This is a genomic window from Ekhidna sp. (assembly GCF_964218185.1).
Classification (GTDB): domain Bacteria; phylum Bacteroidota; class Bacteroidia; order Cytophagales; family Cyclobacteriaceae; genus Ekhidna.
Map to the genome: position 1 here is coordinate 288,358 of NZ_CAXPLV010000001.1, position 57,671 is coordinate 346,028.

Below are 57,671 nucleotides of genomic sequence, written 5' to 3' on the forward strand. Positions count from 1 at the left end.
GTGGTAGGTCTGATAAGCGGCATCTGAGGTTCCTGGCCAAATGATAGTGGAACCATCTACCTGATAATCGAAATTAGTAGTTGCACTTGCGAGATCTTCATCCAAAGTAATTCCATACTTGATAGCGAGATATGTCTCCACATCCGCCTTATCACTGTCACTTAGCTTGGCACTGTAAGAAATGACTTCAGCAATGCCTCCCTGAAAGTCATCCGTGAAGTCAAAACCATATCCTAAAATGTACGCTCCATCAGCAAAATCCGTGTAATCTCCATCTGGATCAACTTCGATATTATCAACCCGCTCTGCATTTAAATATAGCAATTGGCCATTATCGGTTGCATTCCAGCGGTCGTTAATGATGATCGGATTGGCAAGTACATAATCACCCCCAGGATCTTGAAATGCTGAACGATACCCATCCGCAGGGAAAATAGTATGGGTGATTACCTCATCAGTAAACTGTGTAGTTGATGATCCCAGCTCCAAGCTGCCTATATCACCTGGTTGATAGCCAATTACGTCTCCAGTTTCCTCTGAGCTACTGCTTATAAAATCAGGATCAATCACAACGAAAAACTCCCTTGTGTAAAACCCCGCTGAACCCTGCAGATCCGAATCATCAAATTGAAGAACCGGGTTGTAGTTGATTGCCGAATCCAAATACCCAGGATTAAAAGCCGTTCCGAATTCCTGGCGAGCGTGATTTTGTCCGGCAGCCATATCTCCCCATGTTGCGACAGTTGCTCCTTCCGTCAAAATAGGTCCATCTGCTTTCAACCATAGGGATAGTCCAGTGGAAACATTGCCCGGAGCTGCATCGGATGTTCCATACCCTGTAATGATGAAGTTATCAAAACCAACACCCAATCCAACTGTTTCTCCATCTAGGCCTCCCTCGGTTCCAGATTGGAAGTTAACCCTAAACCTTGCTTGCGAATTGTCATTAAGTGTACTGGGCAAGATTATTGATGCTCTCTCCCACCCTCCATTATCTCCGTCCCAACCATCCTCACCTAATGCAGTAACATTATTGTCATTATACCAAGATAATCCTTCAGTACTGCTACCTAATAGATTCCAGTTGCTACCACCATCTACTGAATACTCAATATTAAAACCATCCTGCTCATTGTTGAAAAGCCCGGCCCCAGAATCATCTGTGTCGTACCTAACATCAACTGTTAATACTAAACCATAGTAACCAGTCAAATCGATAACCGAGCTAGTGGTGATCACATTTAAGTTTGATGAGTATGGATTGAAACTAGTAGGATGTAGATAATTTCCATCTGACCCAGCTAGAGCGGCATCAGCATCACGTGTCCAGTTGGTTGATGACCATCCCTCAAAGTCCGCTTCAAAGTCATCAGAATAGATAATTGTTTGGGAAGAAACATCTAGAGGGTGAAGAGTAAGTAAAATCAAAAGAATTCCTGTTAACCAAAAAATCCTAGCAGTAGTCAAGCTTCTTTCCATAGCACAAAGCATTTTAATTAAAAAAATAGAGCAAATACCTAATGTGTTTTCATACTAATTTTTAACAAAAAAAGGCACAATAATTTCCTTCACTAAATAAACATAATATTTATTTTAGTTATAACGTTTTTATGTAAATTTTTTACAATTCACATAGATCAATAATAACGGTGATGATTCTTTAAATTCTTTCTAAATCAAAAGCAACATTGCGTTTAATCATACTTAAAAGCCAATTCAAAGAATATATATCATTTAATACACTCCCTATTTAAATGATATTTTAATTGATAGCGGTGATAGCCTGTATCAACTAGTTCTATATAAAAATACTCATAAAAAATTTAATATAATTAATATTTTAAATATTGTCAAATTTTTTATTTCGTAATTATGCAAATAAGATTACCATAAATTACAACATAATCTTGTATTACGATATTTTATTCTGTTAGTTACTTAATTTACAGTGTAAAATCATTATTATTTGTATTTATCTATAACTAATTTAGTTAATTAAGAAATTACTTATTCCATCTAACTACTTCCAATATTTACAACTTATAAAGTCTCAATGACTTGATTACAGTTCATCCTTAAAAAATGTTAATACATAAAAAACTGGTTTAATCCATTAAATGGATCGGTTAGATTTGCCACCCATGAAATGGGTCAACTCAATAGGTGCATTTGAACTGGTGCTCGCAGGAAGTTTCGTACTCCTGTATCTGGCGTTTATTTGGAGAGTAATTCGAACCACGCAACGACTTGGACTTCCCCAAAGGAGAGTTTTAATTAAGACTATTTTGCGAACCATCTACTTCGGTCTTATTATCACTGCATTATTGGGACCAAGCTTTGGGGATACTTCAAGAGAAGTAAAAACAGTAGGAAAAGATATCTTCATCTGCATTGATCTGAGCCAGTCTATGAATGCAACAGATGTTCAACCATCAAGATTGGAGAAAGTGAAGTTTGAACTCAAGAATATCGTTGAAGCCTTTAACTCAGACCGAATAGGATTGATCATGTTTAGCAGTGAGGCATATATGCAATGTCCGCTGACTTATGATAATAATGCGCTCAACCTATTTATCCAAACTCTCAATACGGACATGGTCCCAAACTTTGGAACGGACTTTGGGCCTCCCCTCGAAATGGCGACTGAAAAACTTATAGCAGATGACACAGTGATTACCCGTTCAAAATCCAAGATCACAATTCTTATCAGCGATGGGGAAGATTTTGGTGACAACACGGATGAAATCGCTGAGGAGCTGGAATCTGAGGGAATCACCTTGTTCACCTTAGGTGTTGGCACAAAGCAAGGAAGTAAAATACCTACCAGAAACGGTTTTAAAACGGATAAGAGCGGCAATGAGGTAGTCACGCAGCTAAACTCCACCTCATTGGAAGAACTAGCAGAAAACACAGGAGGAGAATATTTCGAAATAAATGAATCAAGAAACGATGTGGCTCGTTTGATTAGTGCAATCAATGGTGTAGAAGGTGAAATGAGAGATGCCAAGCAAGTAGATGCTACTCAAAATCGTTATTTCTATTTTCTGGGTTTAGCATTGTTTTTGATGCTAATGGATGTGGTATTTAGTGTGAAACTGATAAAACTATGAGAACTTTTTTAGTAATTATACTCGCGGTTTTAATCAACGATCCGAAGGAGATCGCTAAAATCAATTCACTTAAGAAAGAAGCAGAGGCAGCTTACCTGGCAAAAGATTACGAACTAGCACTTTCCAAATACACCATCCTGCATGATTCTTTAGGGGTTGATGACCCAGCCATAAAATTGAATTTAGCACACTCCCACTATCATCTAAACGACACAGCAGGTGCCAAGCTTAATTATGGAAAGCTTACCTCTTCCGGCAACAAAAAAATGAAATCCATTGCACTGCAGCAGCTTGGCGTGATGAGTAAGGATGCCGGAAAACTTGAAGAAGCACTACAGCAGCTGAAGTCAGCCATCAAAGCTGATCCAACAAACCAAGAAGCCCGCTACAACTACGAAGTGGTGAAGAAACTTCTCGATGAGCAAAAGAAGCAGGAGCAACAACAGCAAAATCAGGATCAGCAGAATAAAGACGGAGAAGAAGAGCAGGAGCAGCAAAATCAGGATCAGGAACAGGACGGAGAGCAGGAAGATCAAGAAAAGAAAAACGGGGATCAGCAAAAATCTGATGAAGAAAAGAAAAATGAAGAGCAACAAAATCAGGAGCAGCAAGAGGGAGAAGAGCAAGAACAGGAAAAGTCTAAAGAACAAATGACCAAGGAGAAGCTTGAAGAAATGGGTATCACTGAAGAAAAAGCCAGGCAGCTGCTGGAAGCGATGCGACAAAGTGAAATAAAATACCTTCAGCATCAGCGTAGAAAGCCAACCAAGCGGCCACCAAGCGGCAAACCAGATTGGTAAACAAATCCGGACTATTTATTCCCATCTGATTTTACGATCTTTGCGTCCCGAAATTGAACCTTCGGGACTTTTTATTGCTTTTAATCTCAAACGACAAAATATCTAACATGAAAGAAGTTTACATAGCATCCGCAGTTCGTACCCCAATCGGAAGTTTTGGTGGCAAACTTGCCGGATTTTCTGCAACTCAACTTGGAACATTCGCCATCAAAGGAGCCTTGAGTAAATCGGGCGTTTCGGCAGATCAGGTACAAGAAGTTTACATGGGAAATGTGATTTCAGCCAACCTGGGTCAAGCACCTGCAAGACAAGCATCGATTGGTGCAGGCATTGGTCACAATGTACCATGTACAACTGTCAACAAGGTGTGCTCTTCAGGAATGAAAGCTGTGATGCTGGGTGCTCAGTCTATCATGCTAGGCATCAATGACGTGGTTGTAGCTGGCGGTATGGAAAGTATGTCAAACGTACCATACTACGTACCTAAAGCACGATTTGGCTACAAGTATGGTCATGGCCAGCTCGTAGATGGATTGATGCATGATGGCCTTTGGGAGATCTATAATGGATTCCCAATGGGTAATTGTGCTGAGAACACTGCGAAGGAAATGAACATCTCCAGAGAAGCGCAGGATGAATACGCCATTAATTCATACAAAAAAGTGGCTGCTTCCACTGAAGCTGGAGAGTTTAAAGATGAGATCGTACCGGTAGAGATTCCACAGCGAAAAGGAGACCCGATCGTGATGGATGAGGATGAAGAATTTAGAAATGTAAACTACGACAAGATTCCATCACTTCGACCTGTATTTGACAAAGAAGGAACAGTCACAGCTGCAAACGCATCCACCATCAATGATGGAGCATCAGCCCTGGTATTGGTGAGTAAAGAGAAAGCAGCGGAGCTTGGCCTGACTGTGCTCGCTAAGATCAAAGGGTTTGGCGATGCTGCGCAGGAGCCAATTTGGTTTACTACCGCCCCTTCCCTTGCCATTCCAAAAGCATTGGCGCATGCCGGTGTAAAGCAGGAAGATGTTGACTTCTGGGAGGTGAACGAAGCTTTCGCGGCTGTTGCTATCGCTAATCAGCAAAAACTGGGACTGGATGCCGACAAGCTAAATGTATTCGGAGGCGCTGTTGCAATGGGCCACCCGCTAGGGACTTCAGGTGCCAGAATCATCACTACATTAATAAATGTGCTAAACAAGAAAGGTGGTAAGATTGGCTGTGCAGGTATTTGCAACGGAGGTGGTGGAGCTTCTGCTATCGTGATCGAGAAAGTATAAAACAAAGCGTTACAATTTATAATTTAGCCCTGCGTTCCTTTTCGTAGGGCTTTTTTTATTCACCATGATCAAGATATTGACCTTTATCGCTTTCATTTTTAATTCACTACTAGGACTATCTCAAACCAAGATTAAGACTTACTATGATCAGGGGCAGCTTAAGGAAGAGTACCTCGTTCTCAATGGCGACAGTTCACTTGTAGATGGAGCGTACAAGATGTATGACCCTCTGGGAAATGTAATTATAACCGGCAACTTCAATGCTGGATCTAAAGAAGGCACATTCTACAACTACTATCCTGATGGAAGCATCCAAAGGCAAACGGTTTACAAAAATGATTTAAGAGAAGGGCTCACTCAAATTTTTACTCCTGACGGAAAAATTATTCAAGAAGCCAGATTCGAGAACGACACTATTGTCGGAGAGATCAAACTTTACGATAGCGAGGGTAAGCTCAAAGGTGAAACGGCATTTGAAAATGGGAAACCAAATGGGCCAGTACGCTCCTACTTTGAGAATGGAAAAGTGAAGGAAGAAATTAACTATCAGGATGGTAAGCCAAACGGAATTACTCGTCACTATTATGAAAATGGGAACGTGCAGCTTGAGGCCAATTATAGTGGGGGCCTTCTTGATGGCGACTACAAAACCTATTACCCGTCCGGAAAGTTGGAAATGGAAGTGGTAAACAAACGTGGTGATCGTACTGGTTCTGTAAAGATGTATTATGAAAACGGGCAGCTAAAAGCTACCGGAAAGTATGCTGAAGGAGCCTTACAAGGCGACTATCTTGTGTACTTTGAAAATGGAGATACCAAGAGCGAATACAAATACAAAGACGGTCATCGGATTGGAAAAAGTCTGGATTACTATGAAAATGGAAACATAAAAATAGAATCAAGTTTCTCGAACAATGGACTCAATGCATTCATCAAGGAATACAATGAAAAAGGCAAGCTCATAGCTCAGAAAGAACTAGCTAATGAACTCCCATCTGGTACCTGGAAATTGTGGGATTATAAAGGAAATCTACTCTCTATTGCTCGCTATGAGAAAGGAAAGTTGCATGGCGTACAGGAAACATTTGACAAAGGTCAAAAGCTGACCATCACAGAATATCGCTTTGGCAATAAGTATGGACCTTTTCAGGAATTTTACCCATCCGGAGATCTGAAAGTTTCTGCAAATTATGAGTTGAATAAACTACAGGGAGCATACACGTCCTACTACAAAAATGGCCAGACAGAATACGAAGGTAAGTATGTGAGAAATCGACGACATGGAATGTGGAACTACTATGATAAGAAGGGAAATCTGATTGAAGTCATTACTTACAAGCACGGAGAGAAAGTGGAAGAAAACTAGGTCCTCCAATATTTTCTCAACTGCACGGGTCATATTCCGTAGAAAATAAAATGACCGTCAAGATAGCCACCACTTCCCTTGTACTTCTGCTGCTATTTGGATGCACTGAAGAAAAGATCCCTGAGCGATTTTATCCAAGAAATGATCATCATGCCTATTCGTATTCATTAAAGCAGGCCAATCTCCTATCTACAGCATTGGGAAAAGACTGGCTAAAGGCCGCTGAAAAGCCCTTTAGCCAGCAAATCAAGGTGAAGCTACCCTATCAGGAAGCCTTTGTTTTATCACCCCTAAAACCAGATGCGATCGGCTACAGGTTTGATGTGAGAAGAGGGCAGAAAATACTCGTGGATATCAATCTGATAACTGACGACACCACGCAAGTTTTTGTGGATTTGTTTAGAGTGGAAAATGACTCGCTAAAGGAATTCCTGCAAGTAGCTTCTGCTGATAGTACTCTTCAGCTAGGTTTTGAACCAAGAAAGGATGCTTCCTATTTATTGAGATTGCAGCCAGAGCTGCTTCGTGGTGGCCACTTTTCTATCACGATTGAAAATGTACCTACACTTGCTTTTCCTGTCGCTGGAAAGGACAAAAGAGCCATCCAAAGTGTATTCGGCGATCCCAGAGATGGCGGTCGAAGAGAACATCATGGCGTGGATATTTTCGCTAAAAGGCATACACCCATCATTGCACCCACCCGTGCAGAAGTGCGTTTTGTGGGTGTAAGGGGATTGGGTGGAAAAGTGGTCTGGTTATATGATAGGGAGCGTGGTACTAATCTATACTTTGCCCACCTTCAGGAACAGAAAGTGAAGAGGTATCAAATGGTGAATCCGGGTGATACTATAGGAACCGTGGGCAACACTGGAAATGCACGCTACACCCCTCCTCACCTACATTTTGGTATTTATAAAAACGGCCCGATAGATCCATACGCACACATTGTACCTGAGTATGAAAGACCAGACCCACTCATTCCCGATACTATTTTGCTTGGAAAAAGCATAGAGCTAGCTTCCGATCTCATTCTAAAATCTCAAATGGATTTATCATCACACAACCTAGACACAATCATGGCTGGTGGAAAGATTGCGATTAGTGCGGTTAACCACAACTACCTCCGTGTCATTGATGAAAATGGCACAACAGGTTTCATTCATAAAAGGGAAACGCGCAAATTCTGAGGGAATTACTAACTTGAAACCATGATTTTCTTCAGAACAATTAAGGCATTTCTGGCGGATAAGGAGTATCGCGATCTTTTGCTAACTGTTGTTGCCATCCTCATCCTGGGCACAGTCGTTTATCACGAGCTAGAGGGCTGGAGCTATTTGGATGCATTCTACTTTTCGTTCATCACCCTTACCACTATCGGGTTTGGTGATTTTGCTCCACAGACCGACGCAGGTAAAGTCTTCACCATTATTTATATCACGATTGGAGTTGGAATTATTCTAGCTTTCATTAACATCTTGTACTCACACTACAACAAGACGATCATAAAGCGTAACACGAAGAAATAGGTTTAGTTATCTGGACAGTAACTAACTTAAGAAACCCCAAACATCTATGTTTCATTTCGTGAAAATCTCACTATCTTAAGAAAAAAAGACTATTATGAGAAAAATAAAAAACACGATTTATGGATTGATTGTCTTGTCATTAGCATCATTTAGCTGCGGCGATGATGATGGGGGAAGTGCTGATTACATTGCGCAGTTTGTTGGAACCTGGCAATCAAGCATTATCACATCAACTGGTTGCAGCAACCCCGATGAAAATGGCACATTAAACTGTGACCCATATTGCTTTCAAATCACGATTGAAAGTGATGGATCTTACACCCTTATTGATGCAATAGATCAAACTACTGAAACAGGAACATTGACGGCTACAGAGAGCAGATTTACTTTATGTACATCTGGAAACACTAACTGTCAAGAAGGAGAAGATGGCTATAGCTTTAGTAATGCAACTACTTTCACTGCCACATTCACAGATGATGAATCTCCAGGTTGTGTTTTTTCAGCAACTTTTAACAAACAATAATTTTAAAGCCCCTTGTTTAAAGGGGCTTTTAATTTAATTTAATTACCTTCAAACTCCTTCTCGTACTCTTTGATCTGCTCTTCTATCTTCTTCTTATCTCCTACAATCACAAGTTTCATATCCTCAGGTCTAATGTATTTCTTTACCAGCTCACTCACCTGCTCAGGAGTCACCGCATAGATATTCTTCACCTTGTCCGTCAAAAATGATTCAGGTAAATCATAAATATCCAGGTAAGATAGCTGACCGATGATACCACCGGGAGTTGAATTTTGGAGCACATAAATACCCGCTTCGTAATTCTTGATTCCATCCAGCTCCTCCTCTGAGGGCGGTTCTTCTTGCAGCTTATAAATCTCTTTGGTGATCTCACGCAAAGCCGGCCCGGTTACATCTGTTGTCACATCCGCCATTTCAAACCATACGGCAGACTTATACCTGTCTGAGATGGTACTGTACGGCGAGTACGTGTATCCTTTATCCTCTCGGATATTGCTGGTAATCCTGGAACCAAACGAACCACCCAAAAGTGAATTAGTTATATCAAGCGCTTGGTAATCCGGATTCGAAGGATCTGCAACAGGCAACCCAATCATAATGGTAGATTGAGGTGCATCTGGTCTATCAATCATCTGAATGTTATCAGATAGCGCAGGAGTTGCCAATGGGTAATTGGCCTCAGCTCCTTCTCTCCAGCTCCCAAAATTGTTCTGAATCGCAGATTTAGTCGCCTTAGAATCAAACTTACCAGCCACGTATACGGTAGTTCTCCTCGCGCCAAAGTTTGCATCGTAGAAGCTCTTGATCTTGTCCAGTGTATAGGAATCTAACATTTCATCTGTTGGGTAGATTCTTCCATACGAGTGATCCGGATAGATAGAAGCATAAAACTGCTCAGTTGCCTGAGACTGTGGCTGTGTCTTACTCACACTTAGCTGTCGCTTTCTATCATTGATCAATCGACTCAATTCCTCCTCGGGGAAGGCAGGATTCATCAGTACATCACCCATCAACTCGATTGCGTCTGGGACAAATTCATACAACACAGATGCTGTGATGGTAGTTGAATGGTTTCCAACTCCGATAAACAGATCGCCTCCCATACTTGCAATTTGATCTGCAATCTCATTTCCAGATCGGTTGGTACTTCCTTCCTGCATCAAATCTCCCACCAGGTCACTCAACCAAACCTCATCCGGTCCTTCGTTGATATTCCCCGTCTTAATCACGATTTGAATAGTTGCCTTTGGAATTGAACCCCATGGTACCATCACGCCCGTCATTCCATTTTCGAGATTAAAAACTTCTTTCTCAGGCAGTGTGAATCCTTTTGGCTCTCCGCCCGGAGGAGGAGTTTCCTTTTCCACTTCCTGCTCCTGAGCCATAACCCATGTAGGGATCAGGTAGATATAGAATATATACTTAAGTAATGTTTTCATAGTCTTTTAGTTTAGGGATTCAGCTGTTGGTTTCAAAGTAAGTATCGTCCGATTGGTTGATCTCAAATACTCCTCTATAGTAGCATTTACATCTTCGATCGTTACTTTCTTAAACTCATTTTCGATCTGATTGATCCTGGCAGGATCATCATCAAAAAGAGCAAAACTGCATAGTAAGTCGGCTCTTCCAAACCCAAAGAATCCTCCCAAATTGTCATACAAACTTGACCTGATCTTCACAATTGCATTGTCCAGCATCGCCTGAGTCACACCATTTGTTTGCAGACCAGCAATCACATCATCTACAGACTGGATGATGCTATCAGCCTCAGTCGTATTGTCATAGGTCAGATTAAACATCCACTGCATTGGGCCTTTGTAATTGAACATATTGCCCAGGTAATTAATACCTCCATTCACATTGGCTGTGTATCCATTTTTCTTTACCAATTCTTTATACAAAAGACTGTTATCTCCCTGAACTAGAATTTGATCCAGAAGTCCCATTGCATAGTACGATGTGGTATTTCGCTCCGGCATGTGATAGGCGATTGCTATAGCCGGTTTGGTTGCCAGCTTGTCTTCTTTTTCAAATCGCTTTTCTGCCGTTTGTCTTTTCTCTGAAATATCCGGAGTAGGTGGCAATTCTGCAGATGGGATATCTCCAAAGTACTGTTCTATCCACTTCTTTGCATCTTCTATTTCAAAGTCCCCTACTACAGATATTGCTGCATTATTTGGTGCATAATAGGTATCAAAAAAGCTTTGAACATCAACAAGGGTAGCTGCATCCAGATCCTCAAGATCTCCATAAAAGTTGTGTGCATTGTACCAGTTTTCATTGGCATACTGTGGCATGTCCAGCCATGGAAATCCTCCATAAGGTTGATTCAGCACATTTACTTTCACTTCGTTTTTCACGACACCCTGCTGGTTGGTCAGATTGTCCTGAGTGATGGCCAGGCCTCTCATCCGGTCAGCCTCTGCCCATAGCATAGTTTCCAACTTGTGTGCAGGTACAATTTCGAAATAGTTGGTGAAATCAAACCGTGTTGAACCATTCAATACTCCTCCATTTTGCTGCACAAGCTTGATGAATTCCATCTTGCCTAAGTTTTTCGAGCCCTGAAACATCATGTGCTCAAAAAGGTGAGCAAAGCCTGTTCTATCTTTAGGCTCAATCCGAAATCCTATATTGTAATAGGCTGCAATAACCACCGTAGGTGATGTGCGATCCTGAGAGAGGATCACCTTCAAGCCATTGTCCAGCTTGTAGTACTCCACCGGCACCTCAAAAGAGGCCGATTCACTCTTTTCTTCCGTCGGCGTGCAACTTGCCAGCCAAACGGCGCAAAGAGTCATTAATAACAATTTTCTGTGCTTCATAAGTGCGTATTTAGGTATGAGATTGGTAATAAAATAAGATTACAACTATTCCAATAGCGGATTTCCACCAATGGAAAGAATAGATAGTTAACGGATTAATTCGTTAGTTCTTGTAACTAATCCTGAAGATTGTGCCTGCCAGATCATCAGAAACCAGCATAGAACCATCCGTAGCAAATACAATATCAACCGGGCGAGCCCAGGCTGTATTTGTTTCCTTATTCAGGAATCCTGTAGCAAAATCTTCGTAAGCAGTACCAGTTCCATTTTCTTCAGTGACCATCGTGATCTTGTGTCCCGTATGCCCCACTTCAGGCTCACGATTCCATGAACCATGCTCTGCTATGAAGATTTTGTTTTTATAACTAGCAGGGAATGAACTACTGGTGCAAAACTTAAGACCCAAAGGTGCCACGTGAGGTCCAAGATTTTGAGCTGGTTTGATAAAATCATCGCAAGGAAATTTATCGCCAAACTCAGGATCTTTGAGATAACCTCCATGACAAAATGGATAACCAAAGTGCTGCCCGGCTTCTGTAATTCGATTGAGCTCACAGGGAGGTTCATCATTACCGAGCCAGTCTCTTCCATTGTCCGTAAACCACATTTCACCTGTTTCAGGATGCCAGGTAAATCCCACTGTGTTTCTAACACCGTGTGCGTACACCTCTCGATCCGATCCATCAGCGTTCATTCGTGTGATGCTGGCATACATCTCATTTTTGCTTTCGCAAATATTGCAAGGTGCACCTACCGGAACGTATAGCTTCCCATCGGGACCAAAAGCAATGTATTTCCAACCGTGATGCCCATCAGTAGGGTAGTCATCATAGATCTTAATCGGCTTTGGTGGATTTGTTAAGTTCTCCTCAATGTTGTCAAAACGCCATAGCTTAGACACTTCAGCAACAAAGAGCGAACCATCTTTAAAAGCGATACCGTTGGGCATTCGCATGTCGCTAGCGATCACATACCTCTCATCGGCTTTCCAGTCACCATCCGTATCTCTTACTGCATACACCTTATCCCCTCCACGGTTACTCACAAACAATGTCCCATTCTCGGTGAGTACCATTGAGCGTGCATTATTCACCCGAGCAAAAACATCTATCTGAAAACCATCAGGAAGATTGATCGCATCGAGGTTGATTCCCTCCAAGGATGTGAGGTCAGAGTTGTCAATGGTTTCCTTTTCTTCCAAACTATCATCAGCTTGTTTTGAAGAGCATGCTAAAAGCAAAAAAGTAAAAAGTAGGGTGAGTATTCTGTCCATAATCCAATTGATTTGAAAATTCAATTTACGAATTATCGAAACAAACTCATTTCATGTGGATGTGTTTAATTTCTGTAGGCACCCATGGAATTCGCGCGAAATATTCATTTGACGTTTAATAAAAATCGCCTTCGAATATTTATGCTCATTTCCTATTACGAAGTTTTACTTTTGCGGCCATGATCGATATTACGAACCTTTCTTACTATCTCGGAGACAGAGCATTGTACGATGAAGCCTCTCTTTTCATTGGTCCAAAAGATAAAATCGGGCTCATTGGATTGAATGGAACAGGCAAGTCTACCTTGCTAAAAATGATGGTCAATGACATCCAGCCATCCGGGGGTAAAATATCGATGAGTAAGGATACTACGATTGGTTTCCTCAATCAGGATCTTCTCTCCTTTCAAACCCAGGATTCAATTCTATCGGTTGCAATGACCGCCTTTGCATCCACCATTGCCATCCAAAAAGAGATTGATAAGGTGATCAAAGAGATGGAGGAAAACTACCGGGACGAGCTGGTGGACAAGCTGGCCAAACTCCAGGAAAGGTTTGAAACACTGGAGGGCTATACCCTGCAATCCAAAGCAGAAGAAATACTGGAAGGTATTGGGTTCAAGACATCAGATCTCTCACGTCCGCTAAGCGAGTTTTCAGGAGGCTGGCGTATGCGAGTGATGCTTGCCAAGCTATTATTGGAAAAGCCTAGCTTACTGATGCTGGATGAGCCTACCAACCACCTTGACCTTCCATCTATTCAATGGATTGAAGACTATCTGCAATCGTATGAAGGTGCCTACATTATCGTTTCTCACGACCGGGAGTTTCTGAATCGGACAGTCAATAAAATTGTAGAGGTAAGCCAGGCGGACCTCCATGTCTACTCTGGGAACTATGATTTTTATGAAGAGGAAAAATCACTACGAAATGAGCTACAGCAAAATGCTTTTGAGAACCAGCAGAAGAAGATAAAAGAAGCTGAGCGATTTATTGAGCGATTTAAAGCCAAGGCAACCAAGGCTAGCCAGGCTCAGTCAAAAATGAAGATGCTGGAGAAAATGGATCGTGTGGAGGAGGTGATTGATGAGAACATGAAAGTGAATTTTCGTTTCAACTTTAAAACTCAATCAGGGAGACATGTAAAGCGGTTGGAAAATATCTCCAAGGCATACGGAGATCTTCAAATTCTCAAAAACACCTCCATCGGCATTGAGCGTGGTGATAAGATTGCACTAATTGGTGCAAATGGAAAAGGAAAATCTACACTCTTGCGGATTGTAGCAGGAACTGAAAAGCACGAGGGTAAAGTGCAGACCGGACACAATGTGATCAACTCCTTCTATGCTCAGCATCAATTGGAGTCATTAAGCATTCAAAATGATTTGCTAGAGGAACTGAAGCAAGCGGGAACAGGCAAAACAGAGCAGGAACTGAGAAGTGTGCTGGGTTGCTTTCTGTTTTCAAATGATGAGGTTTTTAAGAAGATTAAAGTGCTTTCTGGAGGTGAGAAATCAAGAGTTGCACTGGCAAAAACGTTGATTTCGGAAGCTAACTTTTTACTTCTGGATGAGCCGACAAACCACCTGGACATGATGTCTGTGAGTATTTTGGTGCAGGCGCTGCAGCAGTATGAAGGTACCCTGTTGCTTGTCTCTCACGACAGGCACTTTATTACACAGGTGGCCAACAAAATCTGGTACATCGAAAATCAGGAAATTAAGGAATACCCCGGCACCTACAAAGAGTTTGAGTGGTGGTGGAATAAGAATAACAAGGGCCAGGAAACTTCTAAAAAGGAAAACAAACCTGCTGAGAAGAAGCAGAATGCCAAGCCCAAAACCAATGATGAGAGTCAGCAGGCAGTAAAACAGCTCAAGCAAGTAGAAAAGGATATCGAGACCCTGGAGACATCCATTGCAGAAATGGAAGCGCAGCTAGCTGATCCGAAAATCTACGAAAACCCTGAAGAGTACGAGAAAGTAAACATCGAGTACAACAACAAGAAAAAAGAGCTGGATCAGCTGATGGAAAAATGGGAAGAACTGGCTTGATTTAAGTGATCATCAAGCCGTCATCCTCTTCATTGATTATTTCCGATGCTTGCACATTGATCAGGTGAAACCAGCTGACCACCTTTTGAAGTTGACTTTCAGGTATGCTACGATCCAGATCCGGGAACAACGCAAAGAAATATTCGCTAACTGGTCCATCCTTTTTTGGTGGCTGCTCGCTCATCTTGATAAAGACATCCATCAAATTGATAGAGCCTTCTTTTAGCTTTAAATCCACATTGCCCAATGCCAGCACCTTTCCTTTTTCATTGGACACAAAGACTACCGGGCCATTTTCAAAAGGCTGTAAATGATAGCCTTTCGGATTGTATGCGTTTAAGTGAAAAAGTCCGGGCTTGCCTTTCACATTCACCACTTTCTGTAAGTTGATCTTGGCCATCTTATCTTCTGTTTTCGATCCTGCTGATTATCCACTCAAAACGCTTATTGATCATATCTACAGCGCTCTGTGGAAGGTTTATCTTGGTAGGGCTGTACTTCACCTCTCCCTCGCGTATTTTGTGTGAAAACTTATAGTTATAGGCCGCATCGTTTTCAAACGTAGTTTGCTTCAGCTTAGAGAAGTCATAGGTCATTTTGTCTTCACCAATGAATTCGTGGATGGTGTCGAGGGTTTGCTGTGGTTGGGAGCACAGCGCATCATACCGAACAATAAGGATACGATTGCCATGTCCTTGATGCAATGCGTCTTCAAGAAGCGAAACAGGTGCAGACATCAATGTAAACTTCTGACTAACAAACGTTTCTACTCTATTCAGCAGCGTAGCAAAACCTAGATCATTTTGATTTTCATCAACATTTTCCATTACGATGGTTCGTTGATATTGTGACTCGATGGACTGAAATACCTCCACCGGATTTCGATAGCAGAAGATCACCTTGCAATCCTGATGTCCCATTAATTTATCCACGATTGGGAGCTTATTTACCCAACCGCGATTTTTATCGAAGACAATCTTTTTATCCTCCCAATAAGCATGCAGGTACGCCTTCACCCCTTTCTCAAATCGCTCAGCCTCTGCCATTCGATCCATGTTTTTGTAAGAAATATTGTGACTAAATACCTTCCTCATCTGCGACACCATATCGATGGTAGGTGATGTAGGGGTAGCATGAAAATCAGGGTTCATATTGAGCAGGTTGCACATAAGTGTACTGCCGCTTCTCGGGAATCCGGCTACAAAGTGTAGTTTCTCCATTCGTTAGGTTTATTTAGAAAATTGAAAGATAATATGCTTTTACAAAAAAACACCCCGGCAACTGGCCGGGGTGAATAGAATGAGCTGCTTAGCTAATTCTTCCTTAGTTTAATCATTATTCGCCATATCAACCGGCGCAACCAGCATCATTAACTTATTGAGTTTACTTTCAAGATCCGCAAAACGCGCTTCGTCTTTTGACTGACGGACTTCCAGGTCATCATTTGCTCTTTCAAGCTGATCATTCTCCGCCATTAGTGACTGGTTTTGAGCGTTCAGCTCTTTCACTGCTTCTAAGAGAAGCGGTATAAGTCCAGTGTAATTCACCGATAAGTATCCATCCTCTCCTTCCTTAACTAGGTTAGGATAGATTTCCCGAAGCTCCTGGGCAATTACTCCGAAATGCTCAGTTTCATTGTCTTTGGACTTAATTTCATTGAACTTGTACTTATATCCTTCAAGTTTAGTTAAAGTTTGAAGTACATCTTTTAAATCAGTAATATCCTCTTTCAATCTTCTATCTGAAGTTGCATTAAAGGCTACAGCTGTCCATGTACCGTTCAAAGAAGCATTGCCATCTTTGGTTACAACCATTGCATCACTTCTATTCGCATCATCGATACCATTTCCTATTACAAAAAGAGCATCAGTTGCTACAGAGCTTGATGGTGTTCCACCAACAGTAGCGTTGTAGAAGCCAATGGCAGTAGCACCAAAAGATGAAGTCTGAAGTCCCCAACCTCCAACAGTTGCAGCACTTCGTGCGTTTACAACGTTTTGATATCCGCCACCGATGAAGGCATCTCTTGTATCATAAGTGCCTCCAATGGTGTTGTTCTTACCACCAGCGATTGTGTTATGTGCCGCATTCAAAGGATTTACACCTACCTGCTCATTGATTGTATTTCCATTACCACCACCAATCGTGGACCAATAGGCATTTATAGTATTATCTCTACCTCCGACTATGGAAGACTGAGTTCCTCGATAAGAAGATGTTCCAATCCTATTACCTTGACCTCCACCAATAAATGCACTAGACGAATTCTCAACGTAGTTATATCTACCTCCTGCTACTGTTCCTGCCTGCGCATCTCTAACTGAATTTCTATATCCTCCAGATATTGTGGCATTATAAGATGATGAGATTCCATTGCTATATCCTCCTCCAATCGCACTGTTATTGGAGTAGGTCTGAACACCATTTTCATAACCGCCAGCAACTACTCCATAAGGAGATGCATTAACTGAATTATATCTACCGCCTCCTATAAATCCATGGTTGGATCCAAAACGGACAGAATTGCTGTAGCCTCCGGCGATGGTTCCATTTGCAGAAGTTTCCCGAACTCTGTTGCCATATCCACCAGCAATCGTCGCATTAGTAGAGTTATCAGCAATCTGATTTTGATAACCGCCACCTATAGATGCTCGTTGTGAACGAACATAGTTGCCATAACCACCAGCTACGGTTGAGGATGATGAAGAGAAGGAAATAGTATTACTATATCCACCTCCCACAGTAGAATAATCTGATCCTGAATTTATACCATTGCCTCGACCTCCGGATATAGAACCATAGTTAGACTCGATGGAGTTTTCATAGCCTCCACCAATTGCTGAATAATATGCTCCATTTAGTTCGTTCCGATATCCACCAGATATCGCACCATTATATGACTCACTTATATAATTGCTTGATCCCCCAGAAATTACCGCGTTATCGGAGTATGTTTCTATACTATTTCCAGAACCACCTGCAATCACAGCTTTCGCAGCGCTATATTGGATAGTGTTACCATACCCTCCACCAATGACTGCATCTTCGGAATGATAACTACCACCGCCATCTAGTTGTATCACATTGTTTCTACCACCGCCAATAGTTCCAAAATTTGAATATACATTATTTGGGGTAGCTGTTGGTCCACTCACTTGAAATGAATAATTTCCAGATCCTGCATAGCTTGAACCAGCAGCATCTTCCCAAGTAGTAACACCTTCTCCACCTGCAGTAAGAACTTGTCCAATTGTTCCCTGTGTTGTTGGTAAGCTGAATGCACCTGACACAGCTAATTCATTGGCGGTAAATACTCCATTTAGAGCTGCATTTCCTGAACCATCTGCCAGATCATCAATTGATGCCGGAATAGCTGCAATGGCATCTCGCTCAGCATCAGAAATACCATTGTCTGCATAAGCTGCATATGGCACACTCTGTAAGGTATTGGTCCCCAAAGACACAAAACCGCTTCCACTGTTTACTTCTACTTTCAATGAAGCATCTGACGCTCCCCAGTCAATTACATCAAATGATGCAGCCGAACCGCCTGTCTTCGTTCCAGCTCCTATCACAGCTGTCACCATACCATTGGCATCTGTAGTTACCGAGTGAGTTTCCACCCAGAGGTTTCCAGAAGTATTGGATACGGTGAATCTCAACGTCACACTCGATGAAGCCATCGCAGACCCATCGCTATTTCTTAATACAGCCTGGTAGTTAAATCCAGGGGGGCTATTGAGGTTACGCTCAAGCGCTTCCATATGCTTCTCCATCACCTCGGCCTGCACACCGGTGGTGCTGGACAGCATGATGAACAGCGTAGCTGAAAAAATGTAAAAAAATCGTTTTATCATGGCTAATAAATTTTAACGGTTAGTTTTTAATGAGTTTGAATGATGCAACCTTGTCAGATTGCGTGTCTCTGATCAGTAACCAGTATACATTGGGCGGTAGTTGCCTGATGTCAAGTCGTAGCTCCTTTCCTCGCTCCATCGAAAATTGTTTTCGTTTTCCATCAAGGGTAAAAAGGGATACTTCTGCCTGATCTAAGGCAAGCTCTTTTCCAGCTATCGTAATAAAGTCACTGGAAGGATTGGGATAAACAGAGAGTCGCGTAGACACATCATCGACCGACAAAGCCGGCTCAGACTCCTCAATGAGGGGTTGAATAAATCCGGAAACTATGGTTGCCGTACCTACAGCACCGGAACCCGACACCACAACCTCCCCTACGGTGAAGCTGCTCTTTGTATCTGAAGCTCCTGCACTCGCAATGACCTGCCGCTCTGCAGACTGAGCGTGTACCTGTGTAAATACAAGCAGACACACACCCATTTTGAAAAATAAGTTGATACTCATGGCGAATAATTTAGACGGCCTAACTCCTTTGAGCTTAAGCCTAATTTTAACTTCCACCAAAATGATAACCACTTAGCGATTTCAGAAATAAATGTTGTGAATAGCAAGATTTTGTATGTGAATGACATCTTGCGAGATAGGGTTATATGACAACTAAATGACAATAAAAGAATTAATCGAAAAACTTGCTGAACTTATTTGAAGATCGGTCGATCTTCATTTATTTGGTGCAGTCAGGTTGACCAGACCTTAGCCAAAAACCTTAGTTTGAAACATTTACTCGTACTCCTTTTAGTCTTAAAGGCAGCAATGCTCATAGGCCAACTCCCGGGACAATGGAAGCCGCTACCGATTGTTAAGGGGACAAAGGCCATTATCAACAAACGAGTTGCAGTTATTGACACTATAGTGTCTAAAGAGAAAGCATTCATAGCTCAGGAAGTGTATAATACAGCAAGGCTTGAGTTTATATCCAAGGTAATTCCTGATACACTAGAAAAATTAAAATATGTGCCCTATGAGTTAAACTGGGCAAAAAGAGAGTCCGTTCCCAATGGTTTGATTTTTAAAGACAATGCCAGTCAAAATATTAAATATCTAGACAAGCCACATGGGCTACCTAATAAAGCAATCAGTTCCATAGCTGAAGATAAAGATGGACGCATATATCTAACCTCTTATAGTGGCCTCCTAATATTTAATGGTTCTGAAATAACTGTTTATGAAGACCATCCATATTTCTCATTTAGTCAATCAAAAAGCCTCTACTATGATAAGGATGGTAAAATGTGGGTAGCAACCGATGAGCAGGTGGGATACATGTATGAAGGTGAGCTTTACCTACCGGAAAAACAGATTTTCGGAGGAGTGCATCTGCAACCATTCAGAGAAGACAAAAATGGAGATTTCTTCATTTCCACAAATTACAATGGTCTATTCATCGTAAAGGAGGATTTCATTTTACATTATGAGGAGGGATTGCCTCATAGTATGATCGCTGATGCCATTCGTACGAGTGATGAGAAACTGTGGCTAGCTTTCCCACGCCACGGTGTTGGTTTTATTAAAAACGATAGCCTCTTTGCTTATAAGGAGTTTGGTGAATACAATAATTCAAGGGCTTTTCTCGAACATAATGGAGAATTATGGATTGGCAACTTTGCCGCCCCCCTATTGAAATACAGAAATGACTCATTGTTTACGATGAAGTTTAATCTTAAGACCAATTATGTATACACCTTAGAAAAGAATGCAAAAGGAGTTTGGTTTTCAGATTATGGTAGAGGTGTCTTTTTAGTTAAACCCGATGGTCAATACCATAGATTCTCGAGTGAAAATGGATTGAGCGACAGAAATGCCTATGATCTTTTTATTGACAGCAATGAAAATGTGTGGGTTGCTGACTTATTGAATGGGTTATCAAGAATAGATGAGAATTTGTTTTACAAAAAACCAGACAATCCCTTCATTGATAAAATCAGTGAAACAGAAATGGATAAGGATGGTAGCTTGTGGCATTTTAGGAATGGAAACCTGCTCACAAAGGAAACTTCTGAAAAATTCATTGTATACAGGAATATTCCCGATTCAGAATTCTTACTCCATGCTCATTGCCTCGATGGCTTCATCAGAGATGATGGGGTTTGGATGGGCAGTTACGACATGGGGATCATTCATCTGAATGACATGGAGTACACCTATTATGAGTTGGATAACAACAGCTATAATGACAATTCAATGTTCCACCTTGAATATGATGATTTAGGAGGAATCTGGACAGTAACTGATAGCAATCTTTTACTATACCTACATAATGATCACTATTACAATTTTTCAGATTCAGAAGAATGGAAGGACTATGTATTTGTAGCCATGAAGAAGACCCGAGATGGTGAAATCTTCGTGACAACCAGAAGAAATGGCATTGTTCAAATTCAAAATGGTCGTTACCGAAAAATAGCGTTACCGGAATCTCCTAATTCAGATCAAGTTTCTCATATCTACAAAGATTCATCCGGTGATTTTTGGTTCTTCATGAGTAACGAAATTCAACGAATGAAATCGGATGGATCATTTTCACAAAAAACAGATCCCATTTTTAAAAACAATCCAATTACAGACTTCATTGAAATAGATAAAGACAATTTTCTGGGGGTAAGTAGTAACGGAATAATCTCTATTAAAAAGAATAAGGATGATTTAGAACTAAAAATATATGACCGGGATCAAGGCTTATATATGGTTGATAATACTTCCATTTATCAAAATGATAAGGGTCAAATATTTATTGCCAATCGGGAGGGATTGGTCACGTGCGATAGTACTTTCATCAACAAAAAGTTACCTCCAAAATTAAGCTTCAATAGAGTTGTAGTCAATGACTCCACTGAAGTATTATCAATGTCAGACTTAAGATTTGACCAGCAATCTTCTCTAAGGTTTGCCTTTAACAACATCTTCTGGGGTGGTTCTTCGAAACTATTCTATCAATTAAGTAGGGGCCGCAGGGAAGCCAATTGGAATCAGGCAGTATCAAACACCATCCCATTCAATGACCTCACCTATGGCAAGTATGAACTCTCCGTTTATGCCGAAGGAGATGGTAAACGCAGCGAACAGCTACAATTCAATTTTGAAATCAAGCCCTACTGGTATCAAACCAGCTTGGCACATTGGGGCTTCATTGCGCTTCTCGCAAGTGCTGCAAGTGGTTTTTTCTACTACAGAGAAAATAGAGCCCTGGCAGAGCAAAAGAAATTGCAAGAGTTGGTAGATCAACGGACTGAGGAATTAAGAATTGAGAAGAACGAGGTAACCCAACAACTGGCTGAAAAAGAAATCCTGATGCAGGAGGTACATCATAGAGTCAAAAACAATCTCACCTTCCTGAAGAGCCTGCTTTATCTCCGTTCCAGATCGACCAATGATCCAGATGTTAAACTCATCCTTGACGAGTGCCAGACACAGATTCAATCAATAGCGCTTGTGCATCAAAAACTATATGATGTAGACGATGCAACCCATGTCGATTTTGATTTTTTCATTCGGGAATTATTTATGGCAGTAGAAGGCATGCTCGACCTAAAAGACATTGCATTGGATGTTGATACCGGAGAAATAAAAATAGATATGAAGATGTCCGTTTTCCTTGGGCTAATTATAAATGAGCTGCTTACCAACTCATTTAAATACGCATTTAGTCCAGAAAATAAGGGAAGAATATTTGTTCGGATGAGAGACCAAGGAAATGAGTTTGAGTTACAATACGGTGATACAGGTAATGGATTTCCAAAAGATTTCGATTTTACTGCTTCAACTGGTTTTGGATTTAAGCTAATTAATATCCTGCTCAACCAGATTGACGCACGGTTATCATACACTCACGAAACATGTTCATTTGAAATAAGAATACCTAAATGACGAAACGATTAAATATCCTTATTGTAGATGATGAATTGCTCATTGCAGAAATGATCAAAGAGATGTTGGAAGAGTTGGATTACTCAATAGTTGGCATTGCCAAAAACTATAATCAGGCTATCAGCTACCTTGATAAAGGCAAGATTGATCTGGCAATTCTGGACATAAATCTAAACGATAAAAAGGACGGGGTTGATCTTGCTATGGAAATTCAAAATAATTATCAAATCCCATATGTGTACCTCACCTCCTACTCTGACCCAATCACTATTCGCAGAGTTTCTAAGACATCTCCTTCTGCCTACTTGCTAAAGCCGTTTACCAAAGATGACCTTCATGTCACGATTGAATTGATCAAGAGTAAGCAATCCATAAAGCCAAAATCCATTGTAGTGAAAGATGGGGGGCTTAGTGTAAAACTCAATGCGGAGGAAATACTTTACATCAAATCCGACAACAATTACCTGGAGCTTATCACAATTAAAAAGAAGTATGTACTTAGAAAATCACTTGAAAAATTTCTGAAAGAAAATGAAAACCTCAACCTTCTAAGAATTCATCGATCTTATGTGGTTAATATCCAGAGAATTGACGCAATAAATGGACAGTTTGTGATCGTGGGCAATGATAAATGTCCATTATCCAGATCTTATAAAGAAGAAGTATTGGAAGCTTTTTCTAAAAACGGTTAATTGCATAGCCGGAATTGATTTCTACTTTGGGCGTAATGAAAACGTTATATATAGAGCAACCAAAGAGGCAAAAGTATCTGTTCCTGCTAATGGCAGGAACATTCATGCTACAGGGGATAATCCACCTCGCAAGAAACGAAGCAGGATTTTCATTTTGGTTTGGGCTTTTTATGATGTTTTTCTCGCTAACACTAATCATGAATGTGCTTTATTTCATGAAACCAAAATCGAACTTCATTCCCAGAATCCTTTTAGGCAATGCAAGTATAACGCTACACAGGGGTACATTCAGCAAACCTAAAACGATTTCAATTGAAGAAATCAAGCTAATCCAACTTAAACCTGAGCGACTGACAATCATGACTAAGGAATATGATTTTTCACATTCAATCGCGTATGAGGGAGCAAACAAAGATCTGATCAGAAAGGAAATTGAAGCATACTCCACTCAAATGAATCTTCCACTTGAAAAGGTGGGATACCGAAATGTTTAGAGGTTGGTTTGGTATTTTTAGAGCTTCTCTTCGTAAGCCCGCAACAGATCGAGAGTGCTTTCAACCTCTCCACGAACTCTTTCATAAAAATCGACTTTCGCAAGGAATAAATAACGATAGGAGTAAATAATATTTCTGAATTCGCTGGAAGACAGGAAGGCTTCATCCATTGAACTCCTACCCGTAAACACGATATTCTCCATGAAATATGGCTTCACAAAACCGTTGATGTGATTCAGCAATGAAACATCAAATTCTGATGTGCCCCAATAATACTGCTCGTACAATTCCACCACCTCATTTCTCAGCTCAAAATCTGAAATCAAGTCCAGCTTGCCCGAGGATTTCATGGATTCATAGGCCGTCCGCTGGGGAGCGAAAGGTGGATTGTATTGAATTCCAAACATAAAACCTGTCAATGAATCTTTCGGATATGGAGCCCCGGATGTAGCATTGGAAATCTTGATAAGCGCATTGGCTATCCTTTTATTTACATACCCAAGTGTGTCCAACGCTTCAATATCTGTCTCCAAATCCTCAATAAGGCTTTGCAAATACTCCTTTTCCTGCTGCCTATTATTAGCCTCTTCTTTGTATCCTTCCAGGTAAAATGCGATAGTGATGCCGAGAATTACGACCAAAAGATTTGCAATGTGATCGAGCCAATTAACCTTCTTCATGGAATAAAAATAAACTGATTAATCAAACCATAATAGGAAGAGTATTAACATACCAAGAATTTGGCATGACATTCGTGCATCATCAGGAAGAAATTTAAAAATTCTCCTTCCTATCTTTGAAGGCATAGGGTTAAATTAACTTCCGTAAAAATCAACACAATGCGAAAAATTGTTTCCTTTTCATCCATCCTACTGGCCATATTTCTTTTCCAATGCTCCAGCGTGCCCATGAGTGATCGCTCCCAACTTTCGCTGATTAGCAACGACAAAATTTTCCCGATGAGCTACCAGCAATATGAGCAGGTAAAGAAGGAAAGCAAAATCGTAACAGGAACGGACGATGCACGAACTGTCAAGCGCGTAGGTATTCGTATTCAACGGGCTGTAGAGCAATATTTTGCTGATCAGGGACAGGCCTCCTACCTGGATAAGTACGAATGGGAGTTTAATTTAATTGAGGACAGCATCGTGAATGCCTGGTGTATGCCCGGAGGAAAGGTAGCTTTCTACACCGGTATCATGCCGATCTGTAAGGATGAACTTGGAGTGGCCGTGGTGATGGGACATGAGATTGCGCACGCTATTGCCAATCATGGTCGCGAGCGAATCAGCCAGCAATACGCTGCACAATTTGGGCTATCTGCTGTGAGTATCCTGCTTACAGGGGGCAGTGGACCTACCATACCATCAGAAATAATAATGCAAGGCGCTGGTGCAGCCACATCACTCGGCATTCTCGCCTTTTCAAGAAAACATGAGTCAGAAGCAGATAAGCTGGGGCTCTACTTCATGGCCATGGCAGGGTACAACCCACAGGAAGCTCCGAAGTTTTGGGAGCGAATGTCTGCCAATAGTGGTGGTGAAGCTCCTCCTGAGTTTGTTTCCACTCACCCCTCTCATGAAACACGCATTTCAGATTTGAATGCCAATATGCCAAAGGCAATGGAGTACTATCGTAAAAGTCAGTAGTGAACAAGTCCAGGCCATTATTTAAGTTTTTAAAATCACTCAAGAATCTGCTCGGTAGTCGTGGGGAAGCAATCAGTGATATCACGATTGCCCGACAATCTATTGAGGTGAAGGAGCGAGTGAGCAGATGGATCAAAGAGTTCCTGTTCCTCATTCTTGGTATTTTATCTGCTGGTTTTGGACTGAAGGGATTCCTGCTACCCAATGATTTCATTGACGGTGGAGTGACCGGCATTTCACTATTGACCAGAGCGGTGACCGGCTACCCTCTTCCCATTCTCATTGTAATCATCAACATCCCCTTTATTGTGCTGGGGTATTTCCAGATCGGAAAGTCATTCGTTTTCAAGAGTATTCTGGCCATCATTGGCTTAGCGCTTGCCCTTATGTTCATTGAGTACCCAACGATCACATCGGATAAACTCCTGGTCGCTGTATTTGGTGGGTTCTTTCTCGGAGCAGGGATTGGGCTTTCTGTGCGTGGTGGGGGCGTGCTGGATGGCACGGAAGTTCTTGCTATCTACCTGGGAAGGTTGACAGGACTAACCATCGGCGATTTGATTCTTGTCTTCAATATTCTGATCTTCTCAACCGCCGCTTACCTCCTATCCATCGAGATTGCCTTGTATTCGATCCTTACCTATCTGGCTGCATCAAAGACCATTGATTTTGTGATTGAAGGAGTGGAAGAGTATATAGGAGTAATCATTATTTCTCACCGGAGTGAAGCCATTCGTGTAATGATCACTGAGCAGATGGGACGTGGTGTCACAATCTACAACGGGACCAGCGGGTATGGTCCCCGAGAGGACCTAAAGGATACAGAAATTCTTTACACAGTAATCACTAGATTGGAGATTGCCAGTCTTCAAAACAAAGTCCAAAACATTGACACTCAAGCCTTCATCGTGATGAACAGCGTGAAAGACCTGAAGGGAGGCATGATTAAGAAGCGTCAGTTTAAAGAGCATTAGAATCCCTAAAAAACCATATCGGCCAAATATTTTTACTAGATCAGTAAGTTTAAAAAACCTGAACCACACATTTCATTATTGCTTTGAAGTAAAAAAGAGTATGAAATAATTATTCTTTACATACTCATTTATCTCCCGGCATCCCAGCCAGTTTACGGTCAATATTATTGCTCAAAAAAAATGGCAAGATCAATAAAAAACTATTTCTTATTGCTAGCTATGCTAATGCTGGCATGTAACAATGATCAAGATAGCGAACCCGGTATTCAGGCAATAGAGCTAAACAAAACCCTGATCAACCTTGAAGTGACCGACAGGGATTCTGTAAAAGTAACGACAGATATCGGCGATCTTGATATCACATGGGAAAGCAGCAATCCTGATGTAGCTACTATTGATGAAGACGGGGATATACTAGCCCTTAACAGCGGTAGCACAACAATTACAGCAAACGTAGATGGTATCACTGCTACATGTGAAGTCAACGTTGAGGTCACCATTTTCGTCGGAGGTTCTGCAATGGAATTTGAAGCTGTCTATTGGAAAAATGGCAAAATCAATTATTTGACTACAACAGGAAATGATGAGGGTTATTATTCCTGGGTTAATAGCATCCGAGTCCTGAATGGTGATGTATTCAGCGGGGGGCTAAAATTGGAGCAAAATACCCTACTCTGGAAAAACTCTGAAGAAATCATTCTTGGAAATGGCTACAATGAAGTAAAAGAGATAGCAATTAAAGGAAATGACGTTTATGCGGCTGTCGGAAATGGGAAAGTCTTTAGATGGAATGAATCTGAAGAGTTGGAACTTCTATCCGATGATGCCTCAAGAGCCCATTCCATCTTTATAAAAAATGAAGACATCTACGTTGGGGGATTGAAAAAAATTAGTGAAGAGTTTAGACCAGCTATTTGGAAAAATGGGAGTGAGCTGATCCTGAATAATGATGAATACACATGGGTTACAGATGTTTTTGTTGATGGAGATGATTTTTACGTTTGCGGATATGAATACATCGGCGGTGGTTTGAGTCATGCTCGGTATTGGAAAAATACAGTAAAAACAAACTTGACAGATGGATCAACCAAGGCTATCCCACAAAGTATAGCTGTGAAAGACGGAGATATTTATATAGGTGGCAGTCTCAACAATCGTCCTGCGATATGGAAAAATGAAGAGGCCACTTTCTACGCTGAATCAGGAATCGATGGTTCCATAAATGAAATACAATTCCACGATGGGAATTTATATGCTGCAGGTGAAATCAGCTTAGAATCTAGTTCCTATGGTGTGGTATGGAAAAACGGTGAAGAGATCTTTCGTACAGATGTATTTGACCAAGGAACTATTAATTGCATCTCTGTTAAATAACATTTTATCACATTTTGGACCATTGTCTATACTTGAGTACTCAGTATATGGCAATGCTCATCTTGTATCAGAATTATTACTCATCTTAAAAACCTTACAATGAAAAATCTATCATTTTTAGTACTGACTCTATTTATCTTATCTGGATGCTCTTCCGAATCAAAAGAAATCAAAACATTTGAAAAAGAAGTGATGCTACTGGGTGTATATCACTTTAACAACCCAGGCTTAGACACTCATAACATGGAAGTTGATGATTATTATTCCGAAAAACGACAAGCAGAAATCAAACAGGTTGTATCTCGACTAAAGGAATTTCAGCCTACAAAAATTCTTGTAGAATTTCAGCCTCAAAAACAGCCAATCTTAGATAGTTTGTTTGATTTGTACAGCAAGGATCAAATTTCGTTAAATGAAATACCGAGAGGAAGAAATGAAGCATATCAGCTTGGGTTCAGATTAGCAAAACAGCTAAACCTATCGACCCCTATAGCCATTGATTACCCCGGGGTTTGGCTAGGTGATTACGTAGACTACATTGCAGACACTCTAGATTACGAATTATACAATACCAATCAAGCCAAACGAGCTAAGTATATCGCTCAAAGAGCAACAAACTTTCAAAGCCAATCTATTCTAGAAAATCTATCACAAATAAATACTTGGGAAGAAATCATGGCTAATCATGATTACTACAATAATCTTGCAATTGGTGTGAGAGATGAAGAAGGAATCATGTTCAAATATCAGGAGCAGACTACTGAAATAGATGGTCTCCCCTATTTTATGAGGTCTTTTGATTTCAACAATATAGGTGTCGAAATGATTGCTGAATGGTATAAACGCAACCTATTCATTTATCGAAATATTCTGGATCAAACTGAAAAAGAAGATCGGGTGTTGGTTATTTATGGATCAGGGCATGTGAGGTATTTGCACCAGATGTTGAGTGACAATCCTGATTACGGACTCATTGATCCAAACTTTTATCTTAAACCTAAGAAATAGTGGAGTAAAAAATGCACACCTATATGGTGTGCATTTTTTATTCAAACTGACTCACTTCCAATCCCGGAATAATCTTGCAGGCATTCTTGTAATAGATCTTTTTCAGCACCTCATCGGATAAGCCCAGCCCGTACATCTTCCAAAAGGCGTGGTACTTTTTGTAGTATGGGAAGTATTCGTCTTCCGTTTCCAGCACCCTGAAGTACGTATAGAACTCTTCCGGATTGTAGGCATCCTTTCCAAAGAGAAGTCGATCCTGATACTTCTCAAAAAAAGCATTGGCCTGCTTGGGCTGACGACCAAACTCGGCAATGACCGCCCCGATCCCAAAGTACACATTCGGATAAGTATCCAGGTGTTTTCCTGCCTTTGCTAAATCATTGGCCATCCAGCCCATGTGTGCATTTACAAAGGTGGTGTTTGGGTGTTTTTTGAAAACATTGTGCTGCTCGGCTATGATCTGATCAAATGGTGCAGGATCATCATCCCCCCTTTTTCTTCCCGGACGCAATTTCAATTCCAGCCACCGCTCATTGTCCGAATCCATCGGGTCCCAAAAGGAAGCCGGGTCCGCTGAGTGTATCAATACCGGAATCCCAAGCTCACCACACTTCGCCCACACCGGATCAATCCGTGGATCATCGATTGCTACTCGATTGCCATCCGTATCAGTATAACTTAACCCCAGACTTTTATAAATCTTTAATCCCCTGGCTCCTGCTGTCACGTCTTCCTCCAGTTCTTTCACCGCATTCTCCGTCCAGCCGGGCTGACCAATATCCTTAAAAGAAACATTCGTGAAAATGATGATCTTATTGGGTGCTTCCCCTTCTACCCTTCTCACCATGCCGGCCAGGTACTCTTGCGTCCCGATATCACGCGTCTCCCGATTAAAACCTCTGCCACTGAGATTTACCATTGCTCCCATGTTTAGCTCTTCCATTTCTTTCACGAGTTTGGCTATGCCTTCCTTGGTCAGGTTCCACTGATGACTATGTATATCAACGAATGGAAATTTTGCCCGTGTCACCGGATTTTCCGGCACAACTAAGGTGGATGTAGGGTTGTATTCCTCGAAGCTCATTTCCTGCTCGGCTTCCTGAGCTGTGACGAATGTGAGAGTAAGTACAGTGAGGGTAAGTAATAGTTTGCGCATATTTTAGGGTTTTAGTCAACGACAATAATACGAATCTCCGGCGGTATCGGACAACTCAATTATCTAATTGGTTAGATTTCACTTGGTGCGGATTAATTTAGCCACATGGAGCGACCGGAGTTTGACGATATATTTATGGAGCTGGCAGTAAACCTGGCCAAGCGTTCGCACTGCATCAAACGACATGTAGGTGCGGTACTCACCAAGGACACACGCATCATTTCCATCGGATACAATGGCCCCCCTGCCGGCACGCACAATTGCGACATAGAATGGCCCGAAGAAGGCTGCCCCAGGGACTCCAAAGGCAGCTGCTCACTGGCACTTCACGCTGAGCAAAATGCTATCCTTTACGCAGTGAAAAACAAAACCGATGTGGAAGGATCTACACTTTACGTTACTCTTTCGCCATGCATCGCCTGTGCGCGTATCATCTATACCACCAAAATCAAAAAGGTGATCTACCTGAAGTCTTACGCCGAGTACAAAGGCATACCATCCGATGAGGGGATTGACTTCTTGCAAAAGTTTGGTGTGGAAGTGGAAAAGTATGAGGGCAATCTGGATAATGTGACTGAGCTGGTGTAAGGTTCTTCTGGTCTATATTTAAAATGTAAATCATAAACACTGGGAGGTATATTACTATGTGGATCACACCCACTGATCAACTTTCCTGCTAATTCTTCGTAACTTTACCATTATGGAATGGCGAGAGCATGTGATATCGGATAACAATGTGTTGCTGGGTAAACCCACCGTCAAGGGAACAAGAGTTTCCGTTGAACACATCATCGGTTTGCTTGCCCAAGGATGGACTGAGCAACAAATTCTGGACAATTACCCACGCTTAACCCACGAATCTTTACAAGCCGTTTTCTCATACATACAAGAGTGTATGAAAGATGGTCTTCTTTATTCAAACGCTTAAACTTTTCATGCCTTGAAATTTCTAGCGAACGAAAATGTTCTCTTCTCGTCCTCGTTTGTAACGAGGATGCCTAAACCACAAGCATTTGCAATGCACCCTTTATAATTGCAACATGTCCGGCGACCGTTACTTTATATCCGATCAAAATGCAATCTATTTTTTGACATTTACAGTGGTAGGCTGGATTGATGTTTTCACACGAAGAGAATACAAGCTGGAAATTGCTGATTCTCTGAACTACTGTATCAAAGAAAAAGGACTAACCGTGTTTGCATGGTGCATCATGAGCAACCATATCCATCTTATCGCAAGAGCAAAGGAAGGCCACAAACTATCTGACATTATCAGAGATTTTAAAAAGTTTACAGCCAAACAGATCATTAAAATGATTGAGTCTGAACCGGAAAGCCGCAGAGAATGGATGCTCAATCAATTTGAATATGCAGGTAGGAATCTAAACAGGATTAAAAAGTATAAATTCTGGAAAGATGATAATCATGCTATTGAATTGGAAAGTCACATGACTGATGGTAGGCTTAACTATATCCACCAGAATCCGGTGAACGCTATGATCGTAGAGGAGCCGGAACATTATATATTCAGCTCAGCAAAAGATTATGCAGGTGTTAAGGGGATAGTTGAGGTTGAATTGATAAGTTAAAAACTTAAGGTTTTAAGAATCCTCGTTGCAAACGAGGACTAGTAAGCGGACACTTACGGTGGTTGACGCCAACTCACTAAGACAGAAAAAGTACTAATACTATCAAACCCGCTTTAAGGTATATTTGAATAGTAGATCAATAAATACAATGCAAAAAGAATCACAAACTCCTAAGACTTCCGGACCAATCAATGCCATTAGAGTAATTCATTTCGCGATTCTAACCGGTGCGCTTTTATTCGGAGGCCTGGTCTTTGTTTTAATTAATGCTAGTTCCACATTAACAGATTCAGAGAACCTGTTGATTTATGTACCAATAATATCAGCTTTGATTGCTCTTCCTGCATCTATTAAACTTTTTAACAATAAGATTCAGGACGGAATAGCACCAGGCGTAGAACTGAAAAACAAATTGATGACTTTTCAATCAGCTCACATTATTAGAATTGCTCTACTCGAAGCTGTTGCTCTACTCTCAGTTATTACTTGTTTGCTCACTAATACATCAGTGAACTTTATCACTTTTCTTCTAATCATCTTTTATTTGGTGTTGCTATTTCCAACATCATCTAGAGTTGCTGAACACTTACAACTATCCAATTCTGAGCGAATTAAATTGGAAAGTGATTAGTAGGCTAACACCCCCCACCTCCGAAGTACCCCCTCCCACCTCAGATATGAACTAGTTCGGTTCAGAGGGAAGTGAGTTCATATAAAAGGGAAGTGAGTTCGTATCAGAGGGAAGTCAGTTCGGTTCGGATATGAACCGGGTCATATAAAAGATGAACTGGGTCAGTTCAGAGGGGAGTGAGTTCGTATAAAAGATGAACCGGTTCGGTTCGGAGGGGAGTGAGTTCATATCAAAAACAAACCGGCTCCCCTAAAAGACCAGCCGGCTTGCTTATCAGGCTATTCTTCCTGACCATTCTGTGGCACGCCTGGCCGTCTGCCCTGCCCTTCAAAGCGCTTCCTCAGGTCCGTGTAGATTGCCTCTGCGCCGGGCATGTTCATCTTCTGCCCCATCTTCACGCTGTTGTAGTAGCTGAGTGCCGCCACATACGCCTCACTGCCCGCCAGCATGATGGTGTCTTCCAGCCCGTCCATGAGCTGGCGCAGGGGCCGCACCACACTATTGAGCGACTGCACACTGCCAAAGTCCACCTCCATATCGCCCACCTGCACGTAGGGCGGCAAAAACTGCGGGTTGGTCTTGGCATAGTCGATCGTCTTTTCCACAAACGGTTCCGTGCTGTCCCCCATCTTGGGCAGCTCGCGCCGCTCCTGGTTGTCCAGCGTCTTCAGGATAGGTGATAGTTTGGTGTGTAGCACGGCGATGGCATCCTGGATGGCCGTCATGTCCGCATCTGCAATCTCAATGTGTACTCTGTTTTCCATAGTGTTATGTTTTGTAGGTTTAACATAACGGCTAGGATACAAAACTTTTCATAAAATAGGTAGGTGCGAAAGGTGAAACAGATGAAAAATACCTCACTAGCGCAAGCGTCCGCTTGTGCTAACTGAAATAATGAAGATTCCGGCTCAAGGCCGGAATGACGCTTCGAGCATAGCGTATCTGTTTTCTACTCTCTCACTAGCGCAAGCGTCCGCTTGTACTAACTGAAATAATGAGGATTCCGGCTCAAGGCCGGAATGACGCTTCGAGCATAGCGTATCTGTTTTCTACTCCCCTCGCCCTCTACTAGCGCAAGCGTCCGCTTGTGCTAACTGAAGTAATGAAGATTCCGGCTCAAGGCCGGAATGACGCTTCGAGCATAGCGTATCTGTTTTCTACTCACCTCTCCTCCTCGCATCCAACAAGGATTTTCCAAACCAATAGCATTGCATCCCACCTTAACACCCTTTTCATACGCTCTCAACAATGGATTAATGAGGGATTTGTAATTTTCAGGTATGAAAAAGATCATCTACCTCACCATCCTGTTTCCTTTCATGCTTTCTGCTCAGCAGGCGGATGTGACCGTCAGCAAGGCAATCAACCGGATCGCTTTCGGGTCGTGCAGCAAGCAGGACTGGCAGGACAATCAGCTGTGGGCTGAGGTAAACGCCACCAACCCCGACCTGTGGATCTGGCTGGGAGACAATATCTATGCAGATACGGAGGACATGTCCGTGATGAAGTCCATGTATGCCCTGCAAAAATCCCACCCCGACTACCAGCAGCTGCTCTCCCGCACGGAGGTGATCGGCACATGGGATGATCACGACTATGGCGCCAATGATGCCGGCAAGGAATACCCAATGAAGGCAGAGAGCAAGGAGGAGCTTTTCACTTTTCTGGATGTGGATAAAAACCATCCGGCCAGAAAGAGGGAGGGCGTCTATCAATCGTACACCTACAAAAGCGAGTCGGGAAACCTCAAGGTGATCCTGCTGGATGTGCGCTACTTCCGGGACTCTCTCAAGTGGAGCAACTATAATACCCCAGCGAAAGCATCGATGGTTAATCCTACCGGGGATATCCTGGGCGAGGCACAATGGAAGTGGCTTGAAGAGCAGCTCACAGAAGAAGGTATCGATCTTTTTCTCATTGCCTCGGGTATTCAGGTCATTCCATCAGCACATGTCTGGGAAAAGTGGAGCAACTTCCCACAAGCCCGGACCAAACTTTTTGAAGTACTGAAAACTGCACAGGCTCCCACAGTTTTACTGACGGGTGATCGGCATATATCCGAAGTATCAAAATATGATTTACCGGGGCATCCTTTCCCGCTTTATGAGTTTACGTCCAGCAGCCTGAATGCTGCCTATCCTCCCAAGCCGGACCAGAATGAATATCGAGTGGGAAAGGTTATTCACCAGCAAAACTTTGCAGCGATGATGATCATGTGGATAGCAAACAAACCGATCATCCAATTGAAGTATTATACCAAAGGCAGCAAGGAGCTAGCATCGCATCAGATACAGTTTGATTAACCAAAAAACACCCCTATAATCCCCTCAAGGGGATATTTGGGATAGTTTAATAGAATCCTCATATACCAGCGCTAGCGTCTGTTTGTCCCAAACAAAAGGGTAAAGATTCCGACACAGGCCTGCCTACCGCAGGCAGGGCCGGAATGACGTTTTAGAGTGTGGGCAAAAAAGAAACCCTCCCCGCTTCGCAGCTAAGGAGGGTCTATCACCAACTTACTCAAAGTTTACCTTTTAGAACTCTCCACCATCAAAGTCTCCCTCTTCTCTATTTTCCCCATCGCGGTTGCGCTGTTTCTTTTGATTCAGCCGATAGGTAAAGGAGAGCGTAGCTGTGGTAGATCGCCATTGAAATTCGCTGTACTGAAATGAGTTTTCATTGAAAGTCTCACTTCTGTGTTTTCGTGTGTTGAAAAGATCCCGAACATTAAAAGCCAGGGTGCCTTTGTTTTTAAATACATCCCTTGATAGTCCCACATCCACCGATGTGATAGACAATGTCTTACCCTGAACTGTATTTCGTGGAGCTCGATAATTCACATTGATTTGAGCATCGAATAATTTCTTCAACTTAAAATTGTTGCTCACCCGTGAGGAGAGTGAGGTAGCTGTGGCTTCATCGTAATTCAACACCTCATCCCCAAACGAAACCGATCCCCCTGGAACGTAAGACCTGAAGAAGTTCATGTTTCCGCTCACACGGTACCAGTCTGCAAAGTCCTGTGAAATATTGAATTCCATACCATACGAACGCTCAATAGATACATTGTATGGACGTGTATAGGTGATTCCCTCCGAATCGGTGGTTCGTAGACGCTGCTCCACTCCCTCCGTGTACCGATAGTATACACCTCCATAGAATGAGGATTTTTCAAGGTTCAGCAAATACCCTAGCTCGTAAGAATCAGTAAATTCCGGCTGTAGGTTAGGATTGCCCAGATAGTAATTTCTGTTATCGGATATAGAGCTAAACGGATTCAATCTTCTACCTCTGGGTCTGCTGATTCTTCGGCTATAGCTTGCCTGAATTGCCTGAATTTCTGTCAGCTGATATGTCAAAAAAGCACTCGGGAAGAAGTTTCCGTAATTCTGTTCATTGCGCTGATTGTCGGTCTTCTGGTTGGTCACAAGCTTTGTGAGCTCATATCGCAAGCCAAGCTGCCAGGATATTTTATTGAACTTATTGCTCACGATTCCATAGACGGCAAACACGTCCTCATCGTATTCAAACTCATTCGTGAAATTTGTATCCACTTCATATTCTCCGTCTTCATTTCGCTCAGTCACCACATAGTCATTGCCTACCAGTCTGTCCGTATAGCGGGTTCCCAGCTCCAATCTTCCATCTTTTGCAAACGGATGGATGTAGTCTGACTGGATCATAAATCGTTCTTCAATTTCATCGTTGACCGCTCGCTGATAGAGGAATGGAACCTGATTATTGAAGGTTGTACCTTCACTTTGAACCAGGTCGCTACTCTCCTGTTCATTATTGTTTTGATATTGAAAATCAAACGTGAGCTTCTGTCCCTTACGAAGGAAATTTCTGGTATAATTCAGCGAGTACTCCAGGTTTTCATCACCCTCGCCCTCATTGTCATTTCGAAGTGTAAGTGAGTCCAAGCCTGAGGGCTGATAGAAATCTCGATAGATTAAGCTGGTCTTATTTTCCTCATCTGAATATCTGTATAAAAACGACAGGGTAAGTGTGTTCTGATCGTTCAGGTAAATGTCCGATCCAAAACGAGTTGAGTAGCTGATTCCTCCTCTGTCGTGCGTTCGGTCACGCTCAGTAAAGGAGGGTGATGTTGCGCTCGCATTGAAGAAGTCCTGCTCTGAATATCCATTGCCATTATATCTGCGATAATTCACTCCCACATTCGTGAAGAAATTGATCCAGTTTCTTCTCAGGTTTAGGTTAACAGATCCACCGTGATTATCTGGAATTCCGGTATTCACCTGGAAGCTACCATTCAACCCCTTGTTTTGATCTTTTTTCAAAATTATGTTGATGATACCGGCTAGTCCTTCAGCGTCATATCTGGCAGAAGGGTTGGTGATTACCTCCACACTTTCCACCAGGTTTCCATTGAGCTGTCGAAGCGCATCATTGCTGCTAAGTCCTACCAATCCTGATGGTTTACCATCGATAAGAATACGTACATTTTCGCTACCCCTCAGGCTGACGTTACCTTCTACATCTACCTGCACGGAAGGGAGGTTATCCAAAATATCTGTGGCGCTACCACCCAGGTTGCTGAGATCCTTGCCAATGTTGAATACCTTTTTGTCTAAGGTTAGCTCCATCTGTGTGCGTTCGCCTTGAACCACTACTTCTTCCAGCAAGGTTTCATTTTCACGCACCTGAACGCTTCCTGCATCATAGATCGGGGTTTCCTTAGATATCTTCACCTCTGAGATTATCACATCTTCAAATCCCATAAACTGGATTCGGATGTAATATTCGCCCGGTTTCACAGGGACATTAAATACGCCCTGTACATCGGATAATCCGCCGGTGACGAGCGTTGAATCTGCTTCATTAAAGATGCTAACAGTGGCAAACTCTACGGGATCTGAGGTGCCCGCCTGAATTAGCCGTCCCTTCACTGTATAATCCGGTGCAGCCATGTCTTTTGGCGCCTGACCATATGCACCTGCTAGAAGTGCCAAAAGATAGATAATTAATAGTAGTCCTTTTCCTTTCATAATACAAAACAAACACCACTCTTTGAAGCATGTTTGAGTGAAATTTGAAGCAAATCTGAAGTTTTAAAAAACTTTGTATTTGCGGTTAAAATTTAATTTGGATGGTATGTCGGTCTTCTACATTTTCATACCTGATCTCATAATCGTAGAAATCACAGATTTTCTTTACGATAGCCAATCCCAATCCCAGTGATTTAGCACTTTGGTTGGATTTCTTAAACCTGAGAAATAGTTCGTCCACAGGTATGGATAGCGCAGGACCCGAATTGCTGATCTTAAGCTCTGAGTCTTTGAGAAAGATATCGATCATACCTCCCTCCACATTATGTCGGATTGCATTGTTGATCAGGTTGGTCAGCAACATCTCCACCAAAACCCGATCAGCTTGGATCGTCACTCCTTTCTCTATCGCCACCGTTTTTGAAATAGACTTAAGATCAATTAGTTCCTTAAACTCCTCCAACATATTCTCTATCGCTTCTGATAAATTGATTTCAGATACATTGGCAAACTCACGATTTTCTATTTTAGTAAGCAGCGAAAGTGCATTACTCAGGTGGCTAAGGCGCTTTATGGTGGCCTGAGTAAAGCTGATCTGCTCCAGTTGTTCTTCTGTAAGATTATCACCATCCATCAACACCTCCAGCTTACTTTGCACAATGGCTATCGGTGTTTGAATTTCGTGAGACGCATTCTCTGAAAACTCTTTTAAAGATTGATAATCGGACTTCACTTTGTTGGTCATTTCAGTGAGGAAATGATTGAGACGCTTAAACTCTGCCACCGTTGACTTAGGAAATTCCAGCTGTTGATCAGGTTTAGTAAGAGAAAAGCTTTTGATCACGGTCAGAGTGTTATTGAATGGTCGCAGAATGAAATAGGAGGCAAGAAAACCAATAATCAATACAGCACCGAGCAATATCAAATACATGGTCACTAAGGATTCTACCAACCCATCCTTGATATCATCAGGTTCGATAATGATATCGTAAAGGCTAATAAAGTAGCTTTTGCCATCAACATTGCGAATAGCATCCACCCGAAGGTGCGGCTCCATCCGCTCCAATTGATTATGCATCACAAGTGTATCAGAAAATTGAGTTGACTCCTCGGTGGAATCCTCCAGCGCCACAATCCTCAGCTTTGTCCACGTTACAGAATCTTTTACTGGTCTTCTCTTCAGTCTTTCTTCTACTCCATCCAGTCGCTCTATCAAAAATCTGCGCTGCTCAAAATTGACTTCCCGAAGCATCACGTTGAAGCTAATAATCCCACCAATAAGAAACACTACCAGCGATACCAGTACAAAAATGATCGTTATGCGAACTATTAGATTCATGCTTCATCCTTCATTTTATACCCAGCTCCGTATACCGTCTTCAGATAGTCTTTACCTCCGGCCTGCACAATTTTCTTTCTTAGGTTTTTGATATGCTGATACACAAAATCAAAAGAATCCATGGTATCCATATAGTCACCCCACAGGTGCTCAGCAATAGCCTGCTTGGTCAAAAGTCGATTTTGATTCACCACAAAGTAATGAAGCAATTCATACTCTTTTCGTGTGAGTTCCAGCGTCTGCCCATTTACTATCACCTCATGGTTGTCCAGGTTCAGCTCAATTTCATTGAAACTCAATGAACGCTTGCCATCCTGCTTTCTTCGTCTGAAAACAGCATTCGCTCTGGCATTGAGTTCCGCAAGGTGAAAAGGCTTTGGCAGGTAATCATCTGCTCCAAGTTCCAGGCCATGTAGCTTATCATTTAGTGCGTTTTTGGCTGAAATGATCACCACACCCATATCCGGCCAGTTTTCTTTCACCACTTTCAAAAGTGATAAACCATCGCCATCCGGAAGCATCAGGTCCAGCAAAAGCACATCATAAGAAAAAGCATAAAGCTTATCTGTAGCCTTTGAAAAAGATTCAGCTACTTCGCACACGTCTCCTTCTTTCGAAAAATAATTTCGAACACTCTGTGCCAGTTCAGCCTGATCTTCTACTAACAGTAGTTTCATAAAGCAAACATACTAGGGCTTTTTGAAGCAATTCTGAAATTGCGATCCATTTCACTTTACACCAGCGGTCGGAAACCCAATCCATAATTTTTTAACTTCATGCTCTCAATCAAAACTAAACAGCTTGGATCATGAAACGAATTTTCAATTTTCTCTTACTCATCACCCTCTCCCTTACCGTCCTGTCCCAAGGTGGACTTGGCTATCAGGAACCTCCCAAGGAAATAAAAGATTTGGTGGATGCACCGCTTGCTCCATCCGTGCGGATAGATAATAAAGGGGAGAATGTAATACTTCTCTATCGAGATGCTTACAAAACCATTGCAGAGCTTTCAGAGGAAGAATTGAGGCTTGGTGGACTAAGGATAAACCCGGTCACCAACATTGGTAGCAGAACTACCTTTTACAATAACATCCAGGTCAAGAAAGCTTTTGATAGTGATGCCAGGCAGGTAAGTGGCTTACCGCAAAACCCAAGACTTGCCTACTTCAGCTGGTCACCCGACGAATCCATGATGGCATTCACTCACACAACAGACACTGGTGTAGAAGTGTGGGTGTTGGATGTAGCCAAAGGTCAGGCAAAAAGACTCACAAATGCTGGAGTTAATGCCAATATGGGGGGATCACTTGAATGGTTTGCCGATAGTAAAGCTCTTTTAGTAAAAATGCTTCCTGCCGATCGCGAACCGCTGATTGATACCGAAACCGCCGTACCAACAGGCCCTACCGTTACGGTGAGTTCAGGCGCAAAAGCTCAAAACAGGACTTACCAGGATTTGCTAAAAAATCCGGTGGACGAAAAGAATTTTGAGCAGCTGGCACGCTCAGAAATTCACAAAGTAACACTGGATGGTACCACGAGTAAATGGATGGATTCGGGAATGTACGATGATATATCCTTTTCTCCTGATGGAAACTATGTACTTGTGAGCAAGGTGAAGCGACCATTTTCTTACCTCGTACCATATTATCGCTTCGCTTCCGAAACGGCCATTTTTGACAAGAACGGTAAGCAGGTGAAAATGCTCCTGGATCAATCGGTGGATGAAGTACGACCTAAAGGATTCATGGCAACCACAGATCAGCCAAGAAGCTTCAACTGGCGTGCAGACAAGCCTGCTACAATGGTCTGGACGAAAGCTTTGGATGGTGGAGATCCGGCCCTTGAAATGGAATATCACGATGAGGTGTTTGAGCTGGAAGCTCCGTTTACCGGAAATGAGCGATCAGTTTTGAAAGTGAAGAACAGACTTTCTTACATCCAGTGGGGAACAGATGAAGTGGCCATCGCACATGATTATTGGTTTGACAATCGAAATACCAAGTCATACGTTTTCAATCCATCAGACAATTCGAAAGAGCCCAAAATCATTGTAGATAGAAACTATCAGGATGCCTACAGTGATCCTGGCAATTTTGTGACATCAAAAAACAAACTGAACCAGTATGTGCTTTCCATGAACAATGGCAATGTCTACCTGATGGGAGATGGTTTTACTGACGAAGGACAGTTTCCATTCGTGGATCAAATGAATCTGGCATCCGGTAAGACCACCAGACTATATCAATCCGCATACACAGACAAGGTGGAAGACTTGATAGATGCGATAGATATGAGCAAAGGAGAGCTGCTGGTACGCATTGAGTCACCTACAGAGTATCCTAATTATTACCTCAGAAATATCAAAAAGAAGATAGCGCTAAGACCGATCACTCAATTTGAAAATCCTTTTAAAAGCATTCAGGATGTTCACAAAGAAGTGATTACCTACAAACGTGACGATGGTGTGGAGCTAACAGGCACACTCTACCTTCCTATTGGATATGACAAGGAGAAAAAGGAAAAAATGCCGATGATTATGTGGGCCTATCCTGTCGAATACAAAGACAAAGCCAGCGCCGGGCAGAACACAACCAACCCGAATGAGTTTATCTATCCTTACTACGGTTCTCCGGTTTTTTGGGTGACAAGAGGGTATGTAGTGCTGGATGATGCAGCCTTCCCTATTATTGGAGAGGGTGATGAGCAACCAAACGATTCATTCAGAAAACAACTGGTGGCGAATGGAAAAGCAGCCATTGATGCAGTCGATGCACTGGGATACATTGACCGAAACCGTGTAGGTGTAGGTGGTCACTCTTATGGTGCCTTTATGGTTGCCAATCTGCTGAGCCACTCTGATTTGTTTGCGGCCGGCATTGCCCGAAGTGGTGCGTATAACCGTACGCTTACTCCTTTTGGTTTTCAACGGGAGGAGCGTTCCTATTGGGAAGCGCCGGAGGTTTACAATACCATGTCGCCATTCATGCATGCAGACAAGATGAAAACGCCACTCCTTTTGGTACATGGTGAAGCAGACAACAACTCAGGCACCTACCCCATGCAGAGCGAGCGTTACTTCAATGCCTTGAAAGGACTTGGAGGTCCAGCTAGGCTAGTTATGCTACCCAAAGAAAGTCACGGCTATCGTGCGAAAGAAAGCATCATGCATGTGCTTTGGGAGCAGGATCAGTGGCTGGAGGAGCATGTGAAAAACAGAGATGAGATGGAAACGACCGTAGAGATAGACAAATAAGATTTTCTAATTACCAACCTAAAGAAGCCGAGCCGAGAGGTTCGGCTTTTTTTATGCCATACTATCGTCCCGTTACCTGTTGAACAAGTCAATCTATCATAATTGAATATATTTATTGATTGGTGGGATTTCGTGCGATGTGTATTAACCATAAAATCAACCTTATGTTCTCATGTAAAAAGCCCTTGGTCATTGTATTCATTTTACTCATTTCTTCTTGCTCAAAAGATGATGACAGTACGCCTTCAATTGTCGACCTGGGGATAACGGCAAGCACCAATGCCAATGCCGGCAGCTCCTACACGAATGCGAAAACTGATATTCGGATAGATTACAATCACATACCTGCAGGAGAAAATACGGGTAATTTACGCTTCGGTATCGCTTACCTTGATGCCAATGGTGATAACCATACCGATGTATTTATGGCTACCGGAGAGTATTTACTTGATGGTGAAGTCAATAGCATTTTAGCCATTAATGACGGACAAAATAATTTCACAGTGAATACGTCAGCATTTAATGATAACATGCCGCCTGCGACACATGCCCGTAAATCCATTAAATGTGATTTCAATGGGGATGGACTGGACGATTTAATGGTTTTTGACCATGGATATGATGCTGATCCCTGGCCCGGCAGTCAAATTAAGCTGATTATGCAAACAAGTGCAGGATCTTTCTCCTGGAAAAAATTGGCTGACCAAACGGGATTTCACCACGGTGGCGCAGGTGCCGATATAGACAATGATGGAGATATTGATGTTTTTGTAGGTGGTTGGGATCCGTTTTTCTATGTCAACGATGGGAATGGCAACTTTGAAAAAGTGGATAATCGATTTGATCGGAGTACGGGGGATATATTCACCGCTGAACTCATCGATGTGGATAAGGATGGGTTTGTTGACCTGTTGATCGGTGGACATGAGTTTGAAAACACGAAAACGACGATCTACTGGGGCAGTTCTACTGGTAGCTACTCAACCGATTTACGAACGATAATTGACCCGGTAGATAGCTATGGTACCGTATTGGACATTGATGCGGAAGACTTAAATGGAAATGGAAAAATAGACCTTGTAATCAATCGAACCGGAGGAGGTAACAATAACTTTTACGAAGGTAGCTGGATTCAAATATTAAGCAATGAAGGAGATCGAATGTTTATAGACCGAACAACAAGCGTGCTCGATGATCCAGGCAGTAGTAACTATCCATGGTTTCCGTGGATTCGAATCCAAGATCTGGACAATGATGGTGATCTGGACATCTTTCCGGATGATGCCGGTGTAGGATTTCGTCTAATGAATAACGGGGCACCATACTGGTCTCGATTTATTGACTAGGTCTGACAATCTCAAACCACATTCACTTCCCGTTCCAGTTCTATCCCAAACTTTCCCTGGATGGATTTCATGATTTCGTTGGATAGTTTGTAGATATCCTTGCCTCTGCCCATTCCGTGATTTACCAGGACAAGGGCTTGCTTATCATGCACGCCTATATCACCATCCCGGTAGCCTTTCCAGCCTGCTTTTTCAATCAACCAGCCCGCAGGTATTTTGATCTTATCTTCATCTATCGGATAGCTTTTGATGTCTTCAAACTCTGCTTCCAATGCTTCATAGTGCAACTTTTCAATAACAGGGTTCTTAAAAAAACTACCGGCATTGCCTATATCCATGGGGTCAGGAAGTTTAGACTGACGAATATTGATCACCGCCTGACTCACATTTTTGAGTGTAAGCTCCCCCACCCCCATCTGCTCAAGTGTTTCCTTGATGGCTCCATAGGAAATGTTAAAGGTTGGCTTTTTGAAAAGCTTGAAAAACACTTTAGTAATGACAAACTCATCCCTAAGCTCTCCTTTGAAGATACTATATCGGTAGTCAAACTTGCAATCTTCTTTAAAGAAGGAGACGGTCTTCCCACTTTTAATTTCATATGCTTCAAGTGAGTGAAAAACCTCCTTCAGTTCAACCCCGTAGGCTCCTATATTTTGCATCGGAGCGGCTCCTACCGTACCTGGAATCAGTGATAAGTTTTCCACTCCCCCGTATCCTTTCTCCACACACCAGAGAACAAACTGGTGCCAGTTTTCTCCCGCTCCTACAGAGACAAGTACGTCCTCTTCCGTTTCATTTTGAATTTGGATACCTCGTATTTCATTCTTTGCTACCACACCAGTAAAACCCCGTGTAAAAAGAACATTGGAACCTCCACCGAGGATCATTTTCTTTTGCCCACGAAACCTTCCTGTCTGATAAATTTCATCCAAGTCATCGATGGAATCGACGATGGCTAAGAAGCCAGCATTTTCATCCAGCCCGAAGGTGTTGTATGGTTTGAGAGAAACGTTTTGCTGTACGATCAATGCAGTATGAGATTATTCAGCCTCGTAAACAACTTCCCCACCAATCACCGTCATGGCTACCTGAGTATTAAGGATATCATCTTCAGGGATAGTCATGATGTCGCGATCCAGGATGGTCAGGTCTGCCCACTTACCAACTTCAATGCTACCTTTCATATCTTCCTGAAAAGCACCATATGCAGCATCCAGCGTATAAGATCGAAGCGCTTGCTCGCGAGTCATTTTCTGGTTCGGTTCATAACCTCCTTCAGGAGTTCCTTTTAGGGTTCGTCTACTTACCGATGCATAAAAGCTGGCAAATGGGTTGATTGGCTCGACAGGTGCATCAGTACCATTTACGATTCTCGTACCAGATTGTAGCAGGTCCTGCCACATATAGGCTCCCCACTCAATCCGTTCTTTGCCTAAGCGATCAATGGCCCACGGACGATCAGAAGACATGTGAATGGCCTGCATTGCAGGGATAACTCCGAGCTCAGCAAATCGAGGGATATCTTCCGGGTGAAAATGTTGTGCATGTTCTATCCTAAACCGTGGCTCCTTCGGTGCACTCTCTGGGTAAAGTTTGAATGTACGCTCATACACATCCAGCACCTCTCTATTGGCGCGATCCCCAATGGCATGTGAACATACCTGAAAACCTGCCTTATAGGCTCTTGCCGTTATCTCCTCCATCTCGTCCATCGGCATGGTATTGTGGCCATGGACGCCCGGTGCATCTGAATACTCCTCTAGCAACCACGCTCCTCTTGAACCCAGCGCTCCATCTACATACAACTTCACAGAGCGAACAGAAAGTTGACCATTGTAGAGATTGTGTTCAATTCCATTTGAGAAATAGTCGTCGAGTAGCTTTTCATCTCTGCCTGTCAACATTACATAGAGACGCAACTTCAATTCATTCTTCTCCGCGAAGCTTTTAAACAAGTCGATTCGTTCCTGATCTTCACCCGCCGTGTGAAACCCTGTAATTCCATTCTTAAAGCACTCTTGTAGCGCAAGCCTTAATGCCTGACTGTCACTTTCTCTGGTCTCCTTTGGTATAGCTTTACCTATGATCCCCTGAGCTGTTTCATTAAATATTCCCGTTGGCTGATTATCCAATCTTTTAAAAATCTCCCCTCCATCCGGTTGTGGCGTATCAGCGTTCACCCCAGCTATCTCCATTGCCTTTGCATTGGCAAGTGCGGCATGGCCACTGGCATGCTTCAGGTAAACAGGATGGTTGGGAACTGCCTCGCTTAGCAAATCATGAGTTGGAAAACCATTGGTAAGTTCCGGCTGCTCGGTCCATTTATCCTGATGCCAGCCTCTGCCCAAAATCCAGGTACCTTCCGGTGTGCTTTTCGCACGTTCCACCACCATGTCCACCACTTCCTGATAACTCTTGGTTTCCATCAAGTCAAGATTCACGAGATTATACCCTACCCCCATGATATGGGCGTGACCTTCAATCAAACCGGGTACTACAGTTTTTCCCTGCAAATCCAACTCTTCAGTCACTGAGCCTTTAAAGGCATTTGCACCTTCTCGTGAACCAACGTACAGAAAAGTATCTGCCTTGATAGCGATAGCCTCCACCGTTGGCTGATTGTCATCCAGAGTGTAGATGATTGCATTGAAGATAATCTTATCCGCAGCAATTTCTGGTTCTTCTGGCTGACAGGATAATAAGATTAGACTTAAGAGGAATAGTTTTAAAAATTTCATGTTTCTGATGAGGTTGAGAATAAAGCCTAAAGTTAATCGTATAGATGGTTTTATAAATCAATTTCCCTAAATTTGCGCTCCGTTCCAAAATGGAACATTCTGGCGTATGCTGGAAGATTGTTAAACAAAATGCTGGTCGGTGCTGACTCCAACTGACACAGTGTACCGAATAGGAGTCATTTTTTATTATGGCAAAGAAAGAAGAAACTGCTAAAGCTGAGGAAAAAGAAACCAAAGCAAAAGCACCTGCTGCTAAGAAGACAACCACTAAAGCGGCAACAAAAAAAGCAGACGAAAAAGAAGTGAAGGAAGAAAAGAAAGCTTCTAAAACAACTGCAAAAAAGGAAACCAAAGAAAAGGCTGAGAAGAAAGAAGCTCCTAAGGCAGAGCCAAAAGAAGCAGAGAAAGTAGAGGCCGCTCCTGAAGAGCCTAAAGCCGAAAAGAAGGAAGCTAAAGCTGAAAAGCCGGCTAAAGTAGCTGTTCCGGAAATTGAGCCTGCAGGCGCTTTTGATTTCGACGATGATGGTTTCGATGATGAGTACTCAGAAGCAGATCGTAAAGCAATGGAAAAGCTTTATGAAGACACGCTTACTGAAATCACAGAAAAAGAACTAATCACTGGAACAGTTGTAGGTGTTACAGACAGGGAAGTGATTGTGAACATTGGTTTTAAATCTGATGGTCTGGTATCTCTATCAGAATTCAGAGATATGCCAAATTTGAAAGCTGGTGACGAGGTTCAGGTTTTCATTGAAGAGCAGGAGAATGCAAACGGGCAGCTAGTTCTTTCAAGAAGAAAAGCAAAAATCGTTAAAGCATGGGAATCTATTCAGGGTGCCCTTGATAACGATGAAGTAATAGAAGGTTTCGTGAAGAGAAGAACCAAAGGTGGTTTGATCGTAGACGTATATGGAGTAGAAGCCTTCCTTCCAGGATCACAAATTGACGTTAAGCCAATCAGAGACTTTGACATATTCGTAGGAAAGTCAATGGAGGTGAAAGTTGTGAAAATCAACTACACGAATGATAACGTGGTAGTCTCTCACAAAGTACTTATCGAGAAGGATCTTGAGCAGCAAAAAGCTGAAATCCTTAACAACCTTGAGAAAGGTCAGGTACTTGAAGGAGTTATTAAGAACATGACCAACTTCGGTGTATTCATCGACCTTGGAGGTGTTGACGGTCTTCTTCACATTACTGACATCAGCTGGGGTAGAATCAACCACCCTGAAGAAGTACTTTCACTAGACGAGAAAGTAAATGTTGTAGTGTTGGATTTCGACGACAACAAGCAACGAATTTCTTTGGGTATGAAGCAGCTTACTGATCACCCTTGGGATTCACTTGACAAGGATATCGATGTAGGATCTAAAGTGAAAGGTAAGATTGTGAATGTTGCTGATTACGGTGCATTCCTTGAAATCATCCCTGGAGTTGAAGGCTTGATCCACGTTTCTGAAATGTCATGGTCTCAGCACCTGAGAAATCCATCTGATTTCATCAACGTTGGTGACGAGATAGAAGCGGTGGTATTGACTATCGATAGAGAAGAAAGAAAAATGTCTGTTGGTATCAAGCAGCTTACTGAAGATCCATGGACTAAGCAAGACGTTCTTACCAACTATGCAATTGGTACTGAGCATAAAGGAACCGTGCGTAACCTTACTAACTTCGGCTTGTTTATCGAGCTTGAAGAAGGAATCGATGGTTTGGTTCACGTTTCTGATTTGTCTTGGACTAAGAAGATCAAGCACCCTTCTGAATTCGTGAAAGTTGGAGATGAGCTGGAGGTGAAAGTGATGGAACTGGACATTGAGAACAGAAGACTGGCACTTAGCCACAAGCACCTTGAAGAAAATCCTTGGGATACGTTCGAAACTGTATTTACAAAAGGATCTACTCATAAGTGCACGATTACAAGCGTATCTGATAAAGCTGCAACCGTTGAACTTCCATATGGTCTTGAAGGACAGGTAATACCTAAGAACTTGAAGAAAGAAGACGGAACTACAGCTACAGAAGGAGAAACTTTGGAGTTCAAAGTACTGGAGTTCTCTAAGGATGACAAGCGAATCGTTCTTTCTCACTCTTCTATTTGGGACAAAGAAGCAGAACAACCAAAAGAAACTTCAGCTAAGAAGTCTGGCGGTGGCAAGAAAGGAAACACGCTAGATAAGATCAACAAAGAAGTTGAGAAGTCTACGCTTGGTGACCTGGATGCTCTTTCTGCTTTGAAAGACAAAATGGAAGGTGGAGCTACTGCTGAGAAAAAGAAAGCAGCTCCTAAAGCAAAAGCTAAGAAAGAAGAGAAGTAAAATTTAAAAACACAAGTCGTCTGCCTGCTGGCGGATGACTTGTTTTTTATAGTTTTGCCATCATTAATAGGCGCTGTGGCCGAGTGGCTAGGCAGAGGTCTGCAAAACCTTTTACAGCGGTTCGAATCCGCTCAGCGCCTCAAAAAAAGCAACCTTAATTAGGTTGCTTTTTTTATTTGAAGCGATTCTTGTCCTATAGAATTCACACGATCTTGGACTCGCTATATAGATCATAAGCCGCTACAAAAACATCACTAATATTACCCCTATCATCCTGATACTTTTCAAGATCGTTTCTATCAGTTAAGTAAACTGGACGATAATCTTTCTCCATTTCATCCCAAAGAACAACTAACAGAGTATAACTTAGTTTACTCTTTCTCCCAGCTTCCAACCATTCCTCAAATCGAGTTTCTTCAAGAGGTAACAAGAATTTCAAATTTTCAAACATACCTAAACGCTATAAACCTAAACGCAAAGAAAAACCCGTTTAGTGAGTACTAAACGGGTTTCAAGTTCATAAATTAAAGCAAGATTTTACATTACTCCTACTTCATTTCCATATTTATCCACAAGGACTGGGTCGCCAGGACCATCAACTCTAAGCTTATCATATTGAGTTGCTTTATCCCCTACAATCACAAAAATATACTTGCTTAAATCAAAGTATTCATCAGCAGTTGATTGAATGCTTTCAATCGTAGCACTAGTCACTGCCTGCTGTTCCTGATCTATATAATTCTGAGGAAGTCCATAAGTGCTGATATTGTGCAAGATTCCAAGAAGATTAAATAATGTCTCGAAGTTCCTTGCGTTCTCCTTGATCATTGAAGTTTTGGTCTTGGTAAGATCTTCCTCAGTATAAGTGTCTGAATAATTTCCGATAACGTCTTTAAACGTATCCAGTGCATCTTTTGTGGTAGAAGATTTTACACTTGAAAATGCAGTGAAAGTTCCGGGAGTCATCGAGTTTCTACCTGGGAAGGAGTATGCTCCATACGTATATTGCTTTTCTTCTCTTAGGATTTGGAATAGCCTACCTGATGATCCATCACCAAGCCGATCATTAGCCACCATGATCTCATTATAAATCGGATCATCTGCCGGCACTGTTAATCGGGAAATTCTAATGACAGATTGCTTGGCATTTGGAACATCTACAAAGTATACTTCTGGCTCACTAGGCACTGGTGGAACATCGTATGATGGCATAGTTACCTCTTTCTGCTCCCACTCATTGCTTAACCTTCCTAAAGCCTTAATCGCTCTATCCTTACTGACATTTCCTGCAACATGATAGTTGGTCACATTTGGTACAAAATACTTATCATAGAATGACTTTAGATCATCGATAGTTATGCTACTAACATGATCCTCATAGCCAATGGATGGATGCCCCAAGATATGATCTTCTCCATATAGTTTTCTGTCCATAACCACCGTGGCAATGGAATTAGGATTCGTTTCACGCTGCTTAATGGATTGAAGTGTCTGATTTATAATTCGATCAAACTCTTTCTCATCCCATCTTGGCTCCAGCAAAATTTCCTGCACAAGCTCCATTGTTGCCTCAAAGTTTCTGGATAGGCAGTTTCCTGATACCTGTATATACTCATCAGAAGTAAACATGTTCAGGTTGGCTCCCAGTTGACCGATAGCATCCTCTAGTTCTTCTGGGGTTTTATTTGCCGTCCCCTCCATCATAATGTCAGTCATAAGGTTGGCTACTCCCACCTTATTGATATCATCCAGATAATGGCCTCCCATTATTCGCATAGAAAAGTTGACAAGCGGAAGCTCATTGGCTTCAACACCATAAACATCTATTCCATTCTCTGTCTGGGCTGTCCATATTGTTGGTGGAGTAACCAAAGGCTCCTCACCAAATGCAGGCTCTATAGATCTATCAAACGAAGATTCCGTTTTAACTATGATAAAATCTCCTTCTTCCTCAATTACTTCACTTTGCCCGAATTCATTGATGCCTTCTTCTTTGATATCAGCCATTGCTGCCCCTTCTATTGCAAGGTCAGCAGCTCCTTTAGGTACAAAGTTTGTCACAATATGATTTTTATCGAGAATGTACTTCCTAAACACCCTCATCACGTCTTCCTGTGTTACAGCTTTAATATTGGCTATATCTTTTTCAATGAAGCCCGGATCTCCAGCATATTCATTGTAGCTAGCTAGCTGAAATGCTTTTCCAAGGACACTACTTATTCCATTATAAAAATTAGTTTCAAGGCCTGCTTTTATTCTTTCAAGATCCTTGATATCAAAGCCTTCTTTGTCAAACTTCTCGAATGTTTGATTGATTACTGTTCTTACAGAATCTAGGTCAGTTCCTGCATTAGCTCTCACTCTTATTGTAAATGTTCCTGCTAGCTCATTAGAGCTATTATAGGTGGATACATCAGGAGCTACCTTTGCTTCCTCTACGATAGCCTTATAAAGCGGTGCTCGTTTTCCGTCATCCAAAATTTGACCTAAAACATCCAATGCCCACTGATCTGGGTGATACTGTTCTACAGTTGGATAGGTCATCCTTAGCTCAGGCAATTGAGCAAAGTTGTCTTCATAGTAAAAGGTCTTTGTTTCATTTAGAGAAACTGGCTGGGGATCCATCGGTGTATCAATACCTCTTGAAGGAATCTCACCGAAGTATTTATTTACAAGTTCTTTCACTTCGTCTTTGTTGATATCTCCCGCGATTACTAAAGTTGCATTGTTTGGTCCGTACCATTGCTCATAAAACTCCTTCACATCTTCAAGCGTAGCATTCTGCAAATCTTCCAACTCTCCAATAACCGTCCAGTTATAAGGATGTCCTTCAGGGTACATTGCCTTCAATATCACGCTCTGTGTATGTCCATAGGGCTGATTATCCACCCTTTGTCTTTTCTCGTTTTGAACGACAGGTTTTTCTCCTTCTAGACTAGCAAGAGAAACAGCATTGATAAAAAATCCCATTCTATCCGATTCCATCCAAAGTACTTTTTCCAACGCATCTTTGGGTACAACTTCATAATAAATAGTACCATCAGTCCATGTACCTCCATTGAATGTTCCTCCCCACTCGTTGATATTTTTAAAAAATCCTCCATCAGGTACATTCTCAGAACGCTGAAAAAGCATGTGCTCAAAGAAATGTGCAAAGCCAGTTCTTCCAGGTTTTTCTCTGTTCGATCCAACATGAACTAAGATAGATACAGCAACAATCGGATCAGAATCATCTTGATGTAGAACTACATCAAGTCCATTATCAAGAGTAAACTTTTCATATTCAAGAGATAGCTCATCACTACTCGTGTTGCTTCCTGATGTACATGATGACATTAAAGTCACTATGGTAAGAAGCATAATAGACAGGTTCTTAAAATTTTTCATTTTAAACGATAGGTTTTTTTTAGAAAACGCATGATAGTCATAAGTCAATACAGAATGAAACTTTTTAATATGAAAGGTTCTGTTTACATCCTAAAAGGAGCTTTTAGAATTAAAATTGATTACCTCAAAAAGTGGTTTTACTTTTGCACCTTCAAAATCAAAGCAAGATCACATGTCAACGAAAATTGGTATCAATGGATTTGGAAGAATCGGACGTTTAAGCTTTCGTGCTCTCCTTGAAAAAGACAATGTAGAAGTAGTGGCCATCAATGACCTTACTGATACTCACACATTAGCTCACCTGCTAAAATACGATTCAAACCATGGAAGATTTCCAGGTACCGTAGAAGCAGATGACAAAAATATTATTGTAAACGGAAAAGCAATCCCAGTGACTGCTGAGCGTGATCCAAAAAACCTTCCTTGGAGTAAACTTGGAGTTGAGATCGTTCTTGAGTCTACTGGCTTCTTCGTTGACGAGGCTGGAGCTGGCGGACACCTTCAGGCTGGCGCAAAAAAGGTAGTTATCTCAGCACCTGCAAAGGGGAACATTCCTACGGTAGTACTTGGTGTAAATGAAGATACTCTAACCGGTGATGAAACCATTCTTTCAAATGCATCATGTACAACCAATTGCCTTGCACCAATGGCAAAAGTTTTGGATGATGCTTTTGGAATCGAGAAAGGATACATCACCACAGTACACGCCTATACATCTGATCAAAGAATCCAGGATGCTCCTCACAAAGATCTAAGAAGAGCAAGAGCTGGTGCGGTTTCTATAATCCCAACCTCTACAGGAGCAGCAAAAGCTGTTGGATTGGTACTGCCTCACCTAAACGGAAAACTGGATGGTATCGCTATGCGAGTTCCTACCCCTACCGGTTCTTTGACTGATCTTACCGTGGTGGTAAAGAAAGATGTAACAGCTGAAGAGGTGAATGCTGCGATGAAGGCAGCTGCTGAAGGTCCTATGAAAGGAATTCTTGAATACACCGAAGATCCAATCGTTTCGATTGATATCGTTGGCAATCCTCACTCAAACATCTTTGATGCTAAATTGACTTCTTGCCAAGGGAATCTAGTAAAAGTAGTTGGTTGGTATGATAATGAAGCTGGATACTCAGCAAGAGCAGCAGACTTGATTAGCAAGATTGCTTAAGAAGGAAATATCTTAAAACTAAAAAGGGAGCATCTGCTCCCTTTTTTTATGCCTTACATTTAACACCTCAACTAAGCGATGTTGGTATATACCGCCTGTACATCATCGTCATCCTCAATCTTATCGAGCATCTTTTCTATCTCTTCAAGCTCCTCATCAGTAAACTCTACTGGATTATTGGAAATCCGCTTTAGGTTGGCCTTTTTCACCTCAATATTCAAATCCTCAAGCACCTTGCTCATTTCTCCGAATTGAGTATAATCGGCATAGGCATAGATCATTCCATCACTTTCCTCTATCTCTTCAAGTCCACCGTCTATGAGTGAAAGCTCTAGCTCCTCGATATCCATACCTTCTGTTTTCTCAAACTCGAAAACAGCCTTCCGATCAAACATAAATTCGAGTGAGCCATTCGGAACAAAGCTCCCTCCTGCCTTATTGAAGTAGGACTTAACATTGGCGACCGTCCTGGTGGTATTGTCAGTAGCACACTCAACGAAAACCAAAACACCATGAGGTCCTTTTCCTTCATAGGTTACTTCTGATATTTCATCTATGTCCTTACCTGCAGCGCGTTTGATGGCATTTTCAATGTTATCCTTCGGCATGTTTTCAGCCTTGGCATTTTGAATTGCCGTACGGAGTTTGGGATTCATTTCCGGATCCATGCCCCCATCTCTGGCTGCCACAGTAATTGCCTTGGCCAACTTAGGAAAGACTTTACTCATCTTATCCCATCGCTTTTCTTTAGCTGCACGCCGATATTCAAACGCTCTTCCCATTCTGTGTTTAGTTATTTTGGACTGCAAATAAAATTGAAGAACTAGTCAAAATCAAGGCTAGCTTCGTTTCCAAATCACATTCAATATTACCCCAGACAATACCAATGCCATCCCTCCATAGGTGACAAGGTTGTAGGTCTCATCAAATATGAAAAAACCAAAGGCTAGTGAGTAGATAATTCCTATATAGGTCAAAATAGAAACCTTGTTAAGTTCTTCTTTCTGGTAGGCCTTGGTCATCAGGAATTGGGCGATTTGGGTGGTAACACCAACTAAAACCAAGACAATCCAGTCATTGCCCTGAGGCTGCACCCACACAAAAGAACTCCATACTCCAGATATTGGGAGCATGATCAGTGGGAAGTAAAAAATGATAACAAGAGGATGCTCACTCGTTTTAAGCTTCCTTATGAAATTATATGCCAGCCCCATGAAGAGCGAGGCGGTGATCCCCATCACCACATGAATAAATGAAATCCGTGGATCAAACCCTTGAATAACCAAAATTCCGGCAAAGCTCATAGCGAAGAATAGCCATTGAATGTTTTTCACTTTTTCACCCACTAAAAATATCCCGAGTACTGCAGTAAAAATCGGAGCGAGATATTGCAGTGTTGAGGCAGTTGCTAGTGGAATTTGTTGTAATAGACTAAAGTAAATAACCAATGCAATTGCCCCAGCCACCCCCCTACCAATCAGCACGGGCTTGTTGTTTCCCCAGATATTGACTTTTTGATGCGAAAGAAAAAGCAGACTGATCACAAGAGAGATAGCAGACCTGAACAAGATGATCTCTATAGCCGGAATGTGCGGAACCAACTTCACACAGACCTTCATCAAAGTGAAAGTGAATGAGGCAAAAAGCATGTATCTAACTCCCTGACTCAAATACTCAAGAAGTTATAATTCCGTCCTTAATTTCCAGCTTTCGATCCGCCATACCAGCCAATTCCATGTTGTGAGTGACTATGACAAAAGTTTGCCCCATTTTGTTTCTCAAATCAAAAAAAAGATTGTGCAAGTCATCCGCACTTTGAGAATCAAGGTTGCCGCTTGGTTCATCGGCAAATACGATTGAAGGATCATTGATAAGGGCTCTTGCAACTGAAACACGCTGCTGCTCACCACCTGACAGTTCAGAAGGTTTGTGATCTTTACGATCAAGAAGTCCAAGAATTTTAAGCAACTCTGTTGCCCTTTTCTCAGCACCTTTGACTCCTCTTATATATGCTGGTATACAAACATTCTCAATTGCCGTAAACTCCGGGAATAAATTATGAAACTGAAAAATGAATCCTATTTGCTCATTTCTAAATTGCGACAGTCTCTTTTGACTCAGTGAGGATACTTCTTTGTCACCAAAGTACACCCCTCCTTTATCAGGTTTATCCAGTGTACCAAGGATATGAAGAAGCGTACTCTTTCCTGCCCCGGAAGAGCCCACTATACTCACCACTTCACTCTCTTTGATAGACAGGTCAATGCCTTTTAAAACATTAAGTCCGTTGTAAGATTTATGGATACCCTCAGCTTTTAGCATGGCGGCAAAGATATGCCTATCCGTCAGAAATGAGCCAATCGAGTGCCTTCTATCTTGGTTATACGTGCTCAATGATTTAGCTTCGCAAAAAATTTATTTCCATGAACATTCACGAATACCAAGCCAAAGAAATTCTTAAATCATACGGTGTTACTATACAGGAAGGTGTAGTTGCAGATACGCCCGACAAAGCAGTAGAAGCAGCAAAAGAACTAAACCGTGAAACCGGTACTGAATGGTACGTTATTAAGGCTCAGATTCATGCAGGTGGTAGAGGAAAAGGTAAAGTGAGCGAAACTGGATCAAATGGCGTGGTATTGGCCAAAAGCCTTGATGAAGTAGCACCAAAAGCGAAAGATATTCTTGGTGGAACCCTAGTAACCCATCAGACAGGGCCGGAAGGTAAAAAAGTAAACAAGGTTCTTATTGCTCAGGATGTATATTATCCGGGTGAATCTGATCCAAAAGAATATTACTTGTCTATTCTATTAGACAGAGGCACTGGTAAAAATGTAATCATGGCCTCCACTGAAGGTGGAATGGATATTGAAACAGTAGCTGAGGAAACTCCGGACAAAATCGTAAAAGAGTGGATCGATCCGGCTGTTGGACTACAAGGATTTCAGGCTAGAAAAGTAGCATTCGCTTTGGGTCTTGAAGGAGAAGCATTCAAAGGAATGGTGAAGTTCATCTTTGCTTTATACAAAGCTTATGAAGCAACTGATGCATCACAGTTCGAAATCAACCCTGTGTTGAAGACGTCAGATAATAAAATCCTAGCTGTAGACGCGAAAGTGAACATTGACGACAATGCTCTTTACAGACATAAAAACATTGCAGAGCTAAGAGACTTGACCGAAGAAGATCCTTTGGAGGTAGAGGCTGGAAAGTCAGGGCTTAACTATGTAAAGCTGGATGGAAACGTAGGTTGTATGGTGAATGGTGCAGGTCTGGCCATGGCAACTATGGACATCATTAAGCTATCAGGTGGTGAGCCTGCAAACTTCCTGGATGTAGGGGGTGGAGCAAATGCTCAGACTGTGGAAGCTGGCTTTAGGATTATCCTAAAGGATCCAAATGTAAAGGCAATCCTAATCAATATTTTCGGAGGTATTGTTAGATGCGATCGAGTAGCCAATGGTGTGGTAGAAGCTTACAAGAATATCGGCGACATCAAAGTTCCGATCATTGTGAGACTGCAAGGAACCAACGCTGAGGAAGGTGCTAAAATAATTGAAGACTCGGGGCTTAAAGTAACTTCTGCGATTGTATTGAAAGATGCTGCAGAGAAAGTGAAGGAAGTTCTTTCTTAAGAATTCACGTTATTTGACCTTTTAGGGGTCAATTGTAAAAAGCTTGCCATAGTTGTAAATCACTCAACTATGGCTTTTTTACGTTTAACCCTCCTCACACTAGTTTTATTTAGCTGTTTTGACAATGGTCCTGGTCCCATTTCAAAAGCTGAACTGATCGCAGGAACAAGCGAGTTTGGCAAAACCTATCAGATTGAAAGAATTGAAATTGATCTTGGAACAGTAACTCCACACAAATGTGTGACTGATAATTTCATAACATACTATCCAAATGGTACTTACGAGATTAACGAAGGGGCAACAAAGTGCGATCCTACCGATCCTCCTGGAATAATGGGTGTATGGTATATGGATGATTCGGAAACACAACTACATGTTGAGATAGATAACAGCAGGCAGGTATGGACCATAGAAGATAGCTCTTCAGATCAACATCAAATCAGCTCCTTTTTCAGAGATGGTCGTCGATTGTACACCCTTACTTTATCGAAATAATTGTGCTATTCAAAGAATCAATTGGGGGTATTTAAGTTTTGAGTGGACATATCCATGACAACAAAATGAAATCGATATGAGTTACGTAAGATTCTTTTTATCTGTATTAACGGTGGTTGTTTTGCTTGTCATGCTGAGCTAAATAGAAGAAATATACAATCACCGCTAATAAAGAAGCCCTCTCAAAAATGAGAGGGCTTTTATTTTGTGCACTCGGAAGGATTCGAACCCTCAACCCCCAGAGCCGAAATCTGGTATTCTATCCAGTTGAACTACGAGTGCAATTTTGGGTTCGCAAATATAGAATTAACCGGACTAAAACGAAATCTTATCTACAGAACTAAGGTTCATTGATTCAACCTTTCCATTTTCATTTGTTCCTTCCAGTTTTATAAGATCAATATCCACTTCAAGCTTGTCATTATTGCTCTTCACCAAGATAACCCGATAGGTAGTTACTCCTTTTTTCTTCTGAAGTGTCTCTTTCACACTAATTCGTTTCACCTCTTTAAAAGAAATATTTGAGTCCTCGCCGCGATATGAATATATCAATGCATCTGATGAAGATTGACCTTCACTCTGGTATACTTTAATGTTTTTCAAAACAACCTGATCTCCATTATTCTTAACAACAGTCACCTGTGTTTGAAACAGAGAAAAAAGAATTATTATAAGTGCCGTCTTCATAGATAAATCCAATTTTAAATAACTAAGTTACAAAACTCAATACATAGATTAGCTATTAGCTTGCTATATTTATGCCAAAAAAGGAATGGAAGAAAACGAATCGATGAAATTCACTGAATGGGTGGATTCACTTACTATCTCAGACGCATCAAATTTCTTTTTGATCGTCACTTTCACAGTGGTGATC

Annotated in this window: 49 protein-coding genes and 2 tRNA genes (2 of these 51 only partly in view); 28 read left to right on the forward strand and 23 right to left on the reverse strand. The window is 41.9% G+C overall.

The genetic code is table 11. The annotated features are described in order from the left end of the window. A protein-coding gene (locus ACEQZT_RS01380) for a hypothetical protein (protein WP_370086482.1) crosses the window boundary here: on the reverse strand, window positions 1-1,479 show its 5' portion. The gene continues 4,686 nt to the left of window position 1, outside the view; the window shows 1,479 of its 6,165 coding nt (coding positions 1-1,479); its start codon is at window positions 1,477-1,479; the stop codon falls past the left edge of the window. 638 nt (window positions 1,480-2,117) lie between these two features. Here ACEQZT_RS01380 and ACEQZT_RS01385 point away from each other — a divergent pair. The 7 genes from ACEQZT_RS01385 (at window position 2,118) to ACEQZT_RS01415 (ending at window position 8,614) form a co-directional block, all read left to right on the forward strand. Further along, the gene (locus ACEQZT_RS01385; RefSeq protein WP_370086484.1) at window positions 2,118-3,110 is read left to right on the forward strand and encodes a VWA domain-containing protein; all 993 of its coding nucleotides are present in this window, start codon (window positions 2,118-2,120) and stop codon (window positions 3,108-3,110) included. Continuing rightward, window positions 3,107-3,910 carry a hypothetical protein gene (locus tag ACEQZT_RS01390; RefSeq protein WP_370086485.1) on the forward strand — a complete coding sequence of 268 codons (804 nt, stop codon included), beginning with the start codon at window positions 3,107-3,109 and terminating at the stop codon, window positions 3,908-3,910. The genes ACEQZT_RS01385 and ACEQZT_RS01390 overlap by 4 nt, the downstream gene beginning before the upstream one ends. Window positions 3,911-4,017: 107 nt before the next feature. Beyond that, window positions 4,018-5,196, forward strand: coding sequence for an acetyl-CoA C-acyltransferase (locus tag ACEQZT_RS01395; protein WP_370086487.1), 1,179 nt, complete (start codon window positions 4,018-4,020; stop codon window positions 5,194-5,196). A 64-nt stretch (window positions 5,197-5,260) separates the two neighbouring features. After that, window positions 5,261-6,562 (forward strand): toxin-antitoxin system YwqK family antitoxin, encoded by a 1,302-nt coding sequence (locus ACEQZT_RS01400; protein WP_370086489.1) that lies wholly within the window; start codon window positions 5,261-5,263, stop codon window positions 6,560-6,562. A 50-nt stretch (window positions 6,563-6,612) separates the two neighbouring features. Beyond that, on the forward strand, window positions 6,613-7,749 hold the full coding sequence (locus tag ACEQZT_RS01405; RefSeq protein WP_370086491.1) for a M23 family metallopeptidase: 1,137 nt from the start codon (window positions 6,613-6,615) through the stop codon (window positions 7,747-7,749). A gap of 21 nt (window positions 7,750-7,770) precedes the next feature. After that, on the forward strand, window positions 7,771-8,088 hold the full coding sequence (locus ACEQZT_RS01410; protein ID WP_370086493.1) for a potassium channel family protein: 318 nt from the start codon (window positions 7,771-7,773) through the stop codon (window positions 8,086-8,088). A 94-nt stretch (window positions 8,089-8,182) separates the two neighbouring features. After that, window positions 8,183-8,614 carry a hypothetical protein gene (locus tag ACEQZT_RS01415; RefSeq protein WP_370086495.1) on the forward strand — a complete coding sequence of 144 codons (432 nt, stop codon included), beginning with the start codon at window positions 8,183-8,185 and terminating at the stop codon, window positions 8,612-8,614. A gap of 38 nt (window positions 8,615-8,652) precedes the next feature. Here ACEQZT_RS01415 and ACEQZT_RS01420 read toward each other — a convergent pair whose 3' ends face one another. The 3 genes from ACEQZT_RS01420 to ACEQZT_RS01430 all read right to left on the reverse strand — a co-directional run bounded on the left by ACEQZT_RS01420 (window position 8,653) and on the right by ACEQZT_RS01430 (window position 12,712). Then, a complete protein-coding gene (locus ACEQZT_RS01420) occupies window positions 8,653-10,053 on the reverse strand; it encodes a M16 family metallopeptidase (RefSeq protein ID WP_370086497.1) in 1,401 nt (466 codons plus the stop codon). A 6-nt stretch (window positions 10,054-10,059) separates the two neighbouring features. Beyond that, a complete protein-coding gene (locus ACEQZT_RS01425; protein ID WP_370086499.1) occupies window positions 10,060-11,439 on the reverse strand; it encodes a M16 family metallopeptidase in 1,380 nt (459 codons plus the stop codon). Between the two features lie 103 nt (window positions 11,440-11,542). Further along, window positions 11,543-12,712: a sorbosone dehydrogenase family protein gene (locus tag ACEQZT_RS01430; protein ID WP_370086501.1), complete on the reverse strand. Its 1,170-nt coding sequence runs from the start codon at window positions 12,710-12,712 to the stop codon at window positions 11,543-11,545. Window positions 12,713-12,891: 179 nt separating this feature from the next. Between ACEQZT_RS01430 and abc-f the strand changes: the two genes are divergently transcribed. Further along, window positions 12,892-14,766, forward strand: coding sequence for a ribosomal protection-like ABC-F family protein (abc-f, locus tag ACEQZT_RS01435; RefSeq protein ID WP_370086502.1), 1,875 nt, complete (start codon window positions 12,892-12,894; stop codon window positions 14,764-14,766). A 1-nt stretch (window position 14,767) separates the two neighbouring features. Here the strand turns inward: abc-f and ACEQZT_RS01440 are convergent, their stop codons facing one another. The 4 genes from ACEQZT_RS01440 to ACEQZT_RS01455 form a co-directional block, all read right to left on the reverse strand. Continuing rightward, a complete protein-coding gene (locus tag ACEQZT_RS01440; RefSeq protein ID WP_370086504.1) occupies window positions 14,768-15,166 on the reverse strand; it encodes a hypothetical protein in 399 nt (132 codons plus the stop codon). 1 nt (window position 15,167) lies between these two features. After that, the gene (locus ACEQZT_RS01445) at window positions 15,168-15,986 is read right to left on the reverse strand and encodes a sulfotransferase domain-containing protein (RefSeq protein ID WP_370086506.1); all 819 of its coding nucleotides are present in this window, start codon (window positions 15,984-15,986) and stop codon (window positions 15,168-15,170) included. 108 nt (window positions 15,987-16,094) lie between these two features. Beyond that, entirely contained in the window at window positions 16,095-18,623 is a 2,529-nt protein-coding gene (locus ACEQZT_RS01450) for a tail fiber domain-containing protein (RefSeq protein WP_370086508.1), read from the reverse strand. A gap of 19 nt (window positions 18,624-18,642) precedes the next feature. Beyond that, window positions 18,643-19,128: a T9SS type A sorting domain-containing protein gene (locus ACEQZT_RS01455; RefSeq protein WP_370086510.1), complete on the reverse strand. Its 486-nt coding sequence runs from the start codon at window positions 19,126-19,128 to the stop codon at window positions 18,643-18,645. 267 nt (window positions 19,129-19,395) lie between these two features. Between ACEQZT_RS01455 and ACEQZT_RS01460 the strand changes: the two genes are divergently transcribed. The 3 genes from ACEQZT_RS01460 to ACEQZT_RS01470 are packed head-to-tail and all read left to right on the forward strand — an operon-like array spanning window position 19,396 to window position 23,734. Continuing rightward, window positions 19,396-22,548 (forward strand): histidine kinase dimerization/phosphoacceptor domain -containing protein, encoded by a 3,153-nt coding sequence (locus ACEQZT_RS01460; protein WP_370086512.1) that lies wholly within the window; start codon window positions 19,396-19,398, stop codon window positions 22,546-22,548. Further along, window positions 22,545-23,240: a LytR/AlgR family response regulator transcription factor gene (locus ACEQZT_RS01465; protein ID WP_370086514.1), complete on the forward strand. Its 696-nt coding sequence runs from the start codon at window positions 22,545-22,547 to the stop codon at window positions 23,238-23,240. The genes ACEQZT_RS01460 and ACEQZT_RS01465 overlap by 4 nt, the downstream gene beginning before the upstream one ends. 35 nt (window positions 23,241-23,275) lie before the next feature. Next, a complete protein-coding gene (locus ACEQZT_RS01470) occupies window positions 23,276-23,734 on the forward strand; it encodes a hypothetical protein (protein ID WP_370086516.1) in 459 nt (152 codons plus the stop codon). 17 nt (window positions 23,735-23,751) lie between these two features. Here ACEQZT_RS01470 and ACEQZT_RS01475 read toward each other — a convergent pair whose 3' ends face one another. Then, window positions 23,752-24,414 carry a DUF6090 family protein gene (locus ACEQZT_RS01475; RefSeq protein WP_370086518.1) on the reverse strand — a complete coding sequence of 221 codons (663 nt, stop codon included), beginning with the start codon at window positions 24,412-24,414 and terminating at the stop codon, window positions 23,752-23,754. Between the two features lie 159 nt (window positions 24,415-24,573). Here ACEQZT_RS01475 and ACEQZT_RS01480 point away from each other — a divergent pair, with 159 nt between their 5' ends. The 4 genes from ACEQZT_RS01480 (at window position 24,574) to ACEQZT_RS01495 (ending at window position 28,739) form a co-directional block, all read left to right on the forward strand. Continuing rightward, a complete protein-coding gene (locus tag ACEQZT_RS01480; protein WP_370086520.1) occupies window positions 24,574-25,383 on the forward strand; it encodes a M48 family metallopeptidase in 810 nt (269 codons plus the stop codon). Beyond that, window positions 25,383-26,357, forward strand: coding sequence for a YitT family protein (locus ACEQZT_RS01485; RefSeq protein WP_370086522.1), 975 nt, complete (start codon window positions 25,383-25,385; stop codon window positions 26,355-26,357). The genes ACEQZT_RS01480 and ACEQZT_RS01485 overlap by 1 nt, the downstream gene beginning before the upstream one ends. A 180-nt stretch (window positions 26,358-26,537) precedes the next feature. After that, window positions 26,538-27,731 carry an Ig-like domain-containing protein gene (locus tag ACEQZT_RS01490; protein WP_370086524.1) on the forward strand — a complete coding sequence of 398 codons (1,194 nt, stop codon included), beginning with the start codon at window positions 26,538-26,540 and terminating at the stop codon, window positions 27,729-27,731. Between the two features lie 99 nt (window positions 27,732-27,830). Then, on the forward strand, window positions 27,831-28,739 hold the full coding sequence (locus ACEQZT_RS01495) for a DUF5694 domain-containing protein (RefSeq protein ID WP_370086526.1): 909 nt from the start codon (window positions 27,831-27,833) through the stop codon (window positions 28,737-28,739). 37 nt (window positions 28,740-28,776) lie between these two features. On the opposite strand, the gene ACEQZT_RS01500 is transcribed toward ACEQZT_RS01495, so the two are convergent. Then, window positions 28,777-29,895 carry an amidohydrolase family protein gene (locus ACEQZT_RS01500; protein WP_370086528.1) on the reverse strand — a complete coding sequence of 373 codons (1,119 nt, stop codon included), beginning with the start codon at window positions 29,893-29,895 and terminating at the stop codon, window positions 28,777-28,779. 105 nt (window positions 29,896-30,000) lie between these two features. Here ACEQZT_RS01500 and ACEQZT_RS01505 point away from each other — a divergent pair, with 105 nt between their 5' ends. The 4 genes from ACEQZT_RS01505 to ACEQZT_RS01520 all read left to right on the forward strand — a co-directional run bounded on the left by ACEQZT_RS01505 (window position 30,001) and on the right by ACEQZT_RS01520 (window position 32,115). Further along, window positions 30,001-30,483 (forward strand): cytidine/deoxycytidylate deaminase family protein, encoded by a 483-nt coding sequence (locus tag ACEQZT_RS01505; RefSeq protein WP_370086530.1) that lies wholly within the window; start codon window positions 30,001-30,003, stop codon window positions 30,481-30,483. Window positions 30,484-30,595: 112 nt separating this feature from the next. Then, window positions 30,596-30,823, forward strand: coding sequence for a DUF433 domain-containing protein (locus ACEQZT_RS01510; protein ID WP_370086531.1), 228 nt, complete (start codon window positions 30,596-30,598; stop codon window positions 30,821-30,823). A 112-nt stretch (window positions 30,824-30,935) separates the two neighbouring features. Next, on the forward strand, window positions 30,936-31,484 hold the full coding sequence (locus ACEQZT_RS01515) for a transposase (protein WP_370086533.1): 549 nt from the start codon (window positions 30,936-30,938) through the stop codon (window positions 31,482-31,484). Window positions 31,485-31,632: 148 nt separating this feature from the next. Next, a complete protein-coding gene (locus ACEQZT_RS01520) occupies window positions 31,633-32,115 on the forward strand; it encodes a hypothetical protein (RefSeq protein ID WP_370086535.1) in 483 nt (160 codons plus the stop codon). 278 nt (window positions 32,116-32,393) lie between these two features. Here ACEQZT_RS01520 and ACEQZT_RS01525 read toward each other — a convergent pair whose 3' ends face one another. Continuing rightward, window positions 32,394-32,879 carry a hypothetical protein gene (locus ACEQZT_RS01525; protein ID WP_370086536.1) on the reverse strand — a complete coding sequence of 162 codons (486 nt, stop codon included), beginning with the start codon at window positions 32,877-32,879 and terminating at the stop codon, window positions 32,394-32,396. 516 nt (window positions 32,880-33,395) lie between these two features. Here ACEQZT_RS01525 and ACEQZT_RS01530 point away from each other — a divergent pair. Beyond that, complete coding sequence (locus tag ACEQZT_RS01530) at window positions 33,396-34,418, forward strand: alkaline phosphatase D family protein (protein WP_370086538.1); 1,023 nt, start codon at window positions 33,396-33,398, stop codon at window positions 34,416-34,418. Between the two features lie 231 nt (window positions 34,419-34,649). Here ACEQZT_RS01530 and ACEQZT_RS01535 read toward each other — a convergent pair whose 3' ends face one another. The 3 genes from ACEQZT_RS01535 to ACEQZT_RS01545 all read right to left on the reverse strand — a co-directional run bounded on the left by ACEQZT_RS01535 (window position 34,650) and on the right by ACEQZT_RS01545 (window position 39,140). Beyond that, window positions 34,650-37,124 carry a TonB-dependent receptor domain-containing protein gene (locus ACEQZT_RS01535; RefSeq protein ID WP_370086540.1) on the reverse strand — a complete coding sequence of 825 codons (2,475 nt, stop codon included), beginning with the start codon at window positions 37,122-37,124 and terminating at the stop codon, window positions 34,650-34,652. An 85-nt stretch (window positions 37,125-37,209) separates the two neighbouring features. Beyond that, entirely contained in the window at window positions 37,210-38,463 is a 1,254-nt protein-coding gene (locus tag ACEQZT_RS01540; protein ID WP_370086542.1) for a sensor histidine kinase, read from the reverse strand. After that, the gene (locus tag ACEQZT_RS01545) at window positions 38,460-39,140 is read right to left on the reverse strand and encodes a response regulator transcription factor (RefSeq protein WP_370086544.1); all 681 of its coding nucleotides are present in this window, start codon (window positions 39,138-39,140) and stop codon (window positions 38,460-38,462) included. The genes ACEQZT_RS01540 and ACEQZT_RS01545 overlap by 4 nt, the downstream gene beginning before the upstream one ends. A 131-nt stretch (window positions 39,141-39,271) precedes the next feature. On the opposite strand from ACEQZT_RS01545, the gene ACEQZT_RS01550 reads away from it, so the two are divergent. Then, window positions 39,272-41,719: a prolyl oligopeptidase family serine peptidase gene (locus tag ACEQZT_RS01550; RefSeq protein WP_370086546.1), complete on the forward strand. Its 2,448-nt coding sequence runs from the start codon at window positions 39,272-39,274 to the stop codon at window positions 41,717-41,719. Window positions 41,720-41,883: 164 nt separating this feature from the next. Beyond that, entirely contained in the window at window positions 41,884-43,065 is a 1,182-nt protein-coding gene (locus tag ACEQZT_RS01555) for an FG-GAP repeat domain-containing protein (RefSeq protein ID WP_370086548.1), read from the forward strand. 11 nt (window positions 43,066-43,076) lie between these two features. Here the strand turns inward: ACEQZT_RS01555 and murB are convergent, their stop codons facing one another. After that, complete coding sequence (murB, locus tag ACEQZT_RS01560) at window positions 43,077-44,093, reverse strand: UDP-N-acetylmuramate dehydrogenase (RefSeq protein ID WP_370086550.1); 1,017 nt, start codon at window positions 44,091-44,093, stop codon at window positions 43,077-43,079. Window positions 44,094-44,105: 12 nt separating this feature from the next. After that, window positions 44,106-45,803: an amidohydrolase gene (locus tag ACEQZT_RS01565; RefSeq protein ID WP_370086552.1), complete on the reverse strand. Its 1,698-nt coding sequence runs from the start codon at window positions 45,801-45,803 to the stop codon at window positions 44,106-44,108. Between the two features lie 188 nt (window positions 45,804-45,991). Between ACEQZT_RS01565 and rpsA the strand changes: the two genes are divergently transcribed. Further along, window positions 45,992-48,118, forward strand: coding sequence for a 30S ribosomal protein S1 (gene rpsA, locus ACEQZT_RS01570; RefSeq protein WP_370086554.1), 2,127 nt, complete (start codon window positions 45,992-45,994; stop codon window positions 48,116-48,118). A 69-nt stretch (window positions 48,119-48,187) separates the two neighbouring features. Continuing rightward, window positions 48,188-48,258: transfer RNA gene (locus tag ACEQZT_RS01575), tRNA-Cys, on the forward strand. 62 nt (window positions 48,259-48,320) lie between these two features. Here ACEQZT_RS01575 and ACEQZT_RS01580 read toward each other — a convergent pair. Together ACEQZT_RS01580 and ACEQZT_RS01585 are read right to left on the reverse strand one after the other, a co-directional pair. Next, complete coding sequence (locus ACEQZT_RS01580; RefSeq protein ID WP_372530118.1) at window positions 48,321-48,569, reverse strand: hypothetical protein; 249 nt, start codon at window positions 48,567-48,569, stop codon at window positions 48,321-48,323. Window positions 48,570-48,655: 86 nt separating this feature from the next. Further along, window positions 48,656-51,505 carry a M16 family metallopeptidase gene (locus ACEQZT_RS01585; RefSeq protein ID WP_370086557.1) on the reverse strand — a complete coding sequence of 950 codons (2,850 nt, stop codon included), beginning with the start codon at window positions 51,503-51,505 and terminating at the stop codon, window positions 48,656-48,658. A 172-nt stretch (window positions 51,506-51,677) separates the two neighbouring features. Between ACEQZT_RS01585 and gap the strand changes: the two genes are divergently transcribed. Further along, window positions 51,678-52,667 carry a type I glyceraldehyde-3-phosphate dehydrogenase gene (gene gap, locus ACEQZT_RS01590; RefSeq protein WP_370086559.1) on the forward strand — a complete coding sequence of 330 codons (990 nt, stop codon included), beginning with the start codon at window positions 51,678-51,680 and terminating at the stop codon, window positions 52,665-52,667. Between the two features lie 71 nt (window positions 52,668-52,738). Here gap and ACEQZT_RS01595 read toward each other — a convergent pair whose 3' ends face one another. The 3 genes from ACEQZT_RS01595 to ACEQZT_RS01605 are packed head-to-tail and all read right to left on the reverse strand — an operon-like array spanning window position 52,739 to window position 54,989. Further along, entirely contained in the window at window positions 52,739-53,449 is a 711-nt protein-coding gene (locus ACEQZT_RS01595) for a YebC/PmpR family DNA-binding transcriptional regulator (protein ID WP_370086561.1), read from the reverse strand. 57 nt (window positions 53,450-53,506) lie between these two features. After that, window positions 53,507-54,337 (reverse strand): DMT family transporter, encoded by an 831-nt coding sequence (locus ACEQZT_RS01600; protein ID WP_370086563.1) that lies wholly within the window; start codon window positions 54,335-54,337, stop codon window positions 53,507-53,509. A 4-nt stretch (window positions 54,338-54,341) separates the two neighbouring features. Next, window positions 54,342-54,989, reverse strand: coding sequence for an ABC transporter ATP-binding protein (locus ACEQZT_RS01605; protein WP_370086650.1), 648 nt, complete (start codon window positions 54,987-54,989; stop codon window positions 54,342-54,344). Window positions 54,990-55,090: 101 nt separating this feature from the next. Between ACEQZT_RS01605 and sucC the strand changes: the two genes are divergently transcribed. Beyond that, on the forward strand, window positions 55,091-56,302 hold the full coding sequence (gene sucC / locus ACEQZT_RS01610) for an ADP-forming succinate--CoA ligase subunit beta (protein WP_370086564.1): 1,212 nt from the start codon (window positions 55,091-55,093) through the stop codon (window positions 56,300-56,302). 69 nt (window positions 56,303-56,371) lie between these two features. Continuing rightward, window positions 56,372-56,797, forward strand: coding sequence for a hypothetical protein (locus ACEQZT_RS01615; protein ID WP_370086566.1), 426 nt, complete (start codon window positions 56,372-56,374; stop codon window positions 56,795-56,797). A 208-nt stretch (window positions 56,798-57,005) separates the two neighbouring features. On the opposite strand, the gene ACEQZT_RS01620 is transcribed toward ACEQZT_RS01615, so the two are convergent. Together ACEQZT_RS01620 and ACEQZT_RS01625 are read right to left on the reverse strand one after the other, a co-directional pair. Next, window positions 57,006-57,079: transfer RNA gene (locus ACEQZT_RS01620), tRNA-Arg, on the reverse strand. A 33-nt stretch (window positions 57,080-57,112) separates the two neighbouring features. Then, a complete protein-coding gene (locus ACEQZT_RS01625; protein ID WP_370086568.1) occupies window positions 57,113-57,484 on the reverse strand; it encodes a hypothetical protein in 372 nt (123 codons plus the stop codon). Between the two features lie 85 nt (window positions 57,485-57,569). Between ACEQZT_RS01625 and ACEQZT_RS01630 the strand changes: the two genes are divergently transcribed. Next, window positions 57,570-57,671, forward strand: partial view of a hypothetical protein gene (locus ACEQZT_RS01630; RefSeq protein ID WP_370086570.1) — the 5' portion only. Its footprint extends 45 nt past the window's final position; the window shows 102 of its 147 coding nt (coding positions 1-102); it begins with the start codon at window positions 57,570-57,572; the stop codon falls past the right edge of the window.

Excerpts from the sequence above, each read along its gene's own strand:
- ACEQZT_RS01520 (WP_370086535.1), top strand. The coding sequence starts at position 31,633 with ATGCAAAAAGAATCACAAACTCCTAAGACTTCCGGACCAATCAATGCC.
- ACEQZT_RS01450 (WP_370086508.1), bottom strand. The coding sequence starts at position 18,623 with ATGATAAAACGATTTTTTTACATTTTTTCAGCTACGCTGTTCATCATG.
- ACEQZT_RS01540 (WP_370086542.1), bottom strand. The coding sequence starts at position 38,463 with ATGAATCTAATAGTTCGCATAACGATCATTTTTGTACTGGTATCGCTG.
- ACEQZT_RS01400 (WP_370086489.1), top strand. The coding sequence starts at position 5,261 with ATGATCAAGATATTGACCTTTATCGCTTTCATTTTTAATTCACTACTA.
- ACEQZT_RS01495 (WP_370086526.1), top strand. The coding sequence starts at position 27,831 with ATGAAAAATCTATCATTTTTAGTACTGACTCTATTTATCTTATCTGGA.
- ACEQZT_RS01605 (WP_370086650.1), bottom strand. The coding sequence starts at position 54,989 with ATGCTAAAAGCTGAGGGTATCCATAAATCTTACAACGGACTTAATGTT.
- ACEQZT_RS01405 (WP_370086491.1), top strand. The coding sequence starts at position 6,613 with ATGACCGTCAAGATAGCCACCACTTCCCTTGTACTTCTGCTGCTATTT.
- ACEQZT_RS01510 (WP_370086531.1), top strand. The coding sequence starts at position 30,596 with ATGGAATGGCGAGAGCATGTGATATCGGATAACAATGTGTTGCTGGGT.
- ACEQZT_RS01430 (WP_370086501.1), bottom strand. The coding sequence starts at position 12,712 with ATGGACAGAATACTCACCCTACTTTTTACTTTTTTGCTTTTAGCATGC.
- gap (WP_370086559.1), top strand. The coding sequence starts at position 51,678 with ATGTCAACGAAAATTGGTATCAATGGATTTGGAAGAATCGGACGTTTA.
- ACEQZT_RS01530 (WP_370086538.1), top strand. The coding sequence starts at position 33,396 with ATGAAAAAGATCATCTACCTCACCATCCTGTTTCCTTTCATGCTTTCT.
- ACEQZT_RS01465 (WP_370086514.1), top strand. The coding sequence starts at position 22,545 with ATGACGAAACGATTAAATATCCTTATTGTAGATGATGAATTGCTCATT.
- ACEQZT_RS01455 (WP_370086510.1), bottom strand. The coding sequence starts at position 19,128 with ATGAGTATCAACTTATTTTTCAAAATGGGTGTGTGTCTGCTTGTATTT.
- ACEQZT_RS01505 (WP_370086530.1), top strand. The coding sequence starts at position 30,001 with ATGGAGCGACCGGAGTTTGACGATATATTTATGGAGCTGGCAGTAAAC.
- ACEQZT_RS01595 (WP_370086561.1), bottom strand. The coding sequence starts at position 53,449 with ATGGGAAGAGCGTTTGAATATCGGCGTGCAGCTAAAGAAAAGCGATGG.
- ACEQZT_RS01555 (WP_370086548.1), top strand. The coding sequence starts at position 41,884 with ATGTTCTCATGTAAAAAGCCCTTGGTCATTGTATTCATTTTACTCATT.
- ACEQZT_RS01480 (WP_370086520.1), top strand. The coding sequence starts at position 24,574 with ATGCGAAAAATTGTTTCCTTTTCATCCATCCTACTGGCCATATTTCTT.
- ACEQZT_RS01500 (WP_370086528.1), bottom strand. The coding sequence starts at position 29,895 with ATGCGCAAACTATTACTTACCCTCACTGTACTTACTCTCACATTCGTC.
- ACEQZT_RS01545 (WP_370086544.1), bottom strand. The coding sequence starts at position 39,140 with ATGAAACTACTGTTAGTAGAAGATCAGGCTGAACTGGCACAGAGTGTT.
- ACEQZT_RS01415 (WP_370086495.1), top strand. The coding sequence starts at position 8,183 with ATGAGAAAAATAAAAAACACGATTTATGGATTGATTGTCTTGTCATTA.
- ACEQZT_RS01385 (WP_370086484.1), top strand. The coding sequence starts at position 2,118 with ATGGATCGGTTAGATTTGCCACCCATGAAATGGGTCAACTCAATAGGT.
- ACEQZT_RS01445 (WP_370086506.1), bottom strand. The coding sequence starts at position 15,986 with ATGGAGAAACTACACTTTGTAGCCGGATTCCCGAGAAGCGGCAGTACA.
- ACEQZT_RS01440 (WP_370086504.1), bottom strand. The coding sequence starts at position 15,166 with ATGGCCAAGATCAACTTACAGAAAGTGGTGAATGTGAAAGGCAAGCCC.
- ACEQZT_RS01470 (WP_370086516.1), top strand. The coding sequence starts at position 23,276 with ATGAAAACGTTATATATAGAGCAACCAAAGAGGCAAAAGTATCTGTTC.
- ACEQZT_RS01390 (WP_370086485.1), top strand. The coding sequence starts at position 3,107 with ATGAGAACTTTTTTAGTAATTATACTCGCGGTTTTAATCAACGATCCG.
- ACEQZT_RS01585 (WP_370086557.1), bottom strand. The coding sequence starts at position 51,505 with ATGAAAAATTTTAAGAACCTGTCTATTATGCTTCTTACCATAGTGACT.
- ACEQZT_RS01410 (WP_370086493.1), top strand. The coding sequence starts at position 7,771 with ATGATTTTCTTCAGAACAATTAAGGCATTTCTGGCGGATAAGGAGTAT.
- ACEQZT_RS01525 (WP_370086536.1), bottom strand. The coding sequence starts at position 32,879 with ATGGAAAACAGAGTACACATTGAGATTGCAGATGCGGACATGACGGCC.
- ACEQZT_RS01395 (WP_370086487.1), top strand. The coding sequence starts at position 4,018 with ATGAAAGAAGTTTACATAGCATCCGCAGTTCGTACCCCAATCGGAAGT.
- abc-f (WP_370086502.1), top strand. The coding sequence starts at position 12,892 with ATGATCGATATTACGAACCTTTCTTACTATCTCGGAGACAGAGCATTG.
- ACEQZT_RS01420 (WP_370086497.1), bottom strand. The coding sequence starts at position 10,053 with ATGAAAACATTACTTAAGTATATATTCTATATCTACCTGATCCCTACA.
- ACEQZT_RS01490 (WP_370086524.1), top strand. The coding sequence starts at position 26,538 with ATGGCAAGATCAATAAAAAACTATTTCTTATTGCTAGCTATGCTAATG.
- ACEQZT_RS01475 (WP_370086518.1), bottom strand. The coding sequence starts at position 24,414 with ATGAAGAAGGTTAATTGGCTCGATCACATTGCAAATCTTTTGGTCGTA.
- ACEQZT_RS01425 (WP_370086499.1), bottom strand. The coding sequence starts at position 11,439 with ATGAAGCACAGAAAATTGTTATTAATGACTCTTTGCGCCGTTTGGCTG.
- rpsA (WP_370086554.1), top strand. The coding sequence starts at position 45,992 with ATGGCAAAGAAAGAAGAAACTGCTAAAGCTGAGGAAAAAGAAACCAAA.
- ACEQZT_RS01515 (WP_370086533.1), top strand. The coding sequence starts at position 30,936 with ATGTCCGGCGACCGTTACTTTATATCCGATCAAAATGCAATCTATTTT.
- ACEQZT_RS01580 (WP_372530118.1), bottom strand. The coding sequence starts at position 48,569 with ATGTTTGAAAATTTGAAATTCTTGTTACCTCTTGAAGAAACTCGATTT.
- sucC (WP_370086564.1), top strand. The coding sequence starts at position 55,091 with ATGAACATTCACGAATACCAAGCCAAAGAAATTCTTAAATCATACGGT.
- ACEQZT_RS01565 (WP_370086552.1), bottom strand. The coding sequence starts at position 45,803 with ATGAAATTTTTAAAACTATTCCTCTTAAGTCTAATCTTATTATCCTGT.
- ACEQZT_RS01625 (WP_370086568.1), bottom strand. The coding sequence starts at position 57,484 with ATGAAGACGGCACTTATAATAATTCTTTTTTCTCTGTTTCAAACACAG.
- ACEQZT_RS01535 (WP_370086540.1), bottom strand. The coding sequence starts at position 37,124 with ATGAAAGGAAAAGGACTACTATTAATTATCTATCTTTTGGCACTTCTA.
- ACEQZT_RS01550 (WP_370086546.1), top strand. The coding sequence starts at position 39,272 with ATGAAACGAATTTTCAATTTTCTCTTACTCATCACCCTCTCCCTTACC.
- ACEQZT_RS01615 (WP_370086566.1), top strand. The coding sequence starts at position 56,372 with ATGGCTTTTTTACGTTTAACCCTCCTCACACTAGTTTTATTTAGCTGT.